Origin of the sequence: Phormidium sp. CCY1219 (assembly GCF_035615515.1) — a bacterium.
In the GTDB taxonomy this organism is placed as follows: Bacteria; Cyanobacteriota; Cyanobacteriia; order Cyanobacteriales; family Laspinemataceae; genus CCY1219.
Genome location: NZ_JAJENT010000894.1, coordinates 1 through 50,514, shown reverse-complemented (window position 1 = coordinate 50,514; position 50,514 = coordinate 1). Strand labels below are relative to the sequence as shown.

The 50,514-nt window shown below is 52.1% G+C and carries 33 protein-coding genes; 11 read left to right on the top strand and 22 right to left on the bottom strand.

Annotated features, from left to right (window positions below):
• Positions 1–271, top strand: a 271-nt coding sequence (locus LKK83_RS29415) for a hypothetical protein (protein WP_324635023.1), incomplete at its 5' end; no start/stop codon positions are given.
• 177 nt (positions 272–448) lie between these two features.
• Here the strand turns inward: LKK83_RS29415 and patX are convergent.
• The 3 genes from patX to LKK83_RS29400 form a co-directional block, all read right to left on the bottom strand.
• Positions 449–793 carry a heterocyst-inhibiting protein PatX gene (gene patX, locus LKK83_RS29410; protein ID WP_324635022.1) on the bottom strand — a complete coding sequence of 115 codons (345 nt, stop codon included), beginning with the start codon at positions 791–793 and terminating at the stop codon, positions 449–451.
• Positions 794–1,052: 259 nt separating this feature from the next.
• Complete coding sequence (locus LKK83_RS29405; protein WP_324635021.1) at positions 1,053–2,249, bottom strand: hypothetical protein; 1,197 nt, start codon at positions 2,247–2,249, stop codon at positions 1,053–1,055.
• A gap of 226 nt (positions 2,250–2,475) precedes the next feature.
• Positions 2,476–4,119 carry a Ppx/GppA phosphatase family protein gene (locus LKK83_RS29400; protein WP_324635020.1) on the bottom strand — a complete coding sequence of 548 codons (1,644 nt, stop codon included), beginning with the start codon at positions 4,117–4,119 and terminating at the stop codon, positions 2,476–2,478.
• Between the two features lie 93 nt (positions 4,120–4,212).
• Here LKK83_RS29400 and LKK83_RS29395 point away from each other — a divergent pair, with 93 nt between their 5' ends.
• Positions 4,213–5,097, top strand: coding sequence for a 4-hydroxybenzoate solanesyltransferase (locus LKK83_RS29395; RefSeq protein ID WP_324635019.1), 885 nt, complete (start codon positions 4,213–4,215; stop codon positions 5,095–5,097).
• 409 nt (positions 5,098–5,506) lie between these two features.
• On the opposite strand, the gene LKK83_RS29390 is transcribed toward LKK83_RS29395, so the two are convergent.
• From LKK83_RS29390 to LKK83_RS29375, 4 genes are all read right to left on the bottom strand, one after another.
• Positions 5,507–6,904 (bottom strand): hypothetical protein, encoded by a 1,398-nt coding sequence (locus LKK83_RS29390; RefSeq protein WP_324635018.1) that lies wholly within the window; start codon positions 6,902–6,904, stop codon positions 5,507–5,509.
• 181 nt (positions 6,905–7,085) lie between these two features.
• Positions 7,086–8,318 carry an adenylate/guanylate cyclase domain-containing protein gene (locus LKK83_RS29385; protein ID WP_324635017.1) on the bottom strand — a complete coding sequence of 411 codons (1,233 nt, stop codon included), beginning with the start codon at positions 8,316–8,318 and terminating at the stop codon, positions 7,086–7,088.
• Between the two features lie 62 nt (positions 8,319–8,380).
• Positions 8,381–8,848, bottom strand: a complete 468-nt coding sequence (locus LKK83_RS29380) for a QcrA and Rieske domain-containing protein (protein ID WP_324635016.1) — start codon at positions 8,846–8,848, stop codon at positions 8,381–8,383.
• A 245-nt stretch (positions 8,849–9,093) separates the two neighbouring features.
• Entirely contained in the window at positions 9,094–9,669 is a 576-nt protein-coding gene (locus tag LKK83_RS29375) for a PepSY domain-containing protein (RefSeq protein ID WP_324635015.1), read from the bottom strand.
• 496 nt (positions 9,670–10,165) lie between these two features.
• Between LKK83_RS29375 and LKK83_RS29370 the strand changes: the two genes are divergently transcribed.
• Entirely contained in the window at positions 10,166–11,374 is a 1,209-nt protein-coding gene (locus LKK83_RS29370) for a NupC/NupG family nucleoside CNT transporter (RefSeq protein WP_324635014.1), read from the top strand.
• 8 nt (positions 11,375–11,382) lie between these two features.
• On the opposite strand, the gene LKK83_RS29365 is transcribed toward LKK83_RS29370, so the two are convergent.
• Positions 11,383–11,661, bottom strand: coding sequence for a hypothetical protein (locus LKK83_RS29365; protein WP_324635012.1), 279 nt, complete (start codon positions 11,659–11,661; stop codon positions 11,383–11,385).
• A gap of 126 nt (positions 11,662–11,787) precedes the next feature.
• Between LKK83_RS29365 and LKK83_RS29360 the strand changes: the two genes are divergently transcribed.
• Complete coding sequence (locus LKK83_RS29360) at positions 11,788–11,913, top strand: hypothetical protein (RefSeq protein WP_324635011.1); 126 nt, start codon at positions 11,788–11,790, stop codon at positions 11,911–11,913.
• A gap of 126 nt (positions 11,914–12,039) precedes the next feature.
• Here LKK83_RS29360 and LKK83_RS29355 read toward each other — a convergent pair whose 3' ends face one another.
• Positions 12,040–12,825 carry a DUF4114 domain-containing protein gene (locus LKK83_RS29355; protein WP_324635010.1) on the bottom strand — a complete coding sequence of 262 codons (786 nt, stop codon included), beginning with the start codon at positions 12,823–12,825 and terminating at the stop codon, positions 12,040–12,042.
• 338 nt (positions 12,826–13,163) lie between these two features.
• On the opposite strand from LKK83_RS29355, the gene LKK83_RS29350 reads away from it, so the two are divergent.
• The 3 genes from LKK83_RS29350 to LKK83_RS29340 all read left to right on the top strand — a co-directional run bounded on the left by LKK83_RS29350 (position 13,164) and on the right by LKK83_RS29340 (position 15,089).
• Positions 13,164–13,307, top strand: coding sequence for a hypothetical protein (locus tag LKK83_RS29350; RefSeq protein ID WP_324635009.1), 144 nt, complete (start codon positions 13,164–13,166; stop codon positions 13,305–13,307).
• Between the two features lie 196 nt (positions 13,308–13,503).
• On the top strand, positions 13,504–13,764 hold the full coding sequence (locus LKK83_RS29345) for a Mo-dependent nitrogenase C-terminal domain-containing protein (RefSeq protein ID WP_324635024.1): 261 nt from the start codon (positions 13,504–13,506) through the stop codon (positions 13,762–13,764).
• A 203-nt stretch (positions 13,765–13,967) separates the two neighbouring features.
• Positions 13,968–15,089 carry a site-2 protease family protein gene (locus tag LKK83_RS29340; protein WP_324635008.1) on the top strand — a complete coding sequence of 374 codons (1,122 nt, stop codon included), beginning with the start codon at positions 13,968–13,970 and terminating at the stop codon, positions 15,087–15,089.
• A gap of 214 nt (positions 15,090–15,303) precedes the next feature.
• On the opposite strand, the gene LKK83_RS29335 is transcribed toward LKK83_RS29340, so the two are convergent.
• Entirely contained in the window at positions 15,304–15,435 is a 132-nt protein-coding gene (locus tag LKK83_RS29335; protein ID WP_324635007.1) for a hypothetical protein, read from the bottom strand.
• Between the two features lie 429 nt (positions 15,436–15,864).
• On the opposite strand from LKK83_RS29335, the gene LKK83_RS29330 reads away from it, so the two are divergent.
• Entirely contained in the window at positions 15,865–23,844 is a 7,980-nt protein-coding gene (locus LKK83_RS29330; RefSeq protein WP_324635006.1) for a CHAT domain-containing protein, read from the top strand.
• Between the two features lie 72 nt (positions 23,845–23,916).
• On the opposite strand, the gene amt is transcribed toward LKK83_RS29330, so the two are convergent.
• Positions 23,917–27,381, bottom strand: a complete 3,465-nt coding sequence (amt, locus tag LKK83_RS29325) for an ammonium transporter (protein WP_324635005.1) — start codon at positions 27,379–27,381, stop codon at positions 23,917–23,919.
• A gap of 787 nt (positions 27,382–28,168) precedes the next feature.
• On the opposite strand from amt, the gene LKK83_RS29320 reads away from it, so the two are divergent.
• Positions 28,169–28,528, top strand: coding sequence for a DUF732 domain-containing protein (locus LKK83_RS29320; protein WP_324635004.1), 360 nt, complete (start codon positions 28,169–28,171; stop codon positions 28,526–28,528).
• A gap of 128 nt (positions 28,529–28,656) precedes the next feature.
• Here LKK83_RS29320 and LKK83_RS29315 read toward each other — a convergent pair whose 3' ends face one another.
• Together LKK83_RS29315 and LKK83_RS29310 are read right to left on the bottom strand one after the other, a co-directional pair.
• Positions 28,657–29,739, bottom strand: a complete 1,083-nt coding sequence (locus LKK83_RS29315; protein ID WP_324635003.1) for a DUF3616 domain-containing protein — start codon at positions 29,737–29,739, stop codon at positions 28,657–28,659.
• Positions 29,740–30,102: 363 nt separating this feature from the next.
• On the bottom strand, positions 30,103–30,441 hold the full coding sequence (locus LKK83_RS29310) for an antibiotic biosynthesis monooxygenase (protein ID WP_324635002.1): 339 nt from the start codon (positions 30,439–30,441) through the stop codon (positions 30,103–30,105).
• A 487-nt stretch (positions 30,442–30,928) separates the two neighbouring features.
• Here LKK83_RS29310 and LKK83_RS29305 point away from each other — a divergent pair, with 487 nt between their 5' ends.
• Complete coding sequence (locus tag LKK83_RS29305; RefSeq protein WP_324635001.1) at positions 30,929–31,621, top strand: lysozyme inhibitor LprI family protein; 693 nt, start codon at positions 30,929–30,931, stop codon at positions 31,619–31,621.
• Between the two features lie 136 nt (positions 31,622–31,757).
• Here LKK83_RS29305 and LKK83_RS29300 read toward each other — a convergent pair whose 3' ends face one another.
• The 3 genes from LKK83_RS29300 to LKK83_RS29290 form a co-directional block, all read right to left on the bottom strand.
• Positions 31,758–34,952: a transglutaminase family protein gene (locus tag LKK83_RS29300; protein ID WP_324635000.1), complete on the bottom strand. Its 3,195-nt coding sequence runs from the start codon at positions 34,950–34,952 to the stop codon at positions 31,758–31,760.
• 78 nt (positions 34,953–35,030) lie between these two features.
• Positions 35,031–35,618 (bottom strand): zinc ribbon domain-containing protein, encoded by a 588-nt coding sequence (locus LKK83_RS29295; RefSeq protein ID WP_324634999.1) that lies wholly within the window; start codon positions 35,616–35,618, stop codon positions 35,031–35,033.
• A 138-nt stretch (positions 35,619–35,756) separates the two neighbouring features.
• Positions 35,757–35,948, bottom strand: a complete 192-nt coding sequence (locus tag LKK83_RS29290) for a hypothetical protein (protein ID WP_324634998.1) — start codon at positions 35,946–35,948, stop codon at positions 35,757–35,759.
• A gap of 80 nt (positions 35,949–36,028) precedes the next feature.
• On the opposite strand from LKK83_RS29290, the gene LKK83_RS29285 reads away from it, so the two are divergent.
• A complete protein-coding gene (locus tag LKK83_RS29285) occupies positions 36,029–38,038 on the top strand; it encodes a cation:proton antiporter domain-containing protein (protein ID WP_324634997.1) in 2,010 nt (669 codons plus the stop codon).
• A gap of 180 nt (positions 38,039–38,218) precedes the next feature.
• Here LKK83_RS29285 and LKK83_RS29280 read toward each other — a convergent pair whose 3' ends face one another.
• The 6 genes from LKK83_RS29280 to psb34 all read right to left on the bottom strand — a co-directional run bounded on the left by LKK83_RS29280 (position 38,219) and on the right by psb34 (position 50,245).
• On the bottom strand, positions 38,219–38,413 hold the full coding sequence (locus tag LKK83_RS29280) for a hypothetical protein (RefSeq protein ID WP_324634996.1): 195 nt from the start codon (positions 38,411–38,413) through the stop codon (positions 38,219–38,221).
• Positions 38,414–38,819: 406 nt separating this feature from the next.
• Positions 38,820–39,602, bottom strand: coding sequence for a DUF2267 domain-containing protein (locus tag LKK83_RS29275; RefSeq protein ID WP_324634995.1), 783 nt, complete (start codon positions 39,600–39,602; stop codon positions 38,820–38,822).
• Positions 39,603–39,929: 327 nt separating this feature from the next.
• On the bottom strand, positions 39,930–43,208 hold the full coding sequence (locus LKK83_RS29270; RefSeq protein ID WP_324634994.1) for a family 10 glycosylhydrolase: 3,279 nt from the start codon (positions 43,206–43,208) through the stop codon (positions 39,930–39,932).
• Positions 43,209–44,287: 1,079 nt separating this feature from the next.
• Positions 44,288–47,002 (bottom strand): DEAD/DEAH box helicase, encoded by a 2,715-nt coding sequence (locus LKK83_RS29265; protein ID WP_324634993.1) that lies wholly within the window; start codon positions 47,000–47,002, stop codon positions 44,288–44,290.
• 485 nt (positions 47,003–47,487) lie between these two features.
• Complete coding sequence (locus LKK83_RS29260; protein ID WP_324634992.1) at positions 47,488–49,788, bottom strand: tetratricopeptide repeat protein; 2,301 nt, start codon at positions 49,786–49,788, stop codon at positions 47,488–47,490.
• A gap of 277 nt (positions 49,789–50,065) precedes the next feature.
• Positions 50,066–50,245, bottom strand: a complete 180-nt coding sequence (psb34, locus tag LKK83_RS29255; protein WP_324634991.1) for a photosystem II assembly protein Psb34 — start codon at positions 50,243–50,245, stop codon at positions 50,066–50,068.
• Between the last annotated feature and the right edge of the window lie 269 nt (positions 50,246–50,514).

The following is a 50,514-nucleotide window of genomic DNA, read 5'->3' as shown; positions in this document are numbered from 1 at the left end:
GAGGGTGAACCATATGGAGATATCCGCGCATTCTACCACAGGGAAAGCCTCTCGACCAAATATTCAAATAAAAAATGCACCGCATCCATTTGGCGATCGCGGCTGCTATTCATTCGCCGCGAGGGTTCTGATGTGGTGTCGGACGTTGCAATGTCAGCGTTTATATGCAAAAAACCCCCTGGACAGGGCGGCGGAAGCCATTCCCTGTCCAGTAGGTTTTTGCCCACATGGCATTGCAGCGAAATTAAGCCGATGTTTTAATCCGCGCTGAAATTACACCGGGCGATTTCTATTCCCAAAAAATATGGGATTAATATTAGTTGAAATACTCGTTAAACTTAAGAGATTTGAGGACAATTGCGGCTGACCATTAGGAGATAAAATGAAGGGGTTTGGTCAAAGCCGCAGGGTTCAAAGAAGAAGTGAACGTCGATTAAATGGGTTGGGATTACGGTTTGCATCGTCCACTACCCCGTTGGTCGTCATCATCTTGGGGAATTTGAGCTTGCGTGCAGGGCGCGTCCGCTTTCTGGCGCTGGATTGGGGTTTCAGCCAAAAGCGAGGATTTGGCATCAAACGACCCAAAAACGCGCAGATCGCGACGACTGCAACCGGGTTTCGGGTCGTCAATTTCACAATTTTCTTGATTTTTGGTTTGTTGTTGTTGAGAGAATAGTTGTAAGGGAGAATTAAAATCGCTTTTGGAAGAAAAGCGAGACTCCATTGCTTGGGCACTGGTAGCAACACCAGCAAGCAGGAAGGTGGAAAGGAGCACAGAGGTATAGAGACGCATAAAGGAACTTGTCTTTAAAAACTTCTGTTCCCTAATACGCATTTCCCTCGCGCGATCGGGATAAAGAAAATCCGAAAGCGTCAGAAATTTAAAATCCGCCAGTTAGCAAACTGTCCCTGCAAAATTTTTTCAGTAAAGAAAAAGCAGTATTTTTTTTTGATGACGAGAAAACGCAAAGATTGCGGTTCGGCGCTAATCCACGCAATCCGGGTTAATTGCGGATAAAGGTTGAGAATATATAATCCCCTAACCGGGGACTTTAACCTGCTTCCGGTTCTTTTTGCTGCGCCTCTATCCAGTCACAGTGACGATAATGCCGTTCGATCGCTTCAATATTGGGGCGATTGTCTTCCGCATCGGGAAGTGCGATCGCTCTCCCGGCAAGTTTGCCATAGCTGGTTTTCCGCAGGTTGGGGGATAACACCACTTTTAACGTCATTGGCTCGATCGCCATTTGCTGCGCCAAGAACAGCTTGTGAATATCCGCCCTTAAGACCACTCCATTGCCCACCGCATGGGTTCCATCGCCCCCCTGGGATTCCAGCCAGAGAATTTCTAGGGCATCTTCCACGTCACATCCGGTAATGGCACATCGCCCTTTATAGGCGTTTAATAACGGTTGTCGAAGCTGCAGGGGAGGCGACTTTTTCGGAATCGCTGTGAGGAGTAAAATCAAGCCGCCACCAAGCAACACCCCGACGATCGCTCCGCTGGCTAAGGTGAGGAAAAACCTTTGGTTGGATTTGGTGGGGGAGACTTGCGGCGCTTGGGCGATCGCTAAACTGCTGACCATTTGCGACTGGGATGCTTCGGCTTGTGAAAGTGCCGCTTGCAGTTGCTCCACTCGTTCTTTTTGCTGCGTTACCTCTGCTTCCAATCGCGAGAGTTCTGCTTCGTCGGCCCCATAATAGTCGTACAGGTTTTGTTCCGCTTGCTGGAGGTTTTCCCGCGCTTGGGGTAAAGTTTTTTTCAGTTTTTCTACCCGGGCGGTTAAGCGAGCATTATTAATCAATTGACTCTGCTGCACCATTGCCTCCATTAAGGCGGCTACGGCTTGATTTGCGGTTTCGGAATTGTCATCTCGATATAATACTTGCAGCATGCCGGCGGTTTCTTCACTGGGCAGTTTTAATAACAATTTTTGCCGCACTTCTTCTGGAGGAACTTGGATATAATCTGCCACGGCTTTTAGGACATTTTCTGCCAGCAACAGATTGACTAATTCTTCTGCCCGAGAAAATTGCTGTCCTTGTTTGATAATTTGGCGGGTGGTGGGGGTGAGGGAATCCTCGGTAGGGTTGGCTCTCAAGGCACCTACAGCAATATATTTTGGCTGGGGTTCGATTTGAAATGCCATGAACCCCGAGATGCCAACGGAGGCGATAAAGAGGGCGACAGCAAGCCATTTGTATCGCGCGAGGGTTTGGAGATAGGAACGGAAAAAAGAAGATTTCATGGCGATCGCAAATTGGGGGCTTAGGTTACGATGAATCTGTCAGTTTGCACGGTAATGACTCTCGGTTGGCGGTGAAATTTCCCGGCCCACACACCCACTGCAAAATTTCGGAAGCTCGGCCATTGATGACGCTGGAGAGTCGGGAGATAACGCCAAATCACGGACTCTGCCATCCGAGGCGATCGCCGCGAACTTCTTGACTATCAGCCAATGGCTTGATTTTATTCTAACCCACGGCCACTGGCGTGGATTTTAAACTGGCAACTAAGCGGACGCCGTATTCCTCTTCAAACACTTGTTTCTTTTGCTCCAAGCTCCAGAGTTCTAACACGCACTTGTCGTCGGGTTCGGTGGGTTGCAGTTTCAGGTGCAGTTCTTTTTTCTTGGCGTCGTAGTGGCATTCCACGTCGGCGATCGCGCCAATTTGGCGGCGATCGAGGGCAACGGACAATCGCAACAATGCACTCAATTGCGCCACCATTTTCCGATAGTGTTTGGGCAGATTGCGATAATTATCGTGCTTTTTCTTCGGCGCACTTTGCCGATGGTATCGCGCGAGATTGGCGATCGCTTCTACTTCTAAATCCGTATAACCGAGCAGTTCGCCGTTGCGAATTAAATAATACGAGTGCTTGTGGTGGGAAGAATGGCTGATGTGAATGCCGCAGTTATGCAAAATTGCCGCAGTCCATAGCAGTTCCCGTTCGTCTAATCCCCACTCGTGCAAAATGCCTTCAGTTTGGTCGAAAAAGCTGAGAACAAATGCGGCAACGCGCTCGGCAGATTCCAGATTTACCTGATATTTTTGCGCCAGTTTTAAGGTGCTGCGCTGACGAATGGAACTTTGAAACCGCAGGCGGTCTTCGATTAACCCGTGAGCGAGCATCCAATCCACGATCACTCCTTCGCGCAGCGATCGCTCGCAAATGGTCAGGGAGTCTATCCCCAACACGGTCATCGCTTCTTGCAAAATTAATGCCCCTGCCAAAATAATTTCCGCGCGCTTCTCGGAAATCCCGGGCACTTCTACCCGTTCCTCATAAGAAAGCTTCCGCAATTGTTGTACGATGTCTTGCAAGTTTTTTAACTTCAATTCGTACCCCGTCAGCGGTGAGGGTTCGGTGCCGAGTTGCTCGCGCGCGTCAATTGCTGCTAAAGTTTCAATCGTCCCGGAGGTGCCGACCAAACGCGGTTCTTCTTGTTGGGGAAATAAGTGGTTTTGCAGCTCTTCTACCGGACGCTCGAGCATTCCGCGAATGTAGGCTTGCAGGTATTTAAACTCGTCGTTACTGATAGGATCTGTGGTGACAAATTCGCTGGTGAGGCGCACTGCACCGACTTTGGTGCTACTCAGGGACCGGGGTTCGTGACCATCGCCTAAAATTAATTCCGTAGAACCGCCGCCAATATCGATAATAATGTGGGGTTCTTTGTTAAATTCCATGCAGGAAAGCACGCCGAGGTAAATGCGTCGCGCTTCTTCTTGACCGGAAATTAAATTAACGCGCAAATCCAATTCCCGCTCGATTTCTTTGAGAAAATCGCGCCCGTTGGGAGATTCTCTCACAGCGGAAGTGGCGACGGCGACGATGTGTTCGGCATTCAAACTGTGGGCGAGTTCCTGGAATCGACGCAGTGCAGCCATTGTCCGTGCCATGACTTCCGGTTTCAGGTTGCCGGTTTTGGTCTCGCGATCGCCGAGACGCACGGTTTCTTTCTCTTTGGCAATAATCGTAAAGGTGGGTAAGCTTGCATCGATTTGCACCACCACCATATGCAGGGAGTTGGTGCCCATATCGATAGCCGCGAGAATGCGCTGCTGCTCCCGATTTGGAGCGGGAATCCTCATTATCGGAACTGATTTAACCATTGCGATTGTTTGGGGTGCTTATCCCATTTCAGACTTCCAGACTAACGATATCTTAATTAATGGGACAATCGCGAAAAACTTTCAGTGAATCTCATGTTAACGTCACCAGAAAACCAAACCGAACCCACCTGGAAAGCGGTGCTGCGCCTGCTGCGGTGGAATAAACCGGCGGGACGCTTGATTTTAATGGTTCCTGCCCTGTGGGCTGTGTTTTTGGCCGCACGGGGAACCCCGCCAGTGCCCCTGGTGGGGGTAATTGTGTTGGGGACTTTTGCCACCAGCGCGGCGGGATGCGTGGTGAATGACCTGTGGGACCGGGATATCGACCCGCAAGTGGAACGCACCCGCGATCGCCCTCTGGCTTCCCGCAAACTTTCGATTACGACCGGCATTGTGGTGGCAATGGTGGCCCTGTGCTGTGCCGCTATTCTGGCCCTCTATCTCAATCCCCTCAGTTTTGCCCTCTGCGTGGCTGCTGTACCGGTGATTATCGGCTATCCCCTGGCAAAGCGGGCGTTTCCCGTGCCCCAACTGGTCCTCTCCATTGCTTGGGGATTTGCGGTGTTGATTAGTTGGACCGCTGCAGTTTCTCACTTAGAACCAGATACTTGGATTCTCTGGGGGGCAACGATTCTGTGGACCTTGGGGTTCGATACGGTGTATGCCATGAGCGATCGCGAGGACGATTTGCGCGTGGGGGTCAACTCTAGCGCTATATTTTTCGGCGATCGCGCCCCGGAAGCGGTGGGCTTCTTTTTCCTCGGCACGATTGCTTTCCTCGCCTGGGAAGGCGCAACCCGTCACCTCAGTTTTCCCTTCTGGATTGCCTTGGGGTGCGGCGCAATTCTTTGGGGTTGGCAATACCTGCAATTGCGCCAAGACAATCCGCCCAAACCAATTTACGGTCAAATCTTCGGCCAAAATGTTTCCATCGGCTTTCTGTTGTTGGCTGGCATGATTGGCAGTTATTTTATTTAACCAAAATTGGCGAGGGCTGGTTGTATTCGGATAAACGCCGGGGACTTAAAGTCCCCGGCTTATAGCTCAAGTCGTCTAAAGACGACTAATATTAATCGGAGGAAATAGCAGTCAAAAAATGAGTCCGCGTAGGCGGACTTAGCTTGCCAAGGCGCGATTTCAATCGCCTTTCTTGTAAAAAAATGAGTCCGCGTAGGCGGACTTAGCTTGCCAAGGCGCGATTTCAATCGCCTTTCTTGCCAAGGCGCGATTTCAATCCCCCGCTTTCTTTCCCCCCAATATTGTCAAAAAAAATGAGTCCGCGTAGGCGGACTTAGCTTGCCAAGGCGCGATTTCAATCCCCCGGTTTTCTCCAATATTGCTTGCCAAGGCGCGATTTCAATCCCCCGGTTTTTAAACCTGTACCCCTTTACCCTTTAATTTCTCCTTTCCACGTGATGATTTGCTGAGTGGAACGTTCGCCTAACGAACGAGTCACGAGTAACTCGATTTCTACCCCAACTCCGGGTTGCAAGTATTGCGATTCTATGGGTAATTGACCCAAATTTAAGGTCAAGCGATTGTAATTTTGCGTCACCAATTCCGGGGGAATTTTGCCCTCGTAGCGGGTGCGATAGTCTCGGTTGCGGCTAAACCACACGCTGGAGGTGGTGGCGCGATAGGTGATGGCGAATTCGGTGGTTACGATGTCGGAGACTTGCCCTCGGTCAATCAAACTGAGGGTTAGATTTTCGCCGTTGCTGGCAAATTCGACCAAGGTAAGCTCGGTGGCTTCGCTTTCCCGGATGAGGTTAGAAATGATGATGTTGGTTCGGTCGGTTTCCACAAATTGCTGTGCTTGCACCCAAATGTCTTCTGGGAAGAAAAGCTCGACTTTGTTATCCTCGGTTAAGCGAAAGTTGGCGCGAGTATCGGTAAAATTGTAGGTCGATCGCCCTGCTTCCCAGGTTACGCGAACCGGGCGTTCGATGCGATCGCGAAATTCGCGATATTCATCGGCAATTTTAGAACCGGGTGCTAACAGCAAGCTCGCACCTTGGCGGGTTTCCCAGCGATTGCGAGAGAGAACAACGTCTAAGCTGGCGAGTTGGGAGATGGGAACGGCGATCGCCGGGTTGTCTTCCGCTAAGGGTTCCTGGCGGTTAATTAATGTGAGCGTTCCCAGGCGTCCGTTCCCACCGCTGGCACCCCAAGAGCCATTGCGACCGTCTGACCCATCGTAGCAACGAAACTCTCGCTCTCGGCATTGCGGTTGCGAAGTGTTGAGGCTATCTTCGCACACGCGCACATCCCAATCCCGTTCGCGACAGTCGCATCCGTCGCCCCCATTGCCCCCGCGTCCCGATCGCCCGCCTTTTCCGCCGGCTGCATTCACGAAAATGTTGTTTAAATGGTCTCGATTGGTATAATATATAGTGAGAAAACCGCCTTGGCCGCCATCGCCGCCATCGCCGCCATCGCCGCCATCGCCGCCATCTGGGGCGCGCAGGTCGTAATCCACGTTGCGCGGTTGTCGGCGACAGCGGGCATCATCCCCATTGTCGCCATCCTCGCCATCCTCGCCGTCGGTCCCGGAGAGATCCAACAGGATAGAGCTTCCATCGGCGAAAAGGGTTTGGTTGTCCCCGGGACGACCATTTCTCCCATCTCGTCCGTCGAATCCGTCGGATCCATCGTCGCCAAAATCGCGGATTTCTCGACTCCAGACTAACATCGAACACTGGAGGGAGTCGGTGGGGGGCATTAAAAGCGGAACGGAAAGGAAGAATAAAAATAGGCTGAATTTAGCGAACCACGGTAGCTGCATCCCTTTTTCTCCTGGCTTTTGAAGTCAGCATTTTAGACTCTACAAGGATTGAATAGCTCAGTCGGGATGACTTTTACATCAACTTTGTGGGCGGGCGATCGCGCTTTTCCGTTCCGCCAATTTCCGGATAAAGTGTTAGTTTAACCTGGCAAAAATTTAGGGATGCGGATGTTTGCGCGGCTTACTTTAACCGCCATGCGGCGATGGGTTCAGTTTTGCCTTTGGCGGCGATTGGTTCGCGCGGTTCGACTTCTAGCTTTTCTTCCATGCATTGATAAATGCGATCGGAGAGGGTAATTTCTCCGGCTGGGGTGGCTGTTTCTAACCGTTTTGCCGTGTTGACCACATCTCCGATCGCGGTGTAAGTGCGGACGCGATCGCTGCCAAATAATCCTTCAATTACGCTTCCGTAATGCAAGGCACATCCCGCCCCTAATTGATGGGGCGCAAGCAGGGTTTCGGCTGCATTTTGCATGGCGCGGGCGGCGGCGATCGCTTGCTGGGGAGTGGCGTAAATTGCCATAATTTCATCGGCGGTTAAGGTAATTCTTAACGGTTGAAATTTAGCGGCGGCGGGTTCTACTGTGCGATAATAAGAATTAAGCACGGCGGCGACAATATCGGGAGAAGTTTCTTCGCACCAGTGGGTAAATCCGCGAATATCCATAAATAAAATGGCGCGATCGCGTCGCCGAAATCCCAATTCTTCCGGATTGATGACCGCTTGTTTCACTGCATGATTTCCCATTCCCCATTGTGCCAAATTCCGCAACAAACCAGCAGTTTCTTGCAGTTTTTTCCGTTGAGATGTCACCTGTAACGTCTGCAGTCCCAGCAACAATCCCACCACCATCGTACTTTGAATGATAAATTGATGATGGGGAATCCGGAGAATATTGATGAAACTTTCCCATCCGGTGGCCTCGGGGTAAGATTTGTAGATCAGTGCCCCATACAGGGCAATCACCATGCTAGTTCTGGTCAAACTTTCTAGGGGAATAATCCAAGTGGCGGTCTGAGATGGCTTATGAAAGCGGATGAATTGCGAGGTAGCAATCATCACAGCAAAGCACCACAAAATCAGGTGATTCGGTTCGGCAAAAAATTCCAGCCCTTCTAGGGGTAAATCGCTCAGGGTGTAAATCGATGGACCGATAAAGTTTCCCCAAAACCGATGGGGATTGGGTCGAGATAAGTACCAGGCTTGGGCAAACATTGCACCTACAATTAAATAATGCCCGGTGTGGATTAAATAGTCAGTCCAACTCATTAACGCCATTTCTGAGAGCGCGTTAAAAATCAAAAAATGCCCGCTATTCGACAACAGCTCGCTAACAAACGCACCCCAACGGGATCCGTTTAGACGTTCTTCAATAACATCTTGTGACGAATTGCGAAACAACTGTTTTAACACGGCTTTGGCGGTGAATTTTTATGGCGAATCTGCATCTCGATTTTGTGATGCTCCCCACCCCATTAAAGGGATTTGACCAACACGGAGTCTCCTTCAATTTTAACTGTATAAGTGGCTAAAGACTCTGTTGCTGGCCCTTGCAGCACTGTGCCGTCTGCACTGTATTCGGCATCGTGGCAGGGACAGATATATTTGCTCTCGCCGACATTCCATTCTACCGTACAGCCTTCGTGGGTGCAAGTGGGATTCACGGCATTTACGATCGCCGCATCTTCCGGGTTTCTGATAACCAGAACCGAACCGCCGGGAAATTCTTTATTGAGGATTGCACCGTTTTCGTCTAATTCAGTTACGGTGCCCACCGCTTCAAATCCCTCGGACTCTGAAGAATCGGTGGGCGGTGGCGGCGGTGGCGGATTGGAGCTTTCGGTTTGGGCTTGTTCGTTGGGGGAACAAGCGGCGATCGCCACGGGTAAAAAACTGGCCATGCAACCAACACTCACCCAACTCATAAACTCCCGACGATTCATTCCTTTTTCTCCGTTGCTAGAACTACGAATTTTGCCCGAAAATGCCATTTCCCTCCGGCCAACTTCCGGAGATTTTGCTCCGGCGACTTGGGGAAAGCATATCCTCTTATTCTATAATGGCTGAAGGCCAAAATGCCATAACATTTAAGCAAGCGTGCCGATTGGGCTTGCCTTACTTTGGGAAGGGGAGGCGTTCCCCGCATGTGCTGGGAAGGAGTCAAAAATGCCATACCATTTGCCAGAATTTAAACTGCTTTTTTGCCTTTGCGGTGGCGAAACCAGCCCAGCATTTGGATGCCGGTGATGAGGAGTGCGATCGCCCCTAATCCGACTAGCAAAACGTAAATTGGCTTCAAGACATCTCCTAGATATTCCCCTTGGTGAATTACCATAAACAGATGAGCGGTGTCAGGAGACATGCCAAACCAACTTTTGCCCAGGCGGTAGATAATTCCAGTTAGGGCGCTGAGCAGTAAGGGGAGGAAAAAAATCGGGGCTAGGAGGCGATGCAACTGGCGATCGCTGAATTTTTTGGCACGGTTTTTCGCGCGATCGCTTCCGCCTCGGCGCATCAGGGTCAAACCAGTGGCGATCGCGCCAATCAGTCCTAACCCAACCAATAGCACGTAAATCGGTTTGATGGGATTTCCCAAGAATTCCCCTTGGTGAATCACCATAAAAAAATTGGCGGTGTCTGGAGACATGCCAAACCAGCTTTTGCCCAGGCGATAAATGATGCCGGTGAGGGCGCTGAGCAATAAAGGAAAGAACAAAATCGGCGCAATTTTTCGGTGAATTTTGCGAAATAAAACTCGATCCATTGTTTTTTATTCCTCGATGGTTATTCGCGTTGAGGTCATCCCCGCCCTTTCAATCATGTGGGTAACTCTTCGCCAGGGGCGTCAAGTCCCACGCCTGAAGCCTTGCCGGCACCGCTTCCAGTGCCCTGCCCCCCCTTCCAGGCTATTATAAAATACTATTTTTCATTTGTCTATTGTATTGTAACCCACCCTCTGGTAAAATGTTCGCGAATATGGGGCGATTCGGGGGGGTTTGGGGAAAAGAGACAAGAAGCGGGGTTGGAGTCAAATGGGTTGCGAATTCGTCCGATTTTCGCTCGATTTTTTCTCACCTCTATTCCGCCCACTTCCGAGGGGATAAAAAACCGGGTTTCTCGCCGGCAGTGGTTGCCCCAGCTTCACTCGTTGGTTAAGAAACGCCGGCGATCGCTTCCGCCTCGGCAGTTGCGTTTCTCGGCGGTAACCTGGGAACGAGTTAAATTATTTTGCATCCGTGCTTAGGGGTAAAAAATCAGTCATGGAACGAGCAATTTCTCTGTTAGGATTGGTGACATTTGTGGCGCTGTGTTATGCGTTTTCGGTGAATCGCAAAGCGGTGCGCTGGCGCACCGTGGCATGGGGGCTTGGGTTGCAGCTTGGTTTGGGAGTTTTTATCCTCAAAACTCCCGTGGGTTTAGCCCTGTTTGAGTTTCTCGGCGAAACCGTAAACCGCTTTCTCAACTTTGCCGATGCTGGGTCGGAATTTGTGTTTGGCGAGGATTTTACCGAGCATTTTTTTGCGTTTAAAGTGATTCCTACCATTATCTTTTTCTCCGCCTGTATTAGCATTTTGTACCACTATCAGATTTTGCAGCGCTTGGTGCAGGGCATGGCATGGGGAATGATGAAAACCATGCAGACCTCTGGGGCGGAATCTCTCAGTTGTGCGGCGAATGTTTTTGTGGGAATGACCGAATCTCCTTTAATGATTAAACCCTATATTTCTAAACTGACCCAATCGGAACTTCATGCAGTAATGACCGGGGGATTTGCTACCATTGCCGGCGGGGTTTTGGCGGCGTATTTAAGCTTTGGAATTCCGGCAGAACATTTGCTGGCCGCTTCGGTGATGTCCGCACCGGCAGCATTGGCCATTTCTAAATTACTGTATCCGGAAACGGAGAAATCTGTCACCCAAGGAACGGTAAAAATGGAAGTGGAAACTACCTATGCCAATGCCATTGATGCGGCAGCATCTGGGGCGCGGGATGGGTTAAAATTGGCTCTGAATGTGGCAGCGATGCTCATCGCATTTTTGGGATTGTTGGCTTTTGTGAATGCAGTTTTAGGCGGCATCGGCAGTTGGGTAGGAGTGCCGCAACTTTCTTTGGAGTGGATTTTATCGTATTTAATGGCACCAGTGGCGTGGTTGATGGGAGTTCCTTGGGTAGATGCGGCACAGGTGGGGGTTTTGTTGGGGAAAAAGACGATTTTAAATGAGTTTATTGCTTATTTGGATTTGCAAAGTTTAATCCAAAATCAGGCAATCTCCCCACGGGCCATTGCGATCGCCACCTATGCTCTGTGCGGTTTTTCTAACATCGGCTCGATCGCCATTCAAATTGGCGGCATTGGCGCGATCGCCCCCCATCGTCAACCGGATTTAGCTCGCTTGGGCCTGCGAACCATGATTGCCGGTTCCATTGCCTGTTTCACTACCGCCTGCATCGCGGGCATCTTATTGTAAGTCATTGGTCAATCCTCACCATTCCACTCTCTTTCAATGCGTTCTAAATCCTTCGCCGCCCCCAATTCTTGAAAAATGTCATGCGCTTTCTGGTAATGCTGCTGGGCAATGTCTTCGTTACCGCGCTTCCGCGAGAGTAGCGCCAGGTCAAAATTGGTTTCGGCAATCTCCCACCTCATTCCCAATTTTTCCATTTTCCCTAAAGCTTCGGTTAAATATTGTTCCGCAGCATCGAGATTGCCTTTACCCAGTTCGATATCTTCCAATAGTGCTAATGATGTTGCCATGCCAGAGCGATCGCCCAATTCGGCGATCGGTCATCTGCCTGGGTTAATACACATTGGCACTCGGGTGTAAAGCACTTGTTACAATTCTTTTCAACTTTAGATGCATCATCGAGTTTGAGGCAAGTAATGATGCAGGTTTCCCAACGCGCCCTTGTAATTATCGCCGAAGCAACCGCAACCAGCGCCATTGGATTGGTTCATGCCGGTGCGGGTGTGGGGCCGGTGCGTCACCCCCCCCACAAACGTGGCTGATTCTCCCATTGATGAATTGCGGGGGGTGACGCACCCTACCGGTGGGGGGTTCGGATGACAATCGAGCTGAAAAGCAAAATAAACCCTGCCTATCTCAGGCTGGGTTTATTGTTAAATCAGCTAACATTACGCTTCTGATTGTGCGTGGCGCTTGCGAATCATCATTAGAGAACTGGCACCTAACAATCCGAGGATTAAAGAAGGTTCGGGTACGGAAGTGGTCACACCTTTGACGGCAAAAACCACGTCATTGTAATCCTCGTCTCCGCCACCCACGATATCTTCAAACCCCAGGAGCAAGTAGTCGCCCACAGTATATCCGAGAACGTGCGTCAGGTTGTCGGAGTTTAGATTTGGGTCAAACCCGAGGAACTGTTGGCCGCCATTTTTGCCGTTAGACTTCACGAAGAAATCAATAAAGGTGTTTCCGGCAAAATTGCCCAAGCTGGCTCCTTCACCCAGTTTCAGGGGGCCTTTGCTGTTGGAAAGAATGCTCAGGGGGGAAGAAATATCGTCAAAAATCTTGTTTTTCGTGGTTCCGCTATCTACAGAGTAAAATAGCTGATTGCGATAGCCCGCCCCTTCATTGATGAAGAAAACTTCCACATCTTGCACGCCTCCGGACCAACGCAGTTTGCTCAGGTCAGCTTGCGGCAGATTGAGGGTATTGAGGGAATTGCGCTCGTCATTCACCAGATCGTTAAATTGCGTCCAAGCGTCGAAATCTAAGCGCAACAAATCGCTGGGTGCGTTTTCGTATTGTTGGTCATACTGCTGTCTCGTCACCTGAGCTGAGGCACTTTCAGCAGTGAGTAGGGTTGCAGTGGTAGCAACCAGGGCCATTACCCCAATCGCGGATTGGCGAGCGATCGCGTTGAATGTTGAAAGGTTTTTACTTGTATGAATCGCCATGATTCTTTGGTCTCCGTTATCGACACTTTAATGGGTTGAATAAACACTGTGGCTAATTTCGCTGCGTAGCGAAATAGTCTTTGCGTCACTGCACCTCTGTTTACTTCCACTCTAGAGGCAATGTTCCAGCTTAGGCAAGAGGAAAAATCTATCTTGTTCGGATCTTTATAGTTTAGGAGAGCTGTGTAAAGAGTTTGTAAATTTCAAGGGGTTTTCTGCGGCTATGTAGCCTCAACTCATCCCCGGGCATGGGGCATGGGAGGGAAATCATCCCATCCTCGGGATAAGGATATAGGGCGATCGCGCTATGGGGGCGGTGCGTCACCCCCCCCACAAACGTGGGTTATTCTCCCATTGATGAATTGCGGGGGGTGACGCACCCGACGGTGGGGGGTTCGATCGCGGAATCTGGGGCAATCTCACTCTGGGGAGAGAGTGTCTGTGATTTCGATCGCGGTGGCGGTTGTTTGCGATCGCATTGAGGAGTATTTTACATCACGAAAAGCTGAGGTGTAAATCACGGTTTTTACTACTTTTGGGTCACGGCATCCCGGCCTAAAATCGGTCATACTATAAATAGCAAATTAATTCAGACGAAAAAAGAAAGAAGAGGAGTGAAACTCGATGCCTGTTTTATCGACGCCTTTACATCATTGGAAGCAAAAATCTCTGCACGTGATGGATGAAATTCTTCACCCATTGCGCCACTGGTTGGATGCCATTGAAGTTACCAATCCGGAAATGGCGCATTTGCTGTGCAAGTTAATTCCGGCGCAGTGTCCGTTTGAGCGGGACGTGAACTTGTTTGGCCACACTCTGTTTCACATTCCGCCCCTGTGCAAGCTCAATCCCTTTTACGAGGAACTGGTGAGTTTGCGATTCCGCGCTTTATGCTATCTCGCCGATGAATGTGGCGAAGATATTAGTGCTTACTGCTAGGAAGGGAAGCCGGGATTTTTCTTGGGAAAATTGCTGCTGAAAAAGCAGCCTACAATCAAAGTCAGAGTATGCTTTTCGGAAACCGAACCTTTGGGTGCGGTTTCTACCACTAAGGGGGGATTGACTTTCCTATTAAGTTTTGTTACATTAGGTACATAAGCACGACAAAGGTGCATTTTATAGAGATAAAGGAGGTAGCCTGAATGAACGGCAATATCCGTGTAGGCAACTTGTTTGGAATCCCATTTTATATAAATCCTTCTTGGTTTTTAGTGCTGGGCTTAGTCACCCTAAGTTACGGGGGTTGGCTGGCAGGACAATTTCCAATGGGAGGTGCAGTTCCCTGGATGTTGGGCTTTGTGGCGGCGTTGCTGCTGTTTGCTTCGGTGTTAGCCCACGAACTGGGACATAGCCTGGTGGCGATTAGCCAGGGAATCGAAGTGAAATCTATCACTTTGTTCTTATTCGGCGGTTTAGCCAGTTTAGAAAAAGAATCGAAAACCCCGGGAGAATCGTTTTGGGTGGCGATCGCCGGTCCGCTAGTCAGCTTAGCGCTGTTCGGTATATTCACCGCGATCGGAGTCGTCACCAATGTAGGCGGTCCGGTGGGCGCGATGCTGGGACTGTTAGCGTCGATTAACCTAATCCTCGCCCTGTTTAACCTGATTCCCGGTTTGCCCCTCGATGGCGGGAACATCCTCAAGTCCTTGGTATGGAAGATTACCGGCAATCCCTATAAAGGGGTAATTTTCGCCGGACGAGTGGGACAAGCGATCGGATGGTTCGCGATCGTCACTGGCGCACTTTCTATCTTGGGTCTCAGTAACTTCGGTAGCTTCTGGACGCTGTTAATCGGTTTCTTCTTGCTGCAAAATGCGGGAACTGCGGCCCAGTCTGCCACGATTCAAGACAAACTCTCTCACCTCACTGCTGCTGATGCGGTCAATCCCAATAGCCCCATCGTTTCTGAAAACCTGACCCTGCGCGAATTTGCCAACGAATACATTATCGGTCAAACCCAATGGCGCAAGTTCTTAGTCACTAACGAAGCGGGCGCTTTTATCGGGTCGATTTCGGTGGATGATTTGAAACTGGTCTCTACTTCGCAATGGCCTACTACTCAGGTGAAAGACTTGATGAAAACGGTGGAAAATACCACCACTGTCAATTCCGACCTGTCCTTGCTAGAAGTGGTCACTTTGTTGGAACAAAAAGACATTTCGCAACTGCCGGTGGTTAACGATAATGGCGTATTAGTCGGGTTGCTGGAAAAAGCCGAAATCCTTCGCCAATTGCAAAAACCTACGGAAACCAAACCGGCCTAATTCATACGGCGCGACATTAAGTCGTTAGCAGAGAAAAAAGCCTCCCTCGGGAGGCTTTTTTATTGGGGTTTTGAATGATGGAGGGAGGGGCGCAAGGCCAATGACCCCCATCGGTCAGGTCTCGCATCAGTTTCAGTTTATTTTGTCAAGTATCTGGAGTGCAAAAGAAGGTAACATTCTGGCAGCAGTTTCTCGTCAGTTGTTACTTTTTTTGTTACCTTTGCTTTTCTACAAGGGCGATCGCGCCCTTTTCGCCATGCCATCCCGGGGCGATCGCGGCAAATTTTAATGTAACGGTGCAGTTAATCCTTCGCAGGTTAATTCGGAATTCAGCACCAGGTTTCATTATCGCAAACCAAGGTATAAAAGTGGATTTGCGGCTTTTTGGCTGCATAAATTTGCAGTACCTTCGAGCGGCTCGAATGTTTTACATAAAACGAAAAAAAAGTTCAGTAGTTCTTCGGCATCCTTTCTCTACCCTACGGATGAACCTGTGGATTTCACGGAAACAAGCAGGGGCGATCGCTTGTCACTGAGATTGAGATGAGTTAAATTTAGGAAGGAACCAATAATGAGAAAATCGGCCACAATAAGCAAAAAGACTAATTCATTGGTGAGGAGATTTTGTCTAACACAGAAGCAGGGGTAACGATGAGCGTTTTAGCAGAAAACAAGCATTGACCCGGATCGAGCGCGATCGCTGTCCCGAGAAAAGCCATCACAGAAAAATTGCCCCATTTTCGTCTTTTTGAGGCAGCTCGTCTAAGGAATAATTATGAAAAGCCGTAGTTTTTTAATCGCCGCCCTAGCGGTATTGAATTTAACAATTACTCATCATAAAAAAATCCTCGCCCAACCCATCGCCCCCACCCCGGAAGATACGGGAACCCGGGTGACGCCAGAGGGGGATGAATTTCACATTCGTGGGGGAAAATTATCCGGGGATGGAGCCAATCTATTTCACAGTTTCGAGCGCTTTGGTTTAGATGCCGGACAGAGCGCGACTTTTCATTCCAACCCGACAATTTTCAACATTGTGGGACGAGTGACGGGGGGGAATGCTTCGATAATTAATGGACTCATTCAAGTCACGGGAGGAAATTCCAATTTATTCTTAGTGAATCCAGCGGGAATTGTCTTCGGACTGAATGCATCGTTAAACGTACCGGCGGACTTTTTTGCCACTTCCGCCACGGGCATTCAATTGAGTGAAGGGCACTGGTTTAACAGCATTGGCGACAATCAGTGGGCGAGTTTAGTCGGCACTCCCTCGGCATTTGTGCTACCCGACAATGCAGGAGCGATCGCCAATTTCGGCCACTTATCCGTGCAACCGGAACAAAACTTAACCCTTCTCGGCACCCAAGTCTTGAATGCCGGCACCTTATCCGCACCCGGAGGAACCATCACCCTAGCAGCGGTTCCGGGAGAACATCTGGTTCGCATTTCCCAAGAGAATCATCTGCTGAGTTTAGATGTATCTTACCCTGCGCCTCTCACCGCCTCTACCAACGCCTTCACCTCCCTGTGGTTGCCGGAATTGCTCACGGGGGGTAGTGTGAGTCACGGCGATCGCGTGGAAGTGCGGGCGGATGGCACGCTCGCCATTTCCGGTTCCGGGATTGCCCTCGACCCGCACACCGGGGATGCGATCGCCACTGGCACCCTGGATGTAGCTGGCGGTCCGGGCAGTCCGGGGGGCGGTATATCCGTGCTGGGAGAGCGCATTGCTTTGATTGGCGCGAGGGTGGATGCCTCGGGACGCAGTGGCGGTGAGGTGTTCGTGGGGGGCACTCGCCAAGGACGCGGCCCGCTGCCCAATGCCTTGCAAACCTTCGTCAGTGAGGATTCTGTGGTCAGTGCCGATGCCCGCACCGATGGCGATGGCGGCCAGATCGTGCTGTTCGCCGCCGAAAGTGCGACAATTGGCGGCACCCTCACCGCAAGGGGCGGCGCGCGTTCCGGCAATGGCGGGTTTATCGAAACCAGCGGATTGCAAGGGTTAGCGGTGAATACAGTGCCCAATGTAGGTGCGATCGCCGGGTTAGCAGGGGAATGGCTGATCGACCCCTATAATATCGAAATCGTGCCCGGGGCGGGGTCTAGCAATATTAACGGCATTTCCCCATTTGAATCCGCCGGCCATAACGCGCAATTGGGCGTAGACCTGATTCTCCAAGCATTGGACTCCGGAAATGTGACCATTGCCACCGGTACGGGAGGCCCGGAAGCGGGGAACATTACCCTCAGTACCCCGCTAAATTATAACCTGACCCTGGAAAGAACCCTGAAGCTGAACGCTCACAATAATATCGTCATCGACGAGCCGATCGCTGGCGCAACGGGCAGCGCCCCGTTAAATCTGATTCTCAACGGCAACAATGGGAACCTCGCCGGGGGTAATGGGTGGGTCAACGTGAATCGCCCGATTTCTACCTCGGGAGGCAATCTCACGATACGGGGACGGCGACTCACTGCCACAGAACCCGGTGGCGGTGGCGTGAACCTCAATAGCACGATATCCACCTTGGGCGGTAATGTTACCCTAGAGGGCGTGGCGCAAAATGGCGGGCATCGGGGCATTGTGATTACCTCCAACGGCGCGCTCGATTCCGGTGGGGGTGAAATTTATCTCTCGGGAACTGCAGCAAATTACAACGCCTTTCAAGGGGTGCGAATCGAAGGCCAGATCGCCTCTAGTGGCGGAAATGTCACGATCGTCGGCGAGTCGGTGCGATCGCAGGGGATTTTATTCAATGGGGGTAGCGTGCTAGACTCCGGCGGCGGCGATATTTCCCTGATTGCCGAAAATCAAAACTATATCGCCATCCACCTAGAAAACACCACCCTCACCTCTGAGGGAGGTCAGATAAGTTTAACCGGTAAAACCCAGGACACGGCAGAACCGGGGGTGCGCCTCGACCCCGGCATTTCCCTGGATTCCGGGGGAGGTGCGTTGGAGATGACGGGAGAAAGTGCTGGCGGTATGGGAATATCGATCGCCACTCCCCTGGACTCCCAAGGCGGCGCGATCGCTTTAACCGGCACCAGCAACGGCACGGAACCGGGGGTAGGGATTACCGGGGCGATATCCTCTAACGGGGGTGCGATCGCGATAACCGGCAGCAGCAACGGCACTCTCGACCTGGATATCCAAAGCGCGATCGATGCCGGAAGCGGCACGATAAATCTCACTGGCGATACTGTAGAGTTTTCCGGCACGAATCTCTCCCTCAGCGGCAGCACCCTGGACATTCAGCCGCTCGATCCCGCCAACGACCTCACGATTGCCAATACCGACTCTACCCCAGTAGAGTATCGCTTCGACGGCATTACCATCGGTGCAGAGACTTCTTCCGGGACGATCGCCCTCACCGGGGACATGCAGTTTAGCGGTTCGCTGCAGGTGCAGTCCCCGGAAACCGACGGCGAAATCGACTTATCCGCCAGTTCCCTCACGACAACTGGTCACGCCGTAACCGTCAGCGCCGGGGGAAACATTCGCGCTGGTGAGATGAACTCCAACGGCGGCGCGATCGCCCTAACTGCCGATGCCGATAATACCAATGGCGGAGGGGTAAATCTCACGAATGGCGCGATCGCCACCGATGGCGGCGAGTTCATCGCCACTGGGGAAAGCATTACCCTGGATAACAGCAGCATTGCCACCGACAGCGGAAATATCTCTCTCACGGGCACCGGCAGCGGCGGCATATTGCTGCAAGATAGCACCCTGAAAAATGGGGGGCGGATGACCCTGACTGGCAATTCCTTCAATTTCAACGGCACCACGCAACTCGCCGGCACGGGGGTATTGCAGATTCAGCCTCACAATCCGGACGCGGATCTGACCCTAGGCAGTATAGGCAATCGGGTTCAGTTGGATGAGGGAGAACTCAATGCCTTACAAGATGGATTCGAGCGCATTATTATCGGACATGACAGCGGGAGTGGCGCGATCGTCATTTCCGAGGCGATCGCCTTTCGCGACCCGGTAACAATTCAGTCCCCCCAAGGGGACGGGTCGATTACCGCTACGGCGGCGATTTCCGGCGAAGATAATAGTGCGATTCAGCTAAATGCCGCCACCGATGTTACCACCCAAGATATCGCCGCCAATGCCGGCATCTCGATCCGTGCGGGCAACGAACTGAGAACCGGCAATCTGGATACTTCCTCCACCGAATCCACGGGCACTGGCGGTCCGATCGCCCTGAACGGTACAAATCGCATCGTCACGGGAAATATCGCTGCCTCGGCAACATCGGGCAATGGCGGGGCAATTTCGGTGGCGAGTGAGGGTGAGGTAACGCCGGGAAATATCACCACGAACAATAATAGCATTACCCTCGATGCAGCACTCTCCCTCGATCGCAGTATCGCGATGGATGCCGGGGGCGGCAACCTGCTGTTAAACGGCACAGTGGATGGGTCTCACGAACTGTACCTTTTCACCCAGGGGACGGGGACGATTCTGCTGAATGGAGATATCGGCAGCACCACTCCCCTGCAAACCCTGTGGGCGAAAGCACCGACAACCTTAGCAGGAGATGCCAGTGCGAATTTTCTCTACTTCAACGCCCCGTTAAATGCGATCGGCGATCCGATCCTCAGTGGCAATGCGATGGACTTTACCGATACGGTGACCGGATCGGGAAATCTCACTTTACAAACGCTTTTACCCGATCGCGATATCCGCCTCGGGGACGTGAATAACCACACCCCCGCCCTAGATTTAACCGTTACCGAACTGGGGTACTTGCAAGAAGGCTTTGCTTCGATTACTATCGGACGTGCCAATGGCATCGGCCAAATTTCCGTTGCCGATATTTCCCTCAGCGATCCCTTCACCGTGAGATCGCAAACGGGAACGATTCATCTGAGCGGCGCGATCGCCGGCAGCGACAACGCATCGCTCACCTTATCCACCGACGGCGGCATTCAACTGCACGACAATATTGCAGTAACCACCGAAGGCGAGAACATTACTTTCGATGCCTCCCTAAATGGATCGCACGCCTTGCAGGTCAGTGCCGGCACCGGCACGGTGAGCTTCCTGCGCCCGGTGGGAGATACCACTCCCCTGACAGATTTAACCGTGACCGCCGACGAAATTAACCTGCACGATCCTCTCCGGGGTGAGGGACACTTGGTGCTGCAACCGAGTACCGCCAGCTTAGATGTGGCCCTGTCGGTGCAAGAGACGGGAGTGGATGGGGACAGCAGCACTTTAGACCTGACGGTGCCCGAACTGGCCCAGGTGCAAGATGGGTTTCAGTCGATTACCGTGGGGCGAGAAAACAGTATCGGCACCACGCGACTCGGCGCAACCCAAGTGAGTACGGAATTTAGCGACTCGGCGATCGTGCGCGGCGACACCCTGGCGTTAAATGGCACGATCGCCACTACGGAAGATGCTTCCCTCACCTTCACAGCAGCGAATATCCGGCTGGAAGGCGGCACAGAAGTGCGAGGCAACAATCGCGATATTATCTTTGGCGGCACCGTAAATGGCAATTACCCCCTAAGTGTGGATGCTGGCACCGGCAACCTGCGCTTCGATCGCGAAGTGGGAAATATAACCCCCCTGTGGAGCTTGCAGATTCGGGCGCAGTCTGTAGAAGCGGCCTCCACCATCGCGATCGCCGCCGGGGGAATGAATGTGACCTCTAACGGCACGATTCGCCTAGATGGTGCGATATCGGTGGCCGATGGCGGTGCGGTAAAACTCACCGGCGAGGGGGACATTCTCACCCGCGAGATTACTGCCAACCAGATTGACCTCCGCAGCATCTCCGGGGCAGTGGATACTCGCGATGGCACCCTGGATACCCGTGCCAACTCTGTCGAGGGCGCAGAAGTGGAAATCAAAGCATCGGGTAACATTTCCACCGGGGATATCCAGACCGCTTCTACCCGCGATCGCGGTGGCGCTGTTTCCGTCTCCAGCACCAGCGGCGATATTACCCTAGGCGAGATAGATACCACTGGCGAGACCGAAGGCGGTTCCCTGCGGGTGGAGACCCCGGGAAATATCGCGATCGGCGAGATTGCCACCGGTTCGCCCTCGGGCAGTGGCGGCGCGATCGCCCTCGGTTCGGAAACTACCCTAAGCGATATCATTACCACTGAGGATATAAACGCATCCGGCGCGATCGATGGCGGGTCGGTGGATATTTACGCCCAAACTCAAGTCACCAGCGGCGCGATCGATACCTCCGGAACCGCAGGCAATGGCGGCGATGTGTTTATCGATCCGGATTTGGATGTGCAAGTGAGCTGGATCGATGCCGAAGGGGGCATAGATGGCGGTAACGTGGAAATTATCACCCGTCGGCATTTCCGCGCTACCGATACCTTGACCGACGCCAGCGGCCAACCCGCCAGCATTTCTACCATCGGGGGCGATCGGGGCGGTTCGATTATCATTCGTCACGGCGGTGGCGGCGAGATTCCTTTTGTCGTCGGCGACCCCAGTGTGAATGGTACCGCCGGACGCCTTGTTTCTGGCTCAACTGCGATCGACCGCAACACCATCGGTTCCGATGCTAACGCCCCGGGAACCTTTTTATATGACTATGTAGAAGGAAATATTCAGATTCTACCGAATGTCCAACCCCCGACCCGCGATACTGCTTCTGCTGAACCGTCAGAATCGGTTCCCGAAGAACCGGCAGAACCCTCACAACCCACGGTCGAGGAACCAGTAGAACCCTCCCCTGCGGCGTCCGAAGAATCGGTAGAACCCTCACAACCCACCGTCGAGGAACCGACAGCGCCGTCACAACCCGCACAAACCACAGATCTACCCCCTACTCCCCCAACTGTAGAGGCATCGAATTCGCCGCCATCGGCAGACTCGGCGTCTCCATCTTCTCCCACAGAAGAACCGCCATCCGGGGAACCCCCACCCGCAGAAACCGCAAGTGCGGAAATGCCTTCGGAAGAAACTGTGAGTGCGGAAATGCCTTCGGAAGAAACTGTGAGTGCGGAAACGCCTTCGGAAGAAACTGTGAGTGCGGAAACCTTATCCGCAGAAACACTATTGCCAGAGAGTTTATCCGCTGAGGAATCTGTAGAAACATCCACTGAACCATCGCGATCGCTTTCCTTATCCTTGCCAGAACTCTCTGTCGGGGAACAAGAGACTGAAATGTTAGCAGCAACCGAAGCGATCGCGCCAGCTACGCCAGCAGAAAATTCCTCGCCTCCGCCCATCGCACAACCGACGCCAGCAGAAAATCCCAGCAATGGGGATGATGCTGAAGTCGAGATGCAGGCAGAAACCCACCGCGAGGCGATCGCGCCGTTGGAAAATCCCGGGCACATGCCGCAAGAGCAGGTTTTGCGGGTAGACCCCAGCGTGTATCGCGACTTGCCCAACGAGAGCGGAACCTCCGCCCCCAGCACGTCCCAAGTATCGGGGCGTGATACATCGCCGACGACCAATGGTAGAGCATCCTCGGCGTCAGATTCCACCTCTACTCCGACTTCCGAGGGTGGATCGGTTGCCCTCGATGACGCATTGGCGGAGAATAATACCGAGGGGGCAATTTGGGCGATCGAACAAAGTTGGAATTTCGAATTTCAGGAACATCTGGGAGTGACGGCGGAACTGCCGCAGCAAAGCGAGATCCTGGGGAATTTCCAGCGCAGCTTAAAAACTCTTACCGCTGACACTGGCAAGCAATCGGCAATTTTATATGTAGTTACGCGCCCCGATCGCTTGGAACTGGTGTTGGTGCCGGCGGTGGGCGACCCGATCCGCAAAACCGTCGCCGATGCGCCGCAATCGGCCTTATTTCCGGTGATTACCGAATTCCGCCAGCAGGTCACGGATCCGAAGCGACGCAATTTAACCACCTATTTATCATCGGCACAACAGTTGTATAGTTGGATGGTCGAACCCTTTGCAGGGGAATTAGAAGCGCTGCAAATCGAGACCTTGCTGATGTCTTTGGATAGCGGGTTGCGGAGTATTCCCGTGGCAGCATTGCACGATAGTGAGGAATTTTTAATTGAAAAATACAGCATCAGCTTGATTCCCACATTTAGCCTGACCTCACACAGCTATTCTTCGATGAAAAATGCGCGACTGTTGGCAATGGGGGCGTCTGAATTTGCCGATAAAGCCCCGTTACCGGCAGTGCCTTTGGAGTTAGAAGCGATCGCGCACAATATTTGGCCGGGAAAATCGTTTATCAACGAAGAATTTACTGTGGAGACGCTGGAGAAACAGCGAGAAACCGACCGATTTGAAATCATCCACCTCGCCACTCACGCGCGATTTGATTCCGGAAATGCGCGCAATTCCTACATTCAACTGTGGGACGAACGCTTAGAACTCGATGAAGTGCCAACCCTGGATTTGCACTATCCACCCGTAGATTTATTGGTATTAAGTGCTTGCAGTACCGCCCTGGGCGATCGCGAAGCGGAATTAGGGTTTGCTGGGTTAGCCGTCCACAGTGGCGTCAAGTCCGCGATCGCCTCGTTGTGGTACGTCAGCGATGAAGCGACTTTAGCCCTGATGACCGAATTTTATACCCAACTGCGACGCGCCCCGATTAAAGCCGATGCCCTGCGTCAGGCGCAGATGGCGATGATCCGAGGTACCCTGCGCTTCGAGTCCGGTCAACTGGTCAACTCCACTCGGGCGATGGATCTGCCCGATGCCCTGTCTCAATTGGGGGATTCCGAACTCTCCCATCCCTTCTACTGGGCGGGTTTTACCACCATCGGCAGTCCTTGGTAAGCGGATGTGCGACGCCGCCAATTCGCACTCGTTTCCTTGAGATGTAGGGTGGGCGAGGCTCACCCTACTGCATTATTGTTTCGGCACATCGGGAGAGCAATCGCTAATTCTGCCCCGTAACAAATAGGTCGTCATGTCCCCTTTTCCTTTCACGTGAATGGTGCCGCGTTTTTCAAACAAAAACTTGTCTTGCAACAGTTGATAGGTCACTTCGGTGACTTGAATCGCCCCGGGGATGCCGTGAGATTCCATGCGAGAGGCGACATTCACCGTATCGCCCCACAAATCGTAAATAAACTTTTTCAATCCGATCACCCCCGCTACCACCGGACCGGAATGAATGCCGATGCGGATGGTAAACGGTTCGCGAGTTTTCGTGCTGAAGGCGATAATTTCTTGCTGCATATCTAACGCCATTTGCGCGATCGCTTCTGCATGATCCGCCCGGACAATCGGCAATCCGCCCACCACCATATAGGCATCTCCAATGGTTTTAATTTTTTCCAATCCGTGACGTTCCGCAAGGCGATCGAAGGAAGAAAAAATATCGTTGAGTAAGTGAACCAAGGCGGTGGGGGAAATGCGAGAAGAAAGTTGAGTAAAGCCGACAATATCCGCAAATAAAACCGTGGCTTCGGCAAATCCATCGGCGATCGTACTGTGATTTTGCTTCAGTTTTTCCGCGATCGCCTCGGGCAAAATATTAAGCAACAACTGTTCCGACTTTTCTCGTTCGCTTTGCAGGGCAATTTCGGCTTGTTTGCGTTCGGTAATATCGCGACAGAGGGCTAAAATTAATCGGCGATTCCCCGCTTCAATTAATCCCACGCGGGTATCCACCGGAAACGTTGTGCCATCCTGACGGCGATGAATGCCTTCGATCGCGATCGGAACTCCGGGAGTCATCTTTTGCCATTCGGTTTCCATTTTTTGCCACACTTTCTCATCTGCGATATCCCGCACCGATAACTGCAGCAATTCCGCGCGAGTGTATCCCAAACTATCGCAAGCAGCGCGATTTACATCAATAATTTTACCATTAACATCGTGAATAATAAACGCATCGGCGGCTTGTTCCATCACCGCGCGAAATCGCTGTTCGCTGTCTCTGCGCGCCGCTTCCGCTTCTTTGCGGGCAGTAACGTCGCGAATTGCTGCCACTCGCAGTTCGCGTCCTTTATAAGGCAGTATCTTGGCTTCGATTTCCACCACTAAGGTAGATCCGTCTTTTCTCAATCCTAACACTTCATAGGGCATTTCATCCCCGTAAACAATCTTTTTTAACACCGTTTCTCGATGTTCTGGCACCACGAAATTCAGTCCATTGGTGCCGATAATTTCCGAAATTTCATAGCCCAACATCCGCGCTACCGCTTGATTGGCATCGATAATTTTGCCATCTTCGTGGACGAGAATCCCTTCAAAGGTTGCGCCAGATAAGCGGCGAAATCGTTCTTCGCTTTCTTGTAAGGCTTGTTGCGCGTGTTTGCGATGGGTGATATCGCGAAAAGTGCCAGTATAAAAGGTAACTTCTCGTAATTGGACTTCGGTGATTGACACTTCTACCGGAAAGCGAGAACCATCGGCGCGAATGCCGATTAATTCGCAGGGGGTGCCGGCGGCCACAATTTCTGATAAAATTAATGCCAGTTTCTCGAGGAATTCCTCCCGGGAGGAGGAAACATCGAGTCCGAAGTCAATGAGTTTGTATAGTGGTAAGTAGAGCAACTGCTGGCGCGGATAGCCAAAGATGGCTGATGCACGGGGGTTGGCGGTGATAATTTCCACAGTGGGTTGGGCGAAGGTGGCGATCGCGTCTGTGGCGGTATTCACGATCGCTTCGTTGCGCGTCACCTCCTCTTCTAGGGCATCCATCACCTGATTGTAGCGATCGGCGATTTGTCCCACCTCGGTAAAGGGTTCCACCGGCACGCGCAAGCTCAAATCCTGTGTTTTCGCCTGAAAATCCATCACGCGAAACAAATCCAAAATCTCGGTTTTCGCACGGTGTTCCGAAACGTTCAGCCCAATATGTTCGTCGGCGGGGGACACTCGGAAGGGAAAATAAAAATTGACGACCTTTAGCACTAAGTAGCTGCTGCCAAATGCCAGGACAAAACAGGCGAAGGTGCCCAAAAACTGCACCCCAAACTGCTGCAACCGGGTTAACCCCGTATTCAGCAGATCGCTTTGCCCGAACCACGCCACCGCCAAGGTGCCCCAAATCCCGCCCCCCAAGTGAACCGGAATCGCACCCACCGCATCATCGATTTTCAGTCTCACTAATACTGCATCTACCCCGAGGGCGACTGCGCCGCCAATTGCCCCAATGGTCACTGCAGATAATCCGGTTACGGCATGACAGGAGGCGGTAATCGCCACCAAACCGGCCAGAGATCCATTCACCAGCACGTCTACATCCGGAATCCCCCGCGCCCGCCAAGCAAGCGTCATTGCGCTCATCATACCCGCCACCCCTGCGAGCACCGTATCCACAATTATTCCCGCAACTTGTTCGTTTAACGCCAGGGTACTTCCCCCATTAAACCCAAACCAACCCAACCATAAAATTAACGCTCCAAGCACGGAAATTGGCAGATTAGACCCGTGAATTTTTTCCGGTTTTCCCTGTTTGGGAAATCGACCGGCACGCGGTCCAACAATTAATAATGTGGCCAAAGAAACCCATCCGCCAATGCTGTGAACCACCGTAGAACCGGCAAAATCTACAAACCCCATTTTTCCTAACCAGCCGACAAACATTCCGGTCTGCGCCCCATTCCACGCCCAATGTCCGAAAATCGGATAAATTGCCCCAGAAATCAAGCAAGCCACTGTTAAATACGCGCTAAATTTCATCCGTTCTGCCACCGCACCGGAAACAATGGTAGTTGCCGTGCCGCAAAACATGGCTTGAAACAAAAAGAATGCGGCTTGAAATGGGGCAACATCTCCATCTAAAAAAAATCCACTGCCGCCAATCCATCCTCCCAGAGAATTGCCGAACATTAAGGCGAATCCAAATGCCCAAAATAACGCGACGGATAAGCCAAAATCGGTGAAGTTTTTTACGGCAACGTTGATGCTATTTTTAGAGCGGGTAAGTCCGGATTCCAAACACATAAATCCCGCTTGCATGATAAAAACTAAGCCGGAACAGAGTAAAAGCCAGAGAATATCGATGGTTTCGTAGGTGGGAATCTCTGTAGAGGTTTGTTCGCTAAATCGTCGTTCTTCGTTGCGCGTAATTGCGCTTTGCGGCGCGGTTTTGTCCTTATCAAAAGGAACGCTTAAATCGAGCGCTGGGAAATGGTGAAAAATCCTTCCTTCGTTGGAGGAGATTTCCCTTGGGGAGAGTCTACCGGGATTTTTTTCCCAGTCTAGATTCCCCGGAGATTGCGCTTGTACCGCCGCCGGGGAATCTGACACCCACTCCCTCGCCGAGAGGGGCTGGGCGGGAAGTCTAAATTGCATAATCGCGATCGCGATCGGGGTTAGCAGAAATAACGCTATGGGGAGAATAAATCGACGAGGCATAGATTCAAGAGTGAATGATAAAGAAGGGGTGGGTAGACCAGCGCAACCCCAACGGGGGCACCCTGTCCTCTCTTTAAACGCAGAATCACTGGGGAATTCCGCGCAAAATTAAGGGGAATGGCTTGGTTACTGGCAATTTTTTTTCTGAAAATAAATTGCATTGTTTAAAGAGGTTTTTACTGGAACTGACTTTGGGCAAAGCCAAATCGGTTGCATTTGCAAAATACCTGCTAGTAATTCACTGGGGCGATCGCATTTCGCCGATGTCCGGTATGACAATCGAGCCGCGATCGCCAGTGGGCAGGTTTCGAGCCACTCCCAAATCCGTTCTAACATAGCGATCGCTCAAATCCATAGAGGCAAGATAAAATTCACACCGACAAAATTAACTCCCCCGCCTTTTTTACCCCTTAAACTCCTAGCCAAACATTCATTTTTTCACCTTTATCTTTATGCATAAACTAGGCGAAAATTGCAATCTAAATGCATTAGATTACGGAAACCTGTAAAAGTAAATCTCTCCGTTAATTTTGCTTTACATTGCATATACAAAATAAACTTACCTAGAAAAGATGGTGGCGGCTGCCCCTCCAGTCTATTTTTTCCCATCCAGAAAATTTTTTTTGCTCCGATGATATGAAATCCAACAAAAAAGGGTATCCTAACCCTTAACCGCGCCACTTGGCGTTTCCAGTGGCCTCTAGGGGAGAAAATCCCTCAGCTAACTTTAGGGGTAAGCCCGTCGGTTTTTTAATCCAGCTAACTCATTTATTCACTCAGGTATGTTATGTGGAAACCATCCCGAATTGCCCTATCTCTCGCCTTGGTTTTATGCACTGCAACCCAGGCAAAAGCCCAGGATTTTGAAGAATTTTTACAAGGCATTTTAACCCCAGAAGAAATCCAAGTTCACCAACAAGTGGGGAGCAAAAAAGCCATGCAACTGGCGCGCGAAACTTGCACGGCGCTCAACGCCGGCGATTCGGTCACCGAATTTGCTACCGAAGTGGCACAGGCGATCGCCAGCGAAGGATTGCCCCAAGAACAATTAGAAGTGCGAGCGCTTTATAGCGGAAAAATCATCGCCGTCGGCGTGGCGATGTTTTGCCCGGAACATTTAATGCAGTTGCAAGAACTGCAACCTTAAACCGCCGATGGGAGCAGGTTGATAATTTTCCTTCGATCGCCGCTTGTAGAGACGCGATTAATCGCGTCTCTACCCAGACCCTAAACCGTGGCATTAACTCAGAAAAACCCGCTCCTACATTTCCAAATTTATCGCTTCAGTTTAAACACATCCACAAACAAAGAGGTATCGTCAATAAATCGCGCTTTATCCGGAGAATCATACACCACCAGTAGGGAATTTGGCTGTCCCAAGCAAGGAAATAGGGTGAGTCCTTCCGCCATATCGGTTTGCAAGGTAAACGGAAGGTGAAACAACACTTCCAAGTCCCCGGAATCTTGTTCCACCACGGTATCTTCATCCAGATCGAATACATCTTTCAGCCGAAAAACGCTCATCGCGGCATCCAGATCCATTGTCGCTCCGCCCATAATAATCATATCTTCGCCATCCAGACAGAGTTCTCGAATTCCTAACCCATCTAAATCTAGAAAATATTTTTTATAGGGTTGCCCGTCTTCGCCAATCTCTTTCAGCGTTAATACCCCCGGTTCGCTTTCTTCTACTTCAATTTCTAATATTACTGCCCATCCGCGTAGCACCGGACCGCGCAACCCGAGAAACACTTTATTCCCTTCTACGGCAATTCCTTCTATATCTAAGCCATTTTCCTTGCTCGGAATAAAATTGGACACAAATATGCCTAGATGTTCGTCTTTTTTTAGGCTCTCGATGAGGATATTATTGTTGTCGGTTTGTTGTAGATACGCGGCGGTTACTTTGCCTTCCGAGCTATCATCTTCGGTGTAGGATTGGAACGGTTCGCCGTCGATAATCGGCACTCGAGCCAGTAAGTAGCGATTGTAGTCGCTCTTGATAGTCGCGAGTCTGTCCAGATTTTTTTCTGTGGATTTTTTGGATTTGGGTTTTTTGCGCTTGGTGCTGTGGGAGCCGGTTACCCACAGGTAGCCGTTGGAATAATCCATGCCTTCAATGTCGATTTCATCGTCCTCATTGAATAAGTTGATGTAGTTTTTTAGCTTGAATTTTGTGTGATTTGCGTAAATATAAGGGGCAACGGGAGAAAGGCGCTCGATGGTGAGAAATTCATCGGAACCCACCCACAAACTGCCATCTGGGGTCAGCGCTACGGCGGAAAGTTCTTCGAGCAAATCTTCTTTTTCACTGTCGAACTGTAGCAGTACGCGACTGAGTAAAAAATGTTCTGGCATGATGAGGTAATGGTGCTAAAAATACACAAGATAAGAGACCGATTCGTCTCTTCAAACAGGGTGCAAATTATTTTGCATCCAATTCTGGAGAAGACGGAGGCTCGGCGTTGGCGTTCCCCGATAAGAGCCTGGGAACGAGTTATTACACGAGTCATCGATCGCGGATCTATTAATATCCTATAATTTTTCCAAAGATTGACATCTACCAAAAGAAATATATTTACCCAGATTGTCCTTTTTTGGGGGCGCGATCGCTGGGGATACACAGTCCCCTACCCCTTAGCCTTTTCCTGAGCAATGGGAAGCGATCGCGCGAGTCGTTCTATTGTCTGCGTTTATCTGGCAACTTCTTGGCCAAATAATTTACTCAGCCTCAGTTGCAGAAACCGCCGGAATTTCACTACAAACATCATAAAAAGATGTGGTGGGCGCTGTGGCAAATAAATGGGACATTTCGTTTAATATTGCTTGGTAAGCCTCGTTTTGATTGGCTTCCATATCTTCAATGCTGTCCCACAAGATAACCGCAATCCCTTTATCGCTGTTCGGTTCTTGCAATAAATACGCTCCCTTGAATCCAGTGGTATAAGTGGACACCGCTTTTTCAAAAAGCTGTTTCGCTTCGTCAAATTTACCGGGTTTGAATTCCCCGATCGCCACATAAGCACATTTGCGCTTCAGAAAATCTAAAAATTCGCTCATCTCTGTGGTTCCTCCTCTAAAACAGTTAGGGTCACGATATCAATGGCAACATCCACGATGCTCGCATTTGCGATCGCAACGTCGGCACGCGCCAAATTGTCTCTGCTGACTTTTTTTAGAGTACCATTATCAGATCGCGTTTTTCCCCGGGGGTTTCTCAATTTTTCTGGGTGCGGATTTTTTCCCCTAGCGATCGCCCTTCCGCCTTTCCCCAATTGACCTCAGATAGAAACTATGCTACGATAGGTTAATTTACAATTTTGCTTTCCAAGAGCGGGGGAAATTTTGACACCGGTAACGGTTCCCTCAATCTTCCCGAATTTTAAAGTAAACGGGTCTCAGTGAATCGCCCATTTCCCCCTCGGCGATCGCCGCTGCAAATCTTCACAAATAATTAAACTTTAACCCATTGACAAACCCCCTGGGCGGCAACAGAATAGAGATAGATATAAATGCACTTCAGTATTCGGGCGGGATGGGATGAAAAATGAAAAATAAACAACAGCAAAAAGGATTTTGGCGCACTTGGATGGGTGCGGGAATGGTGGGAATGGCGATCGCCCTTGGAACCTGGGGGATTCCCACGGTGGCGATCGCCTCTCCAGGGTTTTCCCACCCCCAAATCGCGCAACTGAACTGCAACAACCCTCAAACCCAGAGCGAAATGAATGCTTGCGCGGCGCGAAACTGGCAAAGTGCCGATCGCGAACTCAATCAGGTCTATCAAACCCTGACTCCGAACCTGTCGCCTTCCCGACGACAAAAATTAGTCACCGCACAACGCCGATGGATTGAATTTCGCGATGCGGAATGCGAATTTTATAGCAGTTTAATTGCTTACGGGGGCAGCATGCAACCGATGCTGCGATCGGGTTGTATGGAAACTCTCACGGAACAACGCAGCAGCGAGCTTTACCAATATCGGCGCGGGGAAATTCCCAGGGCGATCGGGACGAACTATCAAAGCAGCGATCGGCGACTCAACACCGTCTACCAGCAGCTCATGGGGAAACTTGAAGGTTTCCTCAAGGAGCAATTAAAAGATGCGGAACTCGCCTGGATCGCCTATCGGGATGCTTTGTGCGAATTCGAGCGTACCGGTGGCGGAAATGCCGGCTACGATACTTGCATGATTCGCACCACGGAACAGCGCACGGTTCAGCTCGAAAATCATCTGTAAGATACCACGTTGTAGAATGCCTCTCCCGAGGGGAGGTGCGTGACGCCCGGTTTCGTCCCTAGCGGGTTTCCCGCAGATTTAGGGCGGGGCGTCACGCACCCTACGTGAGTTCGGTCGGTTTGTTGCCAAGCGGAGATTATACCCGCCGCAAGTCCAGGGTGAGGGGATATTCGCGACTCGGGGGTAACGATGGCACTTGTAAGGTACCGTGAGTGTGACCCTCGGGCACAAAACGGGCAGCCAGTCGCGTTTGCGCCTCTCGCTGGTTCACCGGCAAATCGGCCCATTCCTCTCCGCGCGGGTGTTGGGCATAGTAAGTGCAGCCGCCGATCGCGCGATTCGCCCAAGTATCCACGATATCGAACCGTAACGGCACGTGAGGGTCGATCGCCGGATGCAGGCAAGCGGCAATTTTCCGCGCCCGATAGCGCACCCCGGCGACAAACACTCCTGCCACTTCGGTCGATTGCAACGGTACCGGATACCCATTGCAGGTGACAATGTGCCGCCCCTCGGTGGCTCCGCGCAGCAACACCTGCAACCGTTCCATCGAGGAATCCACATAGCGGGCAGTGCCTCGGCGGGAGGCTTCTTCTCCCAGCACATACCACGGTTCGATCGCCCGCCGCAATTCGAGCTGCACCCCATCCCGGAGTATCTCCCCATACCGGGGGAAGCGAAAGTCCAAAAACGGCGCAAACCACTCTAGCTCAAAGGGATAGCCGGCATCGTGCAACTCGCGCACCACATCGCCGATATCGGCGTAGACGTAGTGCGGGAGCAAAAAGCGATCGTGTAACTGGGTTCCCCAGCGCACCAGTTTATGAGTATAAGGTTGCTGCCAGAACCGCGCCACCAACGCGCGAATCAACAATGACAGCACCAGCGCCATTTCCGGGTGCGGGGGCATTTCAAACCCGCGCAATTCCAGCAATCCCACTTGGTTGCGCGGATTTTCCACCGGATAGAGTTTATCCAGGCAAAACTCGCAGCGATGGGTATTGCCGGTGACATCGATGAGCAGGTTGCGTAACAAGCGATCGACCACTTCCGGGGGCAGGGGATTTTCCGCCCCGGGGCCACCGGCAGGGGTGGCGCGATCGCGCGTCAGTTGGGAAAAGGCAATTTCCAGCTCGTATAAGCTTTCGTGGCGCGCCTCATCCACGCGCGGGGCCTGACTGGTGGCACCCACAAACAACCCAGAGAACAAGTAAGACAAACTGGGATGATTTTGCCAGTAAGTTATCAGACTTCGCAACAGATCCGGGCGTCGCAGTAACGGACTTTCTTCCGGGGTGACGCCGCCTAGGGTAATGTGAGACCCGCCCCCGGTGCCGATGCGATCGCCTTCTGTGGTGTATTTTTCGGTTCCCAGCCGGCATTCTCTGGCGTCTTCGTAGAGCGTAGTCGTCGTGCGAACCAGTTCTTCCCAACTGTGCGCCGGATGCAGGTTCACTTCGATTACCCCCGGATCTGGGGTGATTTGGAAGCCTTGCAATCGCCGATCGCGCGGTGGCGCATAGCCTTCGATTCGCACGGGATAGCCCGTGGCGGCGGCGGTGTCTTCGATGCAGGCGATCAGGTCTAGATAGCTATCTGCCCGATTGATGGGAGGAATAAACACCTGTAGGCATCCCTCTCTCACTTGAACGCAGAGGGCCACTTGGATGCTGTTTGCGGCGGTGCGGTGCTGGCTTTGTTTCTCACTAAGGGATTCGCTTCTGGCAGCCACCCGCGCCGCCATATCTCCCAAGGGCTGTTTGCTGGCATCGGGATGCAGTGGGGCTTCGGTTTGCAGCTCCGAGTCGGGCACCCAGGACATTCTATCCAGGGGCAGGCGATATCCCGCCGGGGAGTCCCCGGGAATCAACACCAAGCGATCGCGCGGGGGTTCCCACAGGCAACTGCGCCACCCCTCTTTGCCGTTGTGGCTCACCCAAATTAAGGGTAAGGCATAGGCGGCGATTTCGCTGTCGGCGGTGTCTTCGTAGGCGGCGATCGCGCAGTCGGGGGCAACCCCTAACCGTTGTGCGATTTCCGTCAGGAACTTGGCGGCTTCGGCGTGAGAGTAGCCGTAGTCTTTGGCATCGCGAGCCATGAGGGCGCGATCGCGCCAAATCGGCAGACCATCCTTGCGCCAATAACAGCCTAACGCCCAGCGGGGTAAGGGTTCTCCGGGATACCACTTCCCTTGTCCGTAATGGAGCAATCCCCCCGGTGCGAAGCGATCGCGCAGTTGTTCCAGCAAAATTCCCGCCCGCGCGCGTTTCTCCTCACCCAGTGCCCCGGTGCGCCACTGCACGGACTCGCGATCGTCCAGGGCGATAAAGGTGGGTTCTCCCCCCATCGTCAATCGCACCTCGGCGGCGTGGAGTCGTTCGTCCACCCGCTCGCCCAACCGCTGGATTGCCTGCCATTGGCTGGAAGTATAGGGCGCGGTTCCCGGTTCTGGTGCGGCAAATCGAGAAACCCTCACGGCAAATTCCAGGGTGGACTCGCACGCAGATATCGTTCCCGCGATCGGCTCCGCATGGCGCGGATCTGCCGCACAGGCAAGGGGCACATGCCCTTCGGCGGCGAACATGCCCGAGGTGGGGTCGAGTCCGATCCATCCCGCACCGGGTAAATACACCTCGGCCCAAGCGTGCAAGTCGGCGGTATCGGTTGTGATTTTTCGGGGTTCGTCTGGTGCGGGTTCCTCCGGCACCAATTGAATCAGATATCCCGAGACAAACCGCGCCGCCAAGCCGCAATGACGGAGAATTTGCACCAATAACCACGCCGTATCCCGACAGGAACCCTCCCGTTTCTCCAGGGTTTCTTCACAAGATTGGATGCCTTCTTCTAAGCGGATTTTGTAGGCAATACACTGCTGGATTTTTTGGGCGATCGCGCCGAGAAAGGTGGTGATAAAGCTGCTTTGTGCCTTCACCGGTTCGAGCCATTGCTTTAACAGCGGCCCAGACTCTCGCACCTGCAAGCAGGGGGCGAGTTCTTTGGCGATGTCCTCTGGATAGGCAAACGGATAGCTCGCCGCGTAGTTTTCCACTAAAAAATCAAAGGGATTAATCGGCTGCAGCTCCGCGATTAAATCCACCTCAAATTTTAAAACCTCGGTCTTCTCCGGAAAATTCGCTCTCGCAAGCCAATTGCCCCAGATATCTTGTCGCCAATAGAGGGCATGATTCTCCGGTGCAATTTGCAAAGAGTAACTGTGAATGGAGGTGCGACAGTGGGGAGAAGGGCGCAGCCGCACCGTATGTGGCCCTAAAGTCACTGCCCGATCGAATCTATAGACTTTCCGATGATTTAGGGCAACTTTAATCGACATGGTAGAGGGTGATTGCTAAATAATTAAACCAGTCGGGGAACAGGAGATTCCCCGGAATAGCCTACCCGAAAATCGGGTTTAGTTTAAGGTGTGACCGCAATTCGAGCAAAAGCGATCGCTAGCGCTTACCCCCGCTCCACATTGGGGACAAAAATTCCGCCCCGACTGTCTCGCCGGCTGAGAGTCTCCCATGCTCATTTGCATGTTTCCCATTCGCATTTCCATCGGATTTGCCCGCATTTCCATGTCCCCCATTTTCATCGGTTTCATGGGTTGCATCGGTTCCATTGGTTGCATCGGTTGCATCGGTTGCATCGGTTCCATCGGTTGCATCGGTTCCATTGTCGGTTCGCTCGCTACCGAGGTGGAAGTTTGTTGCATTTGCGCGACTTCGGCACCCGCCAAGGTAGGCATACTGCTCATCGCGCTCATCCCATTCGATTGAATGGAAATGAAATGCGCTCCGCCTTCGGTATCAATTCGCAAGATAGCGCCACCCCCCATCCGATATAGAGTCGGCGGTTTGGTCCATTTTCCAGTAGAAAAACCGCTGCTGGCTTGTTGCTGCTGACCCCCACTGCCACTCATTAAGGTGACGATGGTTTGATTTCCCCGATCTTCGACAAAAATTTGCTGACCGCTACCTAGGTTGCACGTGTAAGCCACGATTGATTGCCTCCCGGCATTACATACAGTTGCTTTTTTATTTTAAAACAGGTTGTGGCAACTTTTTCGCCTTTTGATGCAGATTGAGACAATTTGAAACTAAACTTTAAATTTATTTAATATTTGTTCGCCTTTAGTTCAGATTTCGGTTACAGCAGGCGCAGTAATCTTCGCCAAATTGTCAGGAATAGCTGACAATTTGGCATGGCGATCGCTTCGCGCCAAAACCGATCGCCATTGCCAGGAATGGATCCATTTAGGCAGAAAACGGCTACCCTGTCTGCAAGGCGATCGCCCGCCGCTGGCCAAAAATCCGCTTAAACAAGTCATGTTGCGGTCACAATGTCATAAAATTTTAATATAGTGCCCGATCGCTTTTGGACAAACTCATTTAAAACCCCCGCAACAACATGTCAGTAGAACACAATATCATTTTGGATCTGACCACGGTATTGGGCGCATCTGCCCTGGGCGGATATCTCGCCAAACGGCTCAACCAACCCGTCTTGTTAGGATATTTAGCCAGCGGTTTGCTCGTCGGCCCGTTTGGTTTCAAATTGTTAAGCGAACTCGAGGAGATTAAAGCCCTAGCCGAAATCGGTGTCGCTTTTTTACTCTTCGCCCTCGGGGTGGAATTTTCCCTCGCCGAACTCAAGCGGGTTAAAGATATTGCAATTAAAGGCAGTTTGCTCGAAATTGGCTTAACCCTCTCCTTGGTGGCCCTGTTAGTGACCGCGATCGCCGGCCCAGAACGATTCACCCAAGGGATATTTCTCGGCGCAATTTTTTCCCTCTCCTCCACCGCAGTGGTGCTTAAAACCCTCACGGAACGCGGGGAAATCCACACGGTTCACGGGCAAGTCATGCTGGCCATCTTGATTGCCCAAGATTTAGCCTTAGGGCTGATGCTGGCGATTTTGCCCGCCCTGCAACAACCAGAACATCTGTTGGTTGCGATCGCGATCGCCTTACTCAAAGGAGCCATCTTTTTAACCGCCGCTTTAGCCGCCGGCAAATGGCTGGTTCCTCCCTTAATCAAAGCCGTCGCTCAAACCGACAGTAGCGAGTTATTTCTCCTCACCGTCATCGCCCTGTGTTTGGGCGTGGCATTAATTACCGCCGGATTGGGTCTATCCATTGAAATGGGAGCCTTTGTCGCGGGATTGATGATTTCGGAAATCGACCATGCAGACCAAGCGTTGGCAAAAATCCTCCCCTTGCGCGATACATTTGCCAGTTTGTTTTTTGCCTCGGTGGGTATGCTCATCGACCCCGCTATTCTCATGGAAAATTTTGGCTGGATTTTAGGCATGGTGGCCCTGGTGATGGTGGGCAAAGCCGCGATTATTTTCCCCATCGTTTTAAAATTTGGTTACTCGTTTAAAACCGCTACTATTTCTGCTTTGGGATTAAATCAAATTGGGGAATTTTCCTTTGTTTTGGCGTTGGTAGGTCTAGAACAAGGCTTTATTAGCGAGAAAATCTATCTGCTGCTGTTGGGAACCACTGCGATTACCTTGGTGCTGACGCCACTTGGGTTAAAATGCTCCCCCACCTTGGCAGAAAAGGCAATCGAAATGCCCGGGTTGGGGAATTATTTGCGCCGGTTTCGCGGGACGAAATCTCTCTCGATTCCAGAAACCATTTCCAATCATGTAGTCGTCGCCGGTTACGGGCGAGTGGGCCAAACCACGGTGAAGATTTTGCAAAATTTGGGCTATCCGATATTAGTCATTGAAAATAGCGAAGCCGCCATCCAACGACTGCGATCGCAACATATTCCCTATATTCTCGGCGATGCGGATTCAGAATTGGTGCTGAAAAAAGCCCATCTGGAAAAAGCCAAAGCTCTGGCGATCGCCCTTCCGGACCCCACCAGTACCCGATTGCTCCTCAAACGCGCTTTAACAATTGCCCCGAGTCTGGATGTGGTGGCCCGATGTCATTACAATCGCGAAATCGATTTACTCACCCAATTAGGCGCGTGGGAAGTGGTTCAACCAGAATTTGAAGCAGGTTTAGAAATCGGTGCCCATTTGCTCACCCACCTGGGCGAATCTCCATCCACCATTCACTCAGTAATGACCTCGATTCGCGGCGATCGCTATCTCAGCGTTCGTTCGGAACGTTCCATCCGCTGGAAACAACAAGACCTCAACCAGGTTTTACCGGAACTCAATAGCCAATGGATGACAATTCCGCCGGATTCCCCGTTCGATCTCCAGACTCTCGCACAAACCGATATTCGCAACCGCACCGGCGTCACGGTGATGGCGGTGCGACATAATCAGGAAATCTGCTACTATCCTAAAGGCGAAACGCGCTTGCACGCCGGGGATAAAGTATTGGCGATCGGCGAACCGCAGGAATTGGAACGCTTTAACCAGATGATGCAAGGTGGCTTTGCGGTCAAACCATAACGGTGGAATGGGGAGGGTTATGCTACCTGTTCCCTCTACGATAGTCATTAGCAATAAAACAATGAGACGATCGCTTCGGATCTATCACCTGAAAGAAGCGATCGCTTTTTTAATATTAAAACTCGTTTGACCTAACTCCTTTTCTCCCAAGCAGCAGATTGACCGATCCAAAGCTCATGGTCAATCCACTACTCGGATTAATCCTTTGTGTAAGTCATCGTAAATTTTATCTACTCTGTGTTTCTCTTGTGGGTTTAATGTATTATTCAAGACCACGGACATCAGTAAGGACTGATCCTTGCGGGTAATTCGCCGAGAGGTCAAAATTTTATCGGCGATTTGGCGAACGTCATGCTGATTTTGAGAAAGCATCATCTGCATCATTCCAGGAAAACTTTTGTAAACTCTATTTTTATTGTCCGTATTTCCCCGTAATTTTGCAGTGACTTTACCCCCCTCTCAGAACGATCGCGATCGCCGGGATTCGTGATTTCGGTCACTGTGCAAAAATCCCTCAAACCCTCATCGGGCGGGAATTTCATCTTGTAAACCCCCGATCGCGCCTCCCTCCCCTGCTTTCCCGGGCACTCTGACCCCACAAAAGGCTCCATCTCCGGATTTGCCATTTCGCAACAGGGATGAGGTTCCCCAGACATGCCCGTTTGCGATCGTCCCCCCCTGACATCTCCGGGGAGTCACGCACTCAGGCGTCACGGTTCGATCGAGATTTCTTACCTAAATTAACAGTTCCCAGCACCTGCTGGGAACTTGTCATTAAACCTTATGCCTGATTCCACAATTGCTTGATTTTGCCGGGAAGCGTCTCGCCAATTTCAGCGATTCGTTCCGGGGATAATTCCTCTTTCGTTGCTGAAAATACCGCTTTCACCACTCGTTCGGGTTCGGTATATTTCGGCATCGATCCTTCATTGGCGACCCGGAACAAAAAGCGCTCGTCTTTAATCTCTAACGGCGGACGAATGCGACTGAGAAATGCCACCAGGGGATTGGTATCTTTCCACAGTTCGGCAATTTCCATTTGCAGGCTTTTGTCATCGGTGGGCATCGCTTCTTTGTGCAGTTCTTCCCCCACGCGATCGCTCGCTTCTGTGGTCATCATATCGCGCATCACGCGATAGACAATGACGGTGATATCGCGAGCATCAAAAATATCGTACAGTTTCCCTTTCACCATCACTTTTTCCAGAAAAGGCATCTGCTCGATGGGAATCGGTGCCTTTTTGCCCTGTTTTAGGGATTCCGGTGGCTTCGCCTCCATTTTTTCTAACATTTGCCGACCTTTATCGGTTAAAGCGGCTTTTTTCAAGTGGATGGTCTCGGGTAATGGTTCTACGCCTCCTTGGGGTTCGCCGGTAAACTCAGCTGTGATATATTTTTTTTGATTGAGGTAATCGATGTTGCCCAGTAAATCTTTTTCTGTCACCTGGCGATCGGCTAAATCTTCCCGCGTCAAATTGACATCGTGGGGTTGTTGATTATCGCCGCTTTCTTTAATTTTTTTGAGGACGATATAGGCTAAGTCGTCTCGTACCTCGATTGTCATAAAAGTCTCCACGGTTTTAACTAAAATTCCCGGTGCGATCGCGCAGTTTCCTAGGGTGGAAATTCTCCCCCACCCAAGTCCTTACCCGAGAACACAATCTCGGGGCGATTCACTCCCGCTGTCGGCTCGATTCTATCCAGCCGTTCCCTGTTGCTGGAAACGAGAATCGCGATCGCCACGGTCAACTTTTAGCGTAGCAGTTGCACGTTGACACTTTATCTGTCAAAAGATAGAAATTAGTTTGGCCTGCCAAACCCTCAATGTCAACTGCAATCAGAAATCCGGCGGTCAAACCGCTGTTTTAAATCAGTTGTAGGGCTTATGGTTCTACTCCCCCGCTTCTGATACACTCTGCGATCGCTGCAACACAAAGCGATCGCCGTAGCGCAACAGAACCTCGAGGGTCTGTAAGCGATTCTCCCAACTCTGAATTTGATAGGGATTGTGCAAAGAATGCAAATTCATCCAATCCTCGAATTCCCCGCGAAACGCCCGTAACGCCTCCCGGGCAGACTGCAACGCTTCCCCCGAAGGATCCGCCGCCAGGTCATCGAGGGCTGCACCCAACTCGGCGACATTTGCCTGAAACTGAGTGAGTTGAGGTTCTCGAATCCAGAGGCGATCGCCCCCCAACAAAAAGCGCCATTCTCGCTGCAACATCTCGAAGCGCGCCGCCGCCGCCGCAAAGGGTTCGCGGTAGGGAATCGGCATATCGGAACTCGCCGGCGATCGCCCTTGGGTGCGCTGGAAAATCCCCTGCAGTTCCTCGCTCACATTTTCTACAGCAAACAACGCATATCCCCCCGCCGACACATTTCGCAACGCCTGAATCTGATCCACCGCCACAATCTCGGGCAAATCCAACAAGCGAATCGCGGGTAACACCAGCACCGACCCCAGATCCGCTTCCTCGAGCCAAGGTTGAGCCAATTTCTCCAAACGGTTGGTATCCATTGCATAGGTCATGGGCACCACCAAATCCACATGGCCCTCCCGCGCCCAAGCTTCCCAATTTTGCTGAATTTTATTCAACCGTTCGTGACGACTTAACGGAAACACCGCCACGGAAATCACCAGATCCGATCGCAAATTTCGCAACTGTTGCGACGCTTCGGCCACAAACTCATCCACTTGCGCCACCCGAAACTCGGTCCACTGCTGCCACAACTGGCGATCGTCCGGCGTAATCTCCATCGGATCGACCCCGGTTAATTGCTCGAACTCGCGCCGCGCCACCTCCCCATATCCATAGCTGCGTTCGGCGCTGGGGTCTTGAAACGGATAGCGGATGTAATCCAACTGCACCCCATCCACCTCGTAGCGGGTGACAATTTCCGACAACAACCCGAGCAAATACCGCCGCACCTCCGGATTTGCCGGATCCAAAAACGGCTTAGTTTGTCCGGGGGGAATCATCATTCCGTCCTCGGTATAGTTCGCCCAACTTGGATGAGCGCTAATCAGCGGTCCGGGATAGGTGGGAGGTTGGTTGAGCAAGGCATTGTGCCGTTGATTGCCGGCAGCAAACGTCCACACCCAAGCGTGCAACTCCATGTCGCGATCGTGCGCCAATTTCACCGCCGCCGCCAGGGGATCCCAATTGCGGGTGAGGGGATTTTGTGCCGGCGCAACTCCAGACGGATAAATCGGATAACCGGCATTGACGGTTTCAAAAAACACCGTATTAATGCCTGCGGCGGCTAAGCGATCGAAAATCTGCGCCAGTCCCCGTTCGGATCCGGCGCGGACGATCGAGGCGCGATCGAGCCAGATGGCGCGAATTTCCGGTTGCCCGAATACCCCTTCAAGGGGATAGTGGTTCCAGAGCAAATCGCGAATTTCCAACCATTGGGAACGGGCGCTGGCATAGTCTTGGCGCTGCACCAGATCGGGAAATTCTTGCAGCATCGCCTTGGCGGAGGCGATCGCTTCGGCGGTGGCGCGAAATGCCCTGGGAGTTGCCGCCACCAGACCTTCTGGCGATCGCATGTCTGCCGCGATTTCTCCCTCTTTCCTGTTTCCCCCCGTATCCACTACGGAAATCGACGATAGGGTAATCTCCCCGGGCAATTCTGCTAATCCCTCGCCGAGACTTGCCGCTGCTGGCAAGGTTTCATGCACGGAAGCGGTAATCAAGGCGCTTTCCACCCGCCCCAGGAGATGTTCTAGTTCTTGACGCATGGCGATCGCTTCCACGGAAGTAATCGGCAGGGGTCCTCTTTCTACCTCTAATCCGGGCGAAGCCACTTGTTCCGCCGGATCCGCCACCGCCGCCCCCTCGGAATTCACCGCCACTTGCCCCCCAATCGGTGGTGTCGCCGGCGCTTGCGCCACCGGGGGCGATGGCGGCGGGGTTTGGGTTTGCGGGGGTGTCGCCGGTTCTTGCGCCACCGGGGGCGATGGTGGCGGGGTTTGGGTTTGCGGGGGTGTCGCCTCCGGAAGTTCTGGGGTTACGGTATCTTCCGGTAAATAAGGCAGGGTATCCTCGCGCGGTGGATTGGCAGGGGCGGGTGCCGGTGCCGGGGATGCCGCCGGGGGAGGTGGCGGTGGCGCGGGTGCCGGTGTCGCGGGTGCCGCCGTAGTCGGTGGCGGTGGCGCGGGTGCCGGTGTCGCGGGTGCCTCTGGGGTGGGCGGCGGTTCTGCTGTGGTGGTTTGGCGTTGCGCCGCCGACTCGCGCAGTTGCTCTGCGGCGGTGGGGGTTTCTCGGGCCGGATTCTCTGGCGCGGGCGGAGTTGGCGTGGGGGATGGGGAGGCGGGGGCTTCGTTGTCGGTAATGCGGACCCGGGTGTTGCTTGGGTTTTGCCGTCGCGATCGCAAAATTGCCGCGCGCAACCAGGCGCTATCGTAGGCGACATCGGCATGATTGCCCCATTCCCAGCCGAAAAATGTGGTGCGATCGCTGACAATCACCGCCGCCGGTCCCGGGGTCGGTCCCCAGGTGGTCATTACCTGCGTGTTAAAGCCTTTCGGCGCGATTCTCCCCCCGGGAAGCGTCCGACTCTCTACATTTTCCGGTATCCAATTCGCAGGACAAAGCATCTCGCTGCGACAAGGAATCGGTTGCATGGTTAGGGGTTCGCCCAAGGGCGCTTCCCAGTAGGCACCCACAATTGAGGTTAACGCTTGCCGCACTCCATCCGGGGAATCCACCCCCAGCGGTCCGGTGACGATCGCCCGCACCCCCTGACTCATCACGGTTTCTAGTTGCAGCACTTGCTCCGAGGTCCATTGTCTGATGTTGGGCAGCACTAACAGGGTAATGTCATTCTCCCGCACCGTTTGCGCCATTGCATCGATTTCGACCACGGTGTAGGAAATGCCGGCTGCTCTGAGTCTTTGGTCGATCGCCTGCCACTGTGCCGCGTTATCCTCACTGCGAACCACTCCCACATGCAAGGAGGCGTTTTCCGGCAGGGGTTGGGCGCTTTGTTTCAGGGGTTGCGGCGCTGTAGGGTTTGCCGGATCTGCGGCGGGCGTCTGGGCGCTGACGCCGGTGAAGGCGGCTGGAGTTACCAAAACTACGCTGCTGATGAGGGTTGCCAGCATCGCGGTCCGGCTGTAGCAAGACCATCTCGACAATTTGGGGGTCATTCGATCGGCTTGCATTGCTGGGTTTACCCCTGGTTTTCCCGGGGGCCACGATGGAGAGGTTTGAAAGCAGCGATCGCTCATCACGCTTACCTTGGCCGAATAAAATGCTAAGGGCTTATTCTATCAGTTTTTTTCGGCAATTTTCACTTTCCCTATTTTTTTTGGGGGCTTTTTCTTTCTCCCTCTCTCTATGTCTTTGTGGCTGTTTCCCTCTCCAGCGTCGCTTCCCTGGCGCTCTGGTTCTCGGCTTTCTTGCCCCCTCGCTCTCATACTGCACCCACCGCCAAGGTGACGCCGAATTCCCTCTTTAGGCGTCGCTCTTTTTCCCTCACCCATTTGGCGGCGATGGTTTACTCCGTTAAAGCATTTCATCTCACAAGTGAGTAGGGTGGGCAGGGCTTCTCGATCTAAGTTGCTCCCAGCAAACAGCCCAATTGCCCTGCCCACCAAAAACCCCTCGATAGTGAGTAGGGTGGGCAGGGCTTCTCGATCTAAGTTGCTCCCAGCAAACAGCCCAATTGCCCTGCCCACCAAAAAGCTACTTCAACTTTTTCTATATTTATACCAATTGCCTAAAACCTCGATAGAAATCCGATGATGGATTAAGGAAATTGGTGCAATGGAAGGATTAAATTTATATCGAGATATCCTGGAAGAAACAATCTGTTATGGCAAATTTTTGCAGCGGTGCGTGACCCCCCGAATTCCATTGTTTGATGTTCCCACCGATTGGGAACGGGGGGTCACGCACCCTACGAAACAAAGGCTTTTGCTTGTTTGGATTTGGTTTCCTCAAATTCTCTTTTATTTTATCGACAAAAGTAATTTTTTATCAAAAAAATAAATTAAAATTGCAATTGTTTGGTTTTAAAACCGAGTTATTTATAACTTCCAGTGGGTAAATTGTCCGATTTTCTGCGGTTATCATACCCACTGGAAAAGCAGCGCCTTCTTGAAGGTTTTAACGCCGATGAATTGCGGCTTCTGTGAGGCAAAAACTGCCGATTAATTGCCTAATTAAAAGGAGCTGAACTCAGGTAGAGTTCGGGGGAAACGCCTGCAAACGCGCTGCGCCTCCGGTGCGCCGGGGAGCACTAGGGTTGCTCGATGGTTTCGTTCACGGGGAAGCGATCGAGAAGCTGAATCGCACGATAGGCATTAGTTTTTAACTCTTCGTAGATATGGGGAACGTGGGGAACCTGAGACAAGAAATCCAGAGTCCGACGCAAAATCCGCACGATATCTCCTTCATCCAACGTCGTATGGGCACACAGTTCGCTCCATTCCACCCCTAACGCCCATTCTTCCACCAATCCAATCAACTCCCGTTCCAACCAAATGGGCAAAGTCACATCATGTCGATGCTGGATTTGAAACAGTTTCCGACGCAACCCTTGCAGTTGCGAGAGTGCGTTTTTCACCGGTGGGGAAACTTGATAGCTGGTCCAAGTATCGGGACGGGACACTTCGGTGACTAAAGCGGCACAGGCAGCCGCAAACTGATGCGGACCGAGGCCATTGAGGGACCCACTCATCAGTGCCAGACCCAACCACAATTCGTTATCCCCGCGAATGGCAGCGGCGCTTTCGCCGATTTCGGTCACGTCAAAACTGGGGGTGGTTTCTTCTGCCTCTTCTTCTGCTTCGGGGGGATTTTCCACCATTCGCAAGCAGCCCACTTGTAGCAAGATATGAATCAGCGCCAGAAAATCATCCCAGTGGGAAGAAAGCTGGCGATCGAGTCCGCTGCGAATTTTCTCGATCTGGCTATCGAGTTTCTGGCAGCGTTTTTCCAGTTTTAGCAAGCTGCCGGGGTCGCCGTATTTATTCAGCGGATGGGTTTTCAGTTTCTCTTGCACGGCAGCAAGGCGTTGGGCTTGGGCTTCCACTTCTGGGGCGTAAAACGACTCGAGGGAGTCGGGAATCGCTTGCGCGATCGCCGCCGTTTCTTCGTTCCCTTTGCGCGACTGTCCGGGTTTGAGAATCAGTTCCACGGGCGGTTCGGGCACCTCCCATTTCCCCCACTGGGGCAACACCTCGTGCAGGGCCACCACATCGCTACTCGAGGCCACATACCACCGATTATTCTTCCCCAAACAAATCAAATTCGGCGATTGTCCCGATCCGGGCACTTTGCCGATTAACACCGCTAGAATCGGCTCTTTGGCGGAAATGTGGCGACCTTTGAGACTGAGCATCTGTCCCGGTTCGCTGGTGGGCAGGGCTTGCGCCGCGATCGCCGCATTGGTTTCCAAGGCTTGCACTTCTAAGGTCTTCAGCAGCCGTTTTTCCGCTTTCAGCCGCTCTCGTAACTTCTGATACCCCTTGCACAGATCCTCGTCTACTTCGGCCAATTTCGTCTCCATCTGCTGCCGCTTTTGCTCGAGTTCCTCCAGTTCTTCTAATTTCGGCTGCAGGTGCATGGTGGCAATATACTGCCCAAAGCTGGATTCTACCAGTTCTTTCGTTTCTTCCAAGCTGTGGGTTTGCAGCAAGTTGAGGACCATCCCATAGGTGGGGGTAAACTGGCTGACGAGGGGATCGGGTCCGACGGTGGCTAAATATGCGGCTTCTCTCGCGCCTTCAAACCGGGTCTGCACGGTCACTACATGCCCCCGTTCGTCCATCCCGCGTCTGCCCGCGCGACCGGACATTTGCAAAAATTCGGAGGCTTTCAGCAGTCGGTGCCCGTCATCGGTGCGCTTGGATAAACTGGAAATCACTGTGGTGCGTGCGGGCATGTTAATCCCGGCGGCAAGGGTCTCGGTGGCAAATACCACTTTAATCAATCCTTGCTGAAATAACTCTTCCACAAATCCCTTCCAGGTGGGTAAAATGCCGGCATGATGGGCGGCAATTCCCTGCAACAAGGGTTTCACCTGTCCCACTCGCTCCGCTTCGGGATTTTTCCGCAAAAATTCTTCCACTTTTTGCCGCAAGACCCGCGCTTCGCCTGGGTTGACTAGATTGAGTTCGCTGACTTCTTCCACGGCGCGATCGCATCCTCGGCGCGAGAAAATAAAATAAATCGCCGGCAGCATATCCCGCTCGCGCAAATGAGTCAAAACGCTCCCTAGATTGGGCACGTCCCGATTCTTTCCCCCTCTCCCTTTGCTCGGATTCCTCAGCAGGCGCGGGTTGATTTTGTTTTGCTTGCGGTTGAGTAGGGGAAATAACCCTTTGGAATTGCAAAAGTAAAAACCCAAGGGCACCGGTCGGTAGTTGGAGTAAATCAGCTCTGTCGGGCCATGTACTTGCTCGATCCAGTCGGTGAGTTGCGAGGCGTTGGCTACGGTGGCGGAAAGCGCCACCAGTTGGATTTCTGGCGGACAGTAAATGATGGATTCTTCCCATACCGTCCCTCGGGCGCGATCGTTCATGTAGTGGCACTCGTCGAGTACCACCGCTTCTACCCCGGTTAAGGAGGTGCCTACCGCACCAATTGAGGTGCCGTAGAGCATGTTGCGAAAAATTTCGGTGGTCATCACCAGGATGGGGGCATCGCGATCGATCGACATATCCCCAGTGAGCAATCCGACGTTGTGGGAGCCGAATAATTCCCGAAAGTCTCGCAATTTCTGGTTCGATAGGGCTTTGAGTGGCGTCGTGTAGAAAATTCGCCCGCCACCCTGCAAGGCTCGGTGAATGGTATATTCGCCGATTAGGGTTTTCCCAGATCCGGTGGGGGCACAGACGACGACGGATCGTCCAGCTTCTAAGGCGGCGATCGCCTGTAGCTGGAATTCATCTAACTCAAAGGGAAATAGGCTTTTTAGATTTTGTTCTAACAACTTAGGTGAAACAGTCACACACTTACACTCTCGATTGATTTTGTTGGCTGATTCTGTGGCACTCTGGCGACTTGAAGGTTTTCCCTCCCGCACGCTTGCGTCCCACGAAGGTCGATCGCACCGTTGCATTTATAATTGTGACATTTTTGCCGGAAGGGGTTCGCTGGCGCTGTGCGCCCAAGATTCCTTCTGTTTCTCAGTTGGCTTGCCGATTGAGTGACACAAAGGTTTGATTAAACAAAATTGTTTCGATCTATCATAGCAATTCTGTCCCGGTTGAGACGCTGTGCCGCTCTCCTCGTCTGGAAACGTTTCTCCCGGTTTCCTCCCACGCCTCTCTCGTTTCCCTACCTCGTTTTTTGCCTCCACTCCACGCTTTGCATGGATCCTGTGTCTGCGTCATGGATGCTTGACATCTATCGGCGTGGATGAAAAAAATGCTTTTTTCTCTTCTTCCCCTCACCCTTCCTTTGCCGATCGCTACTGTTTCCCCGCCCTAGGATTTACAATTTTCGCAGCAGTTCGGGGAGTAGCTCTCCGGGCACTTTGGCCAGGGCCAGATTTTGTCCGGCAATGCCAAATTCTCGATAAAAGGTGCGGATAGTTTGCACCACGTAGTGCAAGGCGGTTTGATGCAGTTGCGGTTGCTGTTGCCATCCTTGTAGGGCTTGCAGGTGATGGTGCAAGGCGGCTTCTAAATGTTGCGATCGCTCTTTTTCTTCGGTGACGGTGCCGGTTTCGCTCACCAGTTGGTAATGAGCAATTCCGAGATTATTGTGGGCGGCAAAGCGATCGAATGCCAGCATGGGGGCGCGGCCCTCTCCCACCCGGGATGCTTGCACCAGGGTCTCGACGATCGCCAATGCTGCATCATAGGCGGCGATCGCTTCGCGCAAAAACTCCCCTCGCAACCCCGGATCCGCTTTCGAGTGGTTCGCTAAATGCCAATAGGCGGTGCCTAAATTATTCTGCGTCGCCGCACAGGCGGCGGGCATCTCTTTGGCATTTCGATAAATTAACGCAATTTCGTAAGCCGCTACGGCAAGCATCAAATAATCGGCGGGTCTCTCGTACTGCGCTAAATTCCAATATGCCGTACCGAGATTGTTTTGAATCATCCCATATTCCCGGGGTTGCTCTTCCCGGGAATGATGGCGCAAGGCTTCGCTATACGCCCCGATCGCTTGGTGCAAATTCGCCACCGGTTCGCAATGTTGCGCTAAATTCCAATATGCCGTTCCTAAATTATTCTGCGTCGCTGCATAGGCTCTGGCATTCGCCGGGGGGTCGCTTTCTAATGCGCCTTTGCGACAGTTTAATGCTTCATTATAAGCGGCAATCGATCGCTGCAAATTCTCTACGCGCGAGCCATATCGAGCCATCTCCCCATAAACCGCTCCTAAGTTATTCTGAATTCTCCCCCAACTTTCACTTTGCTTTTGCCCCGCTAACGGGTTTAACCCGCGCCGATACACTTCAATTGCCCGCTCTAAATCGGCGATTTTCTCTTCACTATTCTCGCCACTTCTCGCGCGCATCCAATAAAAATTCCCGAGGTCATTGGTCAAATCGGCCCACAATGGATTGTCCGGTTCGAGCAGTGCTAGCACGCGATCGTAGGCGAGAATGGCAATTTCCAGGTATTGTGAGTTATATTCACGACTTGCACTTGGACTCACCTCACTTTTGCCCTTGCCTTCCCCACTCGGGGTGAGTAACTCGCGATAAAAATTGCCTAACTTAAAATAAGTATCCGCCAGTTCTACTGCCGATGCGGATTGTGCGTGCAATTGCTTTAAGCGATCGAGCAGTTGCAAGGGCACCGAGAAGGTCTCGGATTTTTTAGAAATATCATTGACATTTTCACTCGTTTGTGATAAACAAGTCTCTCGCACCCACTGGATTAATTTTGCTGGGGGAGCTGATGCCACACTCGGAGTCGGAATCTCAGGTGGAGCCTCCTCGGACTCGCCAGGAGACGCAGGTTGCCCTATGGGAAGCAGTAACGAGGCGATCGCGGGTTTCTCGGCGGGGGATGGCGCAGATCCCGGCGATGCTTCTAACTCGGCAACCTCCCGATTTTCGGATCCCGCTTCCGGGCCGGAATGAGCGATCGCCGTTTCCCCGTCTTCTTTCTCTTTTGCTGTTTTCGGTGCCTCCACCCGTTGCGGCATCGGAATCACCCGCCTCGGCGCGCGATCGCTTTCTCGTCTCTCGTCAATCGGCGTGGGGTCTCCCTCAAATTCAAATACCCCGGTCCGACAGCGCCAAAACTCCGGGGCGGATTGTTGGATCGTATGGCACCAGGGACGCGGTACCCACAGCAGCAAACTGCATTCGCCAATCCGAGGTACCGAAGTTTCCACTAACCGCAGCTCGATTTCGCGCAACTGATTCAGAAAAAACCATTGCACGCTCGTTGAATGGCGGGTTAAGTGTTCGATACCGAGAATCTGAAACACCGGCATGGGCGATCGCTCGGTGGGCGGCGGATTGCGCTCTAACCATTCCGCGATCGCCGCGTACGGATTGGGATCCGCGAGGTCTAACTGGATGCTCACCACTCCCGGATACCTGCGCGATCGCAACGGCGTCACCACAAACTCTCCCTCCGGAGACGATCCACCGCGATCGCCCACCTCGGTTTCTAACCGCCTCGCCAGTTGGTTCCGCAAGCGCATGTCATCGCAAACCGCCAAAAAAATTTGACGGCGCAAACCCAGACTCAGCGCCAGTTTGAGCTGCTTGTAGTTTTGCCGATTTAAACCCAATCCTTTTTCGGGAAAAATATCCGTTACCAACATGCTACCAGCATTGCAAGCCGAGGCTACCTACAAAAAACGAGGGCGATGCGACGATCCTTGGACAATATGATGCACAACTCCTTTTTCTTGTTTGGGATAGCAGCTTCAGGAGTTCTCCTCTGTGGGGGTTTCCGCCTCTTTTTTCTCCCGCCAGTGCCTTTCTGTGGTTTCGCGATCGCTCCATGACCCCAAAAAACCAGGTGCCCCTCTACTTAAAGCACCTGGTTACTGACTTATCACTGTCAGAATTTGGGCAAAATTACCCTTTTTGCTGGCTCTAGCTCATCCCACCAGACACCGACACCGCCAACACAATTAAGCCGCTCACCAACAGCAGGGCAAACACCGCCTGCACGAGATAGTTCCGTTGTTGCTTCTTGTTGGGAGGCTTGGCAGTGTACATCTTCGGCTCTTTCGCAAAATTATTCAGCAATCCACCATCTTCCGTATAGGGCATGTTATTAAACCTTACTGCGTTTTTACCTACTTTTACTCTACCAAATAATTGCCACTTTTTATCACTGTATGGCTATAGAATTTATGAATTAATTTTGGTAGAGAGAGTTGCAGATTGACAATCAGGTTAAAGCGGCTCGGAAAATGATGGCTAGGGTTGACAGGCGGATGGGGATTGGGTATAATGAACCCTAGGGGGCAGGCAGGGCGCAAAAGCAATGCTTAAATTGCTTAAAAGCGCTGCCTGCCCCATCGAATTTCCGTTACCTT

What these genes read in the sequence shown, in the direction of transcription:
- patX (WP_324635022.1), bottom strand. Translation starts at nt 793, where the DNA reads ATGCGTCTCTATACCTCTGTGCTCCTTTCCACCTTCCTGCTTGCTGGT.
- LKK83_RS29405 (WP_324635021.1), bottom strand. Translation starts at nt 2,249, where the DNA reads ATGAAATCTTCTTTTTTCCGTTCCTATCTCCAAACCCTCGCGCGATAC.
- LKK83_RS29400 (WP_324635020.1), bottom strand. Translation starts at nt 4,119, where the DNA reads ATGGTTAAATCAGTTCCGATAATGAGGATTCCCGCTCCAAATCGGGAG.
- LKK83_RS29395 (WP_324635019.1), top strand. Translation starts at nt 4,213, where the DNA reads ATGTTAACGTCACCAGAAAACCAAACCGAACCCACCTGGAAAGCGGTG.
- LKK83_RS29390 (WP_324635018.1), bottom strand. Translation starts at nt 6,904, where the DNA reads ATGCAGCTACCGTGGTTCGCTAAATTCAGCCTATTTTTATTCTTCCTT.
- LKK83_RS29380 (WP_324635016.1), bottom strand. Translation starts at nt 8,848, where the DNA reads ATGAATCGTCGGGAGTTTATGAGTTGGGTGAGTGTTGGTTGCATGGCC.
- LKK83_RS29375 (WP_324635015.1), bottom strand. Translation starts at nt 9,669, where the DNA reads ATGGATCGAGTTTTATTTCGCAAAATTCACCGAAAAATTGCGCCGATT.
- LKK83_RS29370 (WP_324635014.1), top strand. Translation starts at nt 10,166, where the DNA reads ATGGAACGAGCAATTTCTCTGTTAGGATTGGTGACATTTGTGGCGCTG.
- LKK83_RS29365 (WP_324635012.1), bottom strand. Translation starts at nt 11,661, where the DNA reads ATGGCAACATCATTAGCACTATTGGAAGATATCGAACTGGGTAAAGGC.
- LKK83_RS29360 (WP_324635011.1), top strand. Translation starts at nt 11,788, where the DNA reads ATGATGCAGGTTTCCCAACGCGCCCTTGTAATTATCGCCGAAGCAACC.
- LKK83_RS29355 (WP_324635010.1), bottom strand. Translation starts at nt 12,825, where the DNA reads ATGGCGATTCATACAAGTAAAAACCTTTCAACATTCAACGCGATCGCT.
- LKK83_RS29345 (WP_324635024.1), top strand. Translation starts at nt 13,504, where the DNA reads ATGGATGAAATTCTTCACCCATTGCGCCACTGGTTGGATGCCATTGAA.
- LKK83_RS29340 (WP_324635008.1), top strand. Translation starts at nt 13,968, where the DNA reads ATGAACGGCAATATCCGTGTAGGCAACTTGTTTGGAATCCCATTTTAT.
- LKK83_RS29335 (WP_324635007.1), bottom strand. Translation starts at nt 15,435, where the DNA reads ATGAAACCTGGTGCTGAATTCCGAATTAACCTGCGAAGGATTAACTGC.
- LKK83_RS29330 (WP_324635006.1), top strand. Translation starts at nt 15,865, where the DNA reads ATGAAAAGCCGTAGTTTTTTAATCGCCGCCCTAGCGGTATTGAATTTA.
- amt (WP_324635005.1), bottom strand. Translation starts at nt 27,381, where the DNA reads ATGCCTCGTCGATTTATTCTCCCCATAGCGTTATTTCTGCTAACCCCG.
- LKK83_RS29320 (WP_324635004.1), top strand. Translation starts at nt 28,169, where the DNA reads ATGTGGAAACCATCCCGAATTGCCCTATCTCTCGCCTTGGTTTTATGC.
- LKK83_RS29315 (WP_324635003.1), bottom strand. Translation starts at nt 29,739, where the DNA reads ATGCCAGAACATTTTTTACTCAGTCGCGTACTGCTACAGTTCGACAGT.
- LKK83_RS29310 (WP_324635002.1), bottom strand. Translation starts at nt 30,441, where the DNA reads ATGAGCGAATTTTTAGATTTTCTGAAGCGCAAATGTGCTTATGTGGCG.
- LKK83_RS29305 (WP_324635001.1), top strand. Translation starts at nt 30,929, where the DNA reads ATGAAAAATAAACAACAGCAAAAAGGATTTTGGCGCACTTGGATGGGT.
- LKK83_RS29300 (WP_324635000.1), bottom strand. Translation starts at nt 34,952, where the DNA reads ATGTCGATTAAAGTTGCCCTAAATCATCGGAAAGTCTATAGATTCGAT.
- LKK83_RS29290 (WP_324634998.1), bottom strand. Translation starts at nt 35,948, where the DNA reads ATGACTTGTTTAAGCGGATTTTTGGCCAGCGGCGGGCGATCGCCTTGC.
- LKK83_RS29285 (WP_324634997.1), top strand. Translation starts at nt 36,029, where the DNA reads ATGTCAGTAGAACACAATATCATTTTGGATCTGACCACGGTATTGGGC.
- LKK83_RS29280 (WP_324634996.1), bottom strand. Translation starts at nt 38,413, where the DNA reads ATGATGCTTTCTCAAAATCAGCATGACGTTCGCCAAATCGCCGATAAA.
- LKK83_RS29275 (WP_324634995.1), bottom strand. Translation starts at nt 39,602, where the DNA reads ATGACAATCGAGGTACGAGACGACTTAGCCTATATCGTCCTCAAAAAA.
- LKK83_RS29270 (WP_324634994.1), bottom strand. Translation starts at nt 43,208, where the DNA reads ATGCAAGCCGATCGAATGACCCCCAAATTGTCGAGATGGTCTTGCTAC.
- LKK83_RS29260 (WP_324634992.1), bottom strand. Translation starts at nt 49,788, where the DNA reads ATGTTGGTAACGGATATTTTTCCCGAAAAAGGATTGGGTTTAAATCGG.
- psb34 (WP_324634991.1), bottom strand. Translation starts at nt 50,245, where the DNA reads ATGCCCTATACGGAAGATGGTGGATTGCTGAATAATTTTGCGAAAGAG.